This is a genomic window from Candidatus Hydrogenedentota bacterium, from assembly GCA_035416745.1.
Lineage (GTDB): Bacteria > Hydrogenedentota > Hydrogenedentia > Hydrogenedentales > SLHB01 > UBA2224.
The window spans coordinates 50,255-107,925 of sequence record DAOLNV010000003.1 but is presented as its reverse complement, the minus strand read 5'-3'; the positions used below and the strand labels follow the sequence as shown (position 1 = coordinate 107,925).

Genomic DNA, 57,671 nt, shown 5'->3' with positions numbered 1-57,671 from the left:
CCTCTGGATTGTGGGCATTGTCTTCGCCGTGCTGCTATTGGCTGCGGTGACCCTCCTGCTGCTCAATTACCGCCCATCCCCGCCAACCGTCTCAAGCCAAAGCCAACTATTGGCGCCATCCCGGACGCTCACCGTGGCCGCAGCCATCTGCAACATCGGCGGCTTGTATCCCGAAGACGACCACCCGGCCCCGGAAGGCGGTTTTTGATGGCGCCTGAACGCGTAGCGCGTTGATTATCCTACTGGCATGGAATATGCTTGTCCTAAGCAATGAGGTCAGAATCGCACGTTCGCGCCTCAAATGAGGCGCTCAGGAGATCGAACCATGATGTTTCCAATGTTTCATGACCCAACGTTCATCCTGGTGATTCCGGCGCTGCTCTTCGCGGTGTGGGCCCAGTGGAAGGTCAAATCCACTTATGCCAAGTACGCCCGGGTGGGCAACCGACAGGGGTTGACCGGCGCTGAGGTGGCCCAACGCATCCTGCTCGATGCGAACGTAGGTGTCGCCGGGACCGGTTGGGGCCGCGGCGACGGAGTGGCTCTCGAACCCATCGAGGGGACGCTTACCGACCACTACGACCCGCGTGCCCGCACCTTGAGGCTGTCGCAAGACATTTATTACGGGCAGAGCGTGGCGGCGTTGGGAATTGCCGCCCATGAAGTCGGTCACGCCATCCAGCATGCCCACGGGTATGCGCCGATGATGGCCCGCAACTTCGTGTACCCCGTGAGCGCTATCGGCTCCACCTTGGCCTTCCCCATCTTCGTCATCGGGATGTTTCTGGGCCCCGGCACGGGCCAGACCATCATGCAGATCGCGATCCTGCTGTTCGCGGCAGCCGTAGGATTCACGGTTTTGACCCTGCCCGTCGAGTTCAATGCCAGCCGCCGCGCTATGAAAGCTTTGGCCAGCGGAGGATACCTCTCCGAGGACGAACTCGGCGGAGCGCGCAAAGTGCTCACAGCCGCTGCCATGACCTACGTAGCCTCGACCGCGATGGCGATTCTGCAACTGGTGCGTATGTTGTTGCTCGCCAACAGGCGATAACCTCGAAGCAAGCCCCCTGGCACGACGCCCGGCGCCCGAAGCCGGGCGTCTGTTTTTGTCGCAAAATGAAACGGTTTCGTGCCGGATTGGAGCACGCAAGCCGATTGGTCTCTCCGAAATCGCCTGTTTTCCATGGGCCGCGTTGGCACGCGCATTGCACTTGCTCCAGGAGTTAGTGCCGCATCGTGAGGAGAGGAGTTGCCAAATGCGATTGGATAAACTGACCATCAAAGCCCAGGAGGCGTTGTCCGAAGCAATGGACACCGCGACGCAGCATGGGCATCCCGAGATAGGCTCGTTGCACATCCTGAACGCTCTTGTGAGCCAGGAAGGGGGGACAGCCCCGTCAATCCTGCAGCGCCTGGGCGTGCGCCCGGAGCAGATTCTCTCCGCTATCGAGCAGCGGTTGCAGACCTTGCCCAAGGTTTCGGGAGCAGCCTCTCAGATAGGCCTGAGCGGCGTCGCAAACCGCATGCTCGAGGCCTCCTGGAAAGAAGCACAATCCCTGAAAGATCTGTACCTTAGCACAGAGCATATGTTGTTGGGGATGGTCTCCTTGCGCGAGGATCCGGCGGGCGAAATGCTTCGTGCCCACGGCGCGACCCACGAGAACCTGCTGTCGGCCATGCAACAGGTGCGCGGCACCCAGAGGGTCACCGACCCCAATGCCGAGGCAACGTACGAAGCTCTGGCAAAATACAGCCGCGACCTGACCCAACTGGCCCGCGCAGGGAAACTTGACCCTGTTATCGGGCGCGATGCCGAGATCCGGCGCGTGATCCAGGTGTTGTCGCGCCGAACAAAGAACAACCCCGTCCTGATCGGCGAACCCGGCGTGGGCAAGACGGCTATCGTGGAGGGCTTGGCGCAACGCATTGTGGCCGGAGACGTTCCCGAAAACCTCAAGAACAAACAGGTCGCCGCACTGGACATTGGCGCCCTTATCGCCGGGTCGAAGTTCCGAGGCGAATTCGAGGACCGGGTGAAGGCAGTGCTCCGGGAAGTCCAGGAACGCGAGGGCGAGATCGTGCTCTTTATCGACGAGCTGCACACGCTCGTCGGCGCGGGCGCAGCCGAGGGCGCCGTAGACGCCTCGAACATGCTGAAACCCGCCCTTGCGCGGGGCGAGTTGCATTGCATCGGAGCGACCACTCTTGACGAATACCGCAAACACATCGAGAAAGACGCCGCACTCGAACGCCGGTTTCAGCCGGTGCTCGTGGGGGAGCCGGACGTCGAAAGCACCATCGCCATATTGCGCGGCATCAAGGAAAAGTACGAAGTGCACCACGGCGTGCGTATTCAAGACGCCGCTCTCGTCGCAGCGGCAACGTTGAGCGACCGTTACATATCCGGCCGTTTTCTCCCTGATAAAGCCATTGACCTGATTGACGAAGCGACCTCCCGCCTGCGGATCGAGGTCGACAGTATGCCTTACGAGATTGACGTGATGGAACGGCGCCTGCGCCAGCTCGAAATCGAGCACTTGGCGCTCAAGAAGGAAAAGGACTCCGCCAGCCGGGAACGGCGCGATGCCATCGAGCGCGAAATGGCCGACCTGAAGGAAGACATCAGCTCGAAAAAGGCCAAGTGGCAGGCCGAAAAACAAGTGATAGAGGCGATACGCCGCATCAACGGAGAGATCGAAGAGGCCAAGCGCCAGCAGGAAATCGCCGAACGCGCCGGCGACCTCGAAACCGTTGCCAAGCTGCGCTACGGGACCATCCCGGAGCTGCAGAAGAAACTCGGACAGGAGAACGCTCGTCTGCAGGAGCTGCAGAAGAACGGCAGTTTCCTCAACGAAGAAGTCACCGATGAGCATGTAGCCGAGATCGTATCGGATTGGACGCATATCCCGGTGTCGCGGATGATGGAAGGCGAGATGGCTCGCCTGCTCAAGATGGAGGAGCGTCTTGGCGAACGGGTCATCGGACAGGAAGAAGGCGTGCGGGTAGTGTCCGACGCGGTGCGGCGCGCGCGCGCCGGTTTGAAGGAACCCGAGCGGCCCATCGGCTCGTTCATCTTTCTCGGGCCCACGGGCGTGGGCAAGACGGAACTCGCGCGCTCACTGGCCGAGCTGTTGTTTGACGACGAAAACGCCATGGTGCGCATCGACATGTCCGAGTATATGGAGAAGCACGCCGTGTCGCGTCTTATTGGCGCCCCGCCCGGCTACGTCGGGCACGAAGAAGGCGGCCAACTCACCGAAGCCGTGCGCCGCCGCCCTTACAGCGTGATTCTCTTCGACGAGATCGAGAAGGCTCATCCCGAGGTGTTCAATATTCTGTTGCAGCTCTTGGATGACGGGCGAATCACCGACAGCCAGGGGCGCACGGTCGACTTCAAGAACACCGTCGTGATCATGACCTCCAATCTGGGCAGCGAGATATTCAACCGTGCGGAGGATGCCCATGAAGAAAAGACGGAAGAGGTGCTGCGTGTGCTGCGCCACCATTTCCGGCCCGAGTTCCTCAACCGCGTGGACGACATCGTGGTATTCCATGCCTTGAGCAAGGAACACATCCGCAAAATCGTCGATGTGCAGTTGAAACGGCTGGCCAAACGCCTGTACGAGAAGCGCATCACCCTTGAACTCTCGCCCCAGGCGCGCGACCTGCTCGCCGAACGAGGATACGACCCCGTCTACGGGGCCCGGCCTCTCAAACGCGTCATCCAGCGCATGATCCTTGACCCCCTGGCCTTGGAAATCCTGCAGGGGCACGTGCAAGAAGGCGCTCACGTCGTGGCGGAAGTCAAGAATGGCGAGTTCGCGTTCCGGAACGTCCCCGCGAAAACGGCGTAAGCATCAAAGATGCCTCCCACCAGGCCAGGCGTTGCTGGAGGGCGCCAACCTGCACTCCAGGACAAATCCGGCGGCCCGAACGCGTCCCCGCACGCCCACGGGCCTATCCCGCCTATCCTGTTCATCCGGGTCAAAAAAGTGCCCTGGGCAGTTCCGGCCACGGAAGGAACGGGGCATGGCCGTCCTGGAAGCGAGAATTTGACGCAATTGCCGAAAAATGGCGCATCTCTTGCGTGATACGCCTTCTATGAAGCACAATTGAGGCGTTCGGTGTTGCGGATGATGTTGGGTGGCATGAGAGCACCGTGTAACGGGGAATCAAATGCCTACGGAGCAGGATGATGACTGAATTCGGTGATGGGCGCGCCCCACAGAATGCCGGCAAGCCCCCGCTCTTTGATTTCCTCGAGTGCGCGACGTGCGCCATTGCCTGCCAAGACGCCGAGGGACGCTTCCTGGAATGCAACCGCCATTTCTGTGAAAAGGTCCTGGGACTGCCCAGGGAAAGAATCAGAGGGCAGCGGCCGTGCGAACTCGGTGATGCAGTCGGGGAAGAAATCCTGCGGCTTCTGTCTCATGAATCGCCCGACACTTATCAGGAAGGCAGCCCCCGCGTCCGGCAGGAAATCCAGATTCGCGACGGAAACGGCATCACCCGGGTCTACCTGGCGGACACGGCGGCCGTCCTGGACTCCGCGAAGAAGCTCACCGGTTTCGTAACCGTGATGACTGACATTTCCGAGCGCAAGCAGGTGGAGGAGGTGCTGCACGAGGCCCACAGCCGGCTAGAAGACCGCATCGTCCTCCGCACCCGCGAGCTTCTCGAAACCAATAGACGCCTTCAAAAAGAAGTACAGGAACGGATGAATTCAGAGGCGGCCCTGCGCGAAAGCGAGTACCGGTTCCGCACACTGGCGGACTTCACCTACGATTGGGAATACTGGATCGGCGCCGATGGCCGGCAGCTCTATGTCTCTCCATCCTGCGAACGCATCACAGGATACTGCAGCCAGGCGTTTTACGATCGGCCGCCGCTCATCGAGGAGATCGTACATCCCGAGGACCGTGACAAGATGCGGGGGTTCGCCTTCGGTCCCCCTGATGGCGCACAATCGGCTGTGCTCGATTTCCGCATCATCGACGCCGAGGGCCAATTGCATTGGCTATCCCACGTGAGCCAGCCCGTATACGACAGAGACGGCAATTGGGCCGGCCGGCGGGCAAGCAACCGCGACATAACGAGCCGCAAACGCGCGGAAGAGGAAGTGCGCCAACTGAACCAGTGGCGCGAAGCCATCATCGAAAACGCCAACGTGCTCGTGAGCGTTCATGACCTTAACGGCCGGTACCTTGTCTGGAACAACGCGGCCGAGCGTATTACCGAATACCCGCGCGAGGAGATTCTCGGAAGCGGCAACGTTCCCGAGAAACTATACCCGGACCCCGCGGACCGGGAGCGCGCCCGGGAAGTCATGGCCAAGATTGCGCGCGGCGAAAGCACCGCCAACATCCAGTTCGACATCCGGACCAAGTCGGGCCGGCTCCGCTCCCTTGCCTTGTTCAGCAAGGCGATTATCGGTACCGATGGCGCTCCGGCAGGCGCCATCAACGTGGGCATCGATATCACCCAGCAAAAAAGGATGGAATCGGAACGGCGGCAACTCGAGGCACAGATTCAGCAAACCCAGAAACGGGACAGCCTGGCGGTTATGGCGGGCGGAATTGCACACGACTTCAACAACCTGCTGATGGGCGTGCTCGGCAACGCCGCGATTGTGCTCGACGAACTTGCGGAAAATGTCCCGATCCGCAAGAATGTCGCGCAGATTGAAAAGGCGGCGCGCCGCGCGGCCGAACTCACCAGGCAGATGCTCGCCTACTCGGGCAAAGGACGATTCGTGATCGAGACCCTCAACCTGAATGTGGTCCTCGAGGATATGCGGCCGCTCCTGGAATCGGCCGTTACGAAAAAAGCCGAAATCGTCTTCGAACTGGCGCCGGACGTGCCCTTCATCGAGGGAGACGCCGCACAGTTGCGCCAACTCGTTGTCAATCTGGCAATGAACGCATCGGAAGCACTCGAAGACCATCCCGGAACCGTCACCCTGCGCACGGGGTTCCTGCATTGCGCTAAAGACGACCTCTCCTCGACATACCTGGAAGAAGAACATCCCGAAGGAGACTATGCGTATTTCGAACTCTCCGATACGGGCTGCGGGATGAGCGAAGAAACCAAGGCGATGCTTTTCGATCCCTTCTTCACCACCAAATTCACGGGGCGGGGGCTTGGTCTGGCAGCCGCATTAGGCATCATTCACGGGCACCGGGGCGCCGTCAAAGTCGAGTCCAAGCTCGGCGAGGGAACAACTGTTCGCGTCCTCTTCCCGTGCAGCCAGCTTGCGCGAACGTCTCCGGCGCACGCGGACGCGCCAGACCACGGGGCGAAACCGCTCCCCACAATTCTGGTGATTGACGATGAAGAAGCCGCCCGTCTCGTGGCCAAAGAGATGCTCGAGCGTACCGGCTACCGCGTAATCGTGGCGTCCGACGGCTGCGAGGGCCTCCAGCAATACCAGAAAACGCCGCGCGCAATCGATGCGGTCCTGTTGGACCTGACGATGCCCCATCTGGACGGCGAAGAGACCTTTCATCGCATTCGCGCGGTCAACCCCGACGCGCGGGTGGTCCTGACAAGCGGCTATGATGAACGCGAGGTGGCGCAGCGGTTCCACGGGCTGGGATTGGCGGGCTTCCTGCAAAAGCCCTATACGCCCACGGAATTGCGCACGAAGATCGCGGAAGTCTTGGCCAAGAAGGAGTAAGCTCCCCTTCACTCCCGTGAGCCTCGTATCAAAGCCCTCAACTCAGACGCCGCGGCGCGGACGTCCGGAGCCGCGGTCACGGCGGTGACTACGGCAACGTGCCGCGCACCCCGCTGGAGCACTTCCGAAACGTTGCCGGCTTTGATGCCGCCCATGGTCGTGAACGGAATGCGCAAACGCGGGGCGATGGTGTCAATCATGGCTAACCCCACAACTCCCGTGGCGACGGACTTCGTCTGCGTCGGGAAGATGGGGCCGATATTGACATAGCTCGCGCCCGCCTCCTGCGCCGCCAACGCTTCATCAAGATTGTGCGAAGAGGCCCCAAGGATGAACTCCGGGGCGACCCGGCGCGCCGCCGCAACCGGCAGATCAAATTCGCCAAGATGAACGCCATCGGCTTCCACCGCCAACGCGATATCCACACGGTCATCGATGATCAGCAGCGCGCCCTGCGCGCCGGTTCGCTCGCGAAACGCCAATGCGCGCTGGTAGAGCTCCCTATCGGTAAGGTCCTTCTCGCGCAGCTGTATCAGGCGGACACCCGCATCGAGCGTTGCATCGAGAACCTCCAGGGCAGAGCGGCCCGCGCAGAACGACTGCGTAATCACCACATAAAGATCGGCGTCCGCAAAACGCCGCATTCGCTCCGCATGGTCCATCAGCCGCCTCCCACGAACTGCACCAGCTCCACGGTGTCTCCATCGAGGAGATGCAGCGACGCATACGAATCCCGGTCTACAATCTCGCCGTTGCGTTCGACGACCGTAGCCGCGGGTTGCCGGCCGAACTCCAGAATCAGCCCATGGACGGTGATCCCCGGCTGCACCTCGCGCGTCTCCCCGTTCAATGTAATCCGCATGCGCCTATTCTCCCAACGTCCTTCACGAATCCCCGCTGCTTACATCCAGGGGCTCGTGCGGTTCCGGCTCTCGATCGAATGCGTAGTCGAAATCTTTCCAGACCGGCTCGTATCCCTTGGCGCGAATGGCTTCCGCAACGTGCGCCGGAGGCCGTCTATCCTCGATCGCAAACTGTTCGAGGGTTTCATCGATATGCGTGGCGTACCCGCCGGGGCGGGTCGACGAGCCCGCGCTCATCATCGTGATGCCCAGCGGGATGAGATGATCGCGGAATTCCGAGCGCTCGCGCGTGGAAAGAGTGAATCCCGCCTCGGGCAGGTAGAGGCGCATGGCCAGCATGAGTTGCACCAATTCGGCGTCGCTTACCAGGCGAGGCACTGAAAACCGTTTCGGCGTATGGAGCAGCCTCGGGAAGGATACCGACACAGCGCTCTGCCAACACACCCTCTGCAGGTAACGCCCGTGGAGCGCGGTCCAGAATCCATCCACCTGCCAATCGGTCAGGCCGAGCAGCGCCCCAATGCCCAGACGCCGCGCACCCGCCCGCCCCGCCCGCTCGCTCGCATCCAGACGGTAGTCATAGTCGGTCTTTTCGCCCTTGAGGTGGACCGCCTTGTAGAGCGCCCGGTCATAGGTCTCCATGTACAGCGTCACGCCTTCGAGACCTCGCTGGCAAAGCAACCGGTAATCGGACTCATCCAGTGAGTACACCTCGACGCTGACGGCCGGGAAGAACTCGCGGGCAAGCGCCACCGCGTCCGCAATATATGCGACAGGCGCGGCGCGGCGCGCTTCCCCCGTCAACAGCAACACGTTCTGGAACCCCTCGGCCGCCAGGGCCGCGCACTCCGCGCGGATTTCCTCGCGGCTGAGGTTGAGCCGCTTCTCTTTGTTGCCCGACCGAACCGCATAGCCGCAATAGACACAGTCCGCGCCGCAAACATTCGAGAGGTAGAGCGGCACGTACATTCCGATCGTGCGGCCGAAGTGCCACCGGGTCAGCCTGCTGGCCTCACGGGCCATCGGCTCCAGAAACGCGCGCGCACAGGGCGAAAGCAGTGCGCACAGGTCCTCCGGACCGCGCATCTCCCGTGCGAGCGCGGCCTCGACGTCTTGCGTCCGGGCGCGCTCGATGGCGTCCATTACGCGGGCGCGCGGCCACGCGCCCAATTCATCGGCGAAACTCATGGGGCAGCCTCCGTTCGCCCAGACTCACGGATTCAGGAGAATGTGAACGTATCCCTGATTTTGAGCCGGGTCCGTACCGTTGGCATAGGCTACCCAGAAGTCACCACCCGAGTTATGGTACACGATGCTGAGCACGGTGCTGTTGACGCCGGCCGCCTTGGCAATGGCAATAGCGCCTTGGGCATCCAGCGTGCCGTACCGGCTGAACAGGCCGTCGTAGATGATCTCGTTGTCGCGCCCATTGTGATTCTTCCAATAAACCGCGTCATCCAGCGCCGTGTGGACCGGGTTGACGTTGGGGTGGCACGGATGTTGACCCGTAACCGACTGGTTATCGACCCACTCATCAAAACGGGTCCGGCTGGTGAATAGCAGCCGCGCCTTCGGATCAGGCGCATTGGGATCGCCTATGCAATAATGATACTGATTGGTCCGCGTAGCGCCTTTCATGCGTGCCAGCGCTTGCGTCAGCGTGCTGTCGTGATAAAGAACGTCGCGAAGGAGGACGGGGAACGGTATGCCTTCCAGGTACTCCTCGTCGCAGAAATACCCCATGATCTCGCTCACCGCGATGCCATTGCCGTTCATGCCGCCGCCGGCAATACCCACCAGCCCCGCGAAACCGATGACCGCGTGTTTGATGCCGCCGTCCGTGGGCTCGTAAATAGCCACAACGGGGTAGTTCTGGGCTCCCAGCTCTATCGACCAGTCCAGGTTGCGAAGCTGATACATCTCACCGCCGGCCGTGGCTTTGCCCCATGCGGCAAACAATGAGCAACCGTATTCCGAGATATCAGGAATGACCAGGATTCTCTTGAGCACATCGACTGTAATCCCCGGATAACCGGCCATCCGGCAACCCTGGGCGACTCCCGCCAACTCTTCCCCCCACGCGGCGGTGTCGAAATACTCCGAATTCCACAACTGGCTCACGGCGAGGTCCAGCGTCCCGGCGGGAAACTCAGCTTCCGCCACCGCCGAGAACAGCGCCCAAATGGCGTCTATCTGCTCGGCAAGCAGATAGCCATACCAATAGCCCATCTCAAACCGGGTTCCTCCCACGCGCACGACCGTAATGGCATCGGTACCCGTGCCGGCGGTCTCGATTGTTCCGTAGCCGCCAGGTTCGTAACAGGGCGGCATGGTCGGCACACAGCGCACCTCGGTGGTGAATACATGCGGCTCGCCCGCCGTGCCGCTCGCGAACTCGAAAGACATGAAATAGCCGGTCCAGCCGTGAGCCGGACTCGGTACGGTAGCCGCATAGCTGGTGCCGCCCGTGCCAACAGGCGAAATGGGCGTGGACTGCCATACGTCAGGGCCGACGGTGTCGAGCCGGAAATCGCGCACACCCGAGGTCTGCCCAACGGTCCCCGTCCAGAGATATGCGGCCTGGGGAACCCTGTCAAGCTGCACCGTCAGCGTAGCTTCATCCGTCGTATCGGTGATCTGCCACTCGAGGGACGGGAGCGTCTCGCGTTTGACGATGGCGTTGTAGAACGGCAGCATCCCCCGCACTGTGGCGTCGTAGCCTTCGAGCAGATGATGATCGCCATTCGGGAAATAGCGGAGATACATGGGGCCGTAGTTCGAGATCTCGGGATAGTAAAACTGTGCGGAATCCGGCACGAAGAACTGATCGGCAGTACCGTTCAACCCCAGTTTTGGGATAGCGAACCGTTCGGCATAGGCATACGGATCCACGATCGCCTGCAACGCGTCGCCCTCGGGCGTATGCAGGCGGTCAATCACGCCCATGTCAACGTAGTCGTGAATGGCTTCCGCATAACCACACAGGGCGGAATAATGCCAGTCCATCTGGTCGTCCAGATTCAGCACGTCGATAACCATCGGCGCAATGCCCACCACGCGGTGGTCCGTCGCTGCCGTAAGCCACGTGGTCCATCCACGCTTGGAAGCGCCCGTCACCACGAAGTCCTCGACAGTGACTGGAACCGCCAGGGATGCCGAATACTCCTGCACAACGTCCATCGCACGGACAGCCGCTTTCGCCATGGGCAGAAGGGCGGGCCATTCTTCATCCGCCATGTTCATGGCGGCGCCATCCAGGTATTGGTCAAACGTATAGGCAAGGATCTCATCCTCGGAGCGGGACGCCCCTTCTGCCGTGAAAACGGACGGCTGATTGGGCACCGTCGTGAGTACAGCCACGATGGAACCGGCTTGCACCGCGAAATCGGTCAGCTCGGCGGACGGCGCCGGCGCGGCGTCGTTCGTGTCGCCTCCCGAAATGAACAACAGGGCGGTCTTGTTCCGGATCACATCCGGAATGGCCAACCCCAGCCAGTGCTGCCAGATATGCGGGGCCACCTCGGCGCTATCGCGCCACTGCTGCGACGCAAACTTTAGGACATCCCACCGCCCGCCATTAAAGGTTTGCCGGGGTTCCGTCGTGACGGCCGGCTCGATGCCGTCGTCTTTACGGACATAGCGGTCGAGGGCGTTCGCGTCGTAAACCCGCAGACCAGTGTATTGCGCGGTGTCAACTCCAAAATTGTTGCGCACTTCCAGGGACACGGTATAGGTTCCCCGGACCGTGTATGTATGCGATGGATTCTCCTGAGCACTCTCCGAGCCGTCCCCGAACCGCCACCGGTAGGTGGCCGGACCCGTGCCAGGGTCGGATGTATTGGCAAAACCGAATTCATCTATGGTGACGCCCCAGGAACGGTCCACATTGAAGCTCGCATCTGGCGCGTAGCCGCGAACGGATACGTAGCCAGTCTTGATTTCGGTGTCCTGATTCCCCTCAGCGTCGGCCACTGTAAGCGAGACGTTGAATACCCCGTACGTATCATACGTATGGCTCGGATTCCGTTCCGTGCTGACCGCCCCGTCGCCGAATTCCCAGTACCACGAGGCGATAGGAAGGTGGCCCGGCACGGACAGGTCGGTAAACGTCACCTCGGTGCCCATCAGAGGCTCAACGTTCGAGCAGGTGAAGTCGGCCTGCGGCGGCACCGCCTCGACCGTGATGTAATTCTGCTTGACCTCTTCATCTTGGCCGTGCGCGGTTGTAACCGTCAGGCGCACCGTATACACGCCTGGCAGGGCATAAGCGTGGGTGGGCGCCGCCCCTGTGCCGCTGCGGCCATCGCCAAAATCCCATCGCCACGACGTTATCGAGGCGGTGCCAGGCTCGGATTGATCGACAAACCCCACGGGAGAACCCGCAGGCACAGTGGTGTCGAGGGCGTAAAAACCCGCCGTGGGACCTATCTTCTCGCGCACCATGATGTAATTGCGCTTGGTGAGGGCTGCGGAAGCCTCTCCGACAGTCACCGTGAGAGTTACATCAAACGTCCCTATCGTGTCGTATGTGTGAGAGGGGTTTTGCGCCTCACTGGTGGCGCCGTCGCCGAAATCCCACAACCAGCTCTTTGTGCCGCTTACGTTGCCCGAAACTTGCGACATGTCTTGAAAGGTGATGGGGTCGCCCTGGAACGGCTGCACTTCATTCACAGTGAAATTCGCCGCAAGTTGGCGGAACGCGGTCACTTGGACCCATCGGTCGGTTGCCCCTTCGCACGTGATCCGCACCGTCCCGCTGTTTGTCCCCGCTCCCAGCAAGTCACGCTTGATGGTTACGGACACCGTAATCGGGTCATCGGGCCCGTTACTTGTTCCGGTAGAGGGCTCTAAGGATATCCACGCATCGCTGGAGGTAACGCGGAACGGCGCCATGGCCTGACTGGTGTAGTTCTTGCTCACCTTGAAAGACATCGCCGTTTCCGTTGAGCCGAAGTCCAGCGTTGTTGGGGAAACGATCAACACAATGCCCATCTCGGGAGGGGAAGGGCATCCCGCGTGCACAAGGGAAAGAACTCCCAGCATGGGGAGGGAGCAAAAGCGGAGTAAGCGTCGCACGGCAAAAGTTCCTTTATCTCTATGCTAAGGGCCGACTTGGCCCTCCCAGCGTGCTCGTGGCTCTTGTGAAGCAAGTTCAAACGGAGTAATCATGCCATTTTGACCTGTGAACGTCAATAAAACCAATACAGGGGGCCACGGCATCCCAAGACGCATAGGCGATGAGCGCCTGAAGCGGCCAGGTATGCCCGCACGGCCGTTTCGACGCCGCTTGCACGGGAGGTTCTCCGGCTGGCATTCGCGAAAGGAAACCCGCCCCGCGATGGCCGCCTCACGTTTCCCGCCCGCCCAGAGCCGTCCTCGGCGCCATGACCGAAGGGCTTGCTTCGCATTGGTTACTCTTCTATAGTGATATTGGGATTGGCGACCGCGTCGCGGCGAATACGTTATCAACATGGCAGGCTGAAGTGTCTTGTTTGACGGATTAAGGATGCGCGCATGCCAGACCTTGTAAACGGCGGAGCGGCACTCGAGGAGATGTCCCCCGAGTTGCGGCAAAAGCTCGCTGCCTACGAGCAAGCGCTCCTTGCGGCAAGGATGGAAAAGGAACGCGCGGATATGTTGGCGCAGGCCGCCGGTTGCGCCAGCGAGGGGATTTGTCTGCTTTCAGAAGAAGGCATCATCAAATTCGCCAACAAGCCTTTCCTGGAAATGCACGCTGCCCAGGGCAATACGGTATGCGGGCATTCCATCACGGAATTTGTTGTACCGCATGCAATCGAGTGGAACGCGTGCATCGCCCGTGCGCGCGAAGAAGGGGCGCTCATGATGGAAACGCATCATGCCAGGGCCGATGGCGCCTCCTTCTCGGGTGTGGCGCGGCTGTTCTTCGAGAAAGGCGGGCCCAAGACGCCCCCATACATGGTGCTCTGCCTTCGAGAAGCCCCGGAAGGCAAACTACTCTCCGAGGTCCTGGATTCGGAAAGGACCGGCCATCACGCCCTCGTCCAGACCGCGCCAGACGCCATTACCTTTTTCGATCTTTCCGGGAAAATACTTCTGACAAATGCCATATCAGCACAAAAACTGGGGTATGCCAGCGCGGAAGAACTCTGCAGCAGGTGCGGCTCCATCATCGACCTCATTGCCCCCTATGACCGCGAAAGGGCTGTGCGCGAGATGTCCGGATGCATCGCTAAAGGCAACAAGTTCATCATAGAGTACGACTGCCTGACCAAAGACGGCAGGATCGTGCCTGTGGAAACGAGTACGAGCACCGTCCTGGACGATAACGGCCGGCCTGTTGGTTTCGTGGGAATTGCCCGCGACATCACGCGGCGCCGCGAAGCGGAGAAGAGCCTTCAACAGCATCTCCGGGTCGAGAAGCTGCTGACGGGAATTGCCACGCGGTTCATCAATCTGCAGCCCCAGCAGATCTATGAGGCCATCAGCCACGCTATCGGCCAGATAGGGGAGACCATCTCAGTCCACCATATCGGCATCGGCTTGTTCTCGAGTGATGGCAAACAGATTGCAGGCCGCTTCGATTGGGGTGCTGCGGGACCGGTGCCGTTGATTACAGACCGGCTGCAACAATCGCTCGAGTGCTTCCCCTGGCTCATGGCCCAGCTGCGCAACCGCGAATGTATACGTTGCTCGACCCTCACGGATCTCCCTGCGGACGCTCAGGAGGAACGCGCCTTTTTCGGCCTGGGCCCGCCCAGGTCCTTTCTCATCGCGCCCATGATGAGCCGGGGCTACCTGGCCGGCTACGTTTGTTTCGAGGTCATGCAAGACGGGTATGATTGGGATGAAGCCCTGTCTGCCCTGATTATGCTCCTGGCCGAAGTGTTTGCCGGCGCCATCAGCCATAAACATGCCGAGGAGGCGCTTCGAGAAAGCGAAGAGCGGTTCCGCCAGCTCGTGGGAAGCAGCCATGCCATGTTCTGGCTCGCAACAGCCGACTTCGGCCGCGGGCTGTACGTCAGTCCGGCATTTGCCGAGATCTGCAAGATGAGGGCAGAAACCCTTTATGGGGATCCCCTGGCCTTTCTCGCCGCGGTACACCCTGACGACCGTGAACGCATGGCCAGGACATTCATGGACGAGTTTCACGAAGCAGACACGGAATTCCGAATCGTCCAACCGGACGGGACGACGCGTTGGCTCGTGCACCGCGGGTTTCCTATTCGAAACAGCCAGGGGAAGGCCTATCGGTTTGCCGGATTCGCGGAAGACGTTACCGAACGCAAACTCCTCGAGAAGGAGATCCTCGAGATCAGTTCGCGGGAACAACGGCGCCTCGGCCGCGACCTCCACGACGGGTTAGGACAGCACCTGGCAGGGATTCTGTTTCTGACCAGGGGATTGGCCAAGACACTTGCCGACAAGGATGCTCCGGAAGCGGCCGGCGTGACGGAAATCGCTGACCTCATCAAAGAAGCCATCGCCTATACCCGTACGCTCTCGCAAGGCGCCTGTCCGGTCGATCTCGAGGCGGACGGCTTAGCCAACGCCCTGCGTAAACTGGGCGAACACACCGAACAAATGACCGGCATAGAATGCGTGTTTGAGAGCGATGACAGTGTGCTGATCTCAAGTCCCGCCCAGGCCGAGCATCTCTATCGCATCGCACAGGAGGCCGTCACCAATGCAGTCAAGCATGCCGAGGCCACCCAGATTCGGATCATGCTTATTGAAACAGGAGTGGGAAAACTCCTTCAAATAGAGGATAATGGCAAAGGCCTTCCGCAACCCCTGACGGGAGGAGGAGGCGGAATGGGATTGCGCCTGATGGAACACCGCGCCCGAATGGCCGATGCTACTTTCGCCGTAAAGCGCCGCTTCGGCGGCGGGACGGAGATATCGTGCCTGTTTCGAACCGGGACGGCGAAGAAAACCCAAGACGAGGCAAGCCTAGAATGAACAGCGTTCCCAAGCTCTACCGCATTCTGGTTGTGGACGATCATCCCATCGTGCGGCGAGGTTTCGCCCAGTTGATCAACCATGAACCGGATATCAGCGTCTGCGGAGAAGCCGAAGATCTTACGCAAGCCCTGCATCTTCTGGAGTCGCTGCAGCCCGATTTAGTTATCGTCGACATCGTGTTGAAAAACGCCAATGGCCTTGAGCTGCTCAAACGCCTGCCCAGCCTTGCCCCCCAAACCAAGGCTCTAGTGGTCTCGATGCACGATGAACAAATCTACGCGGAACGCGTCCTTCGTGCCGGAGCGCGCGGATACGTCATGAAACAAGAAGCGGACGAAGTGATCGTGACGGCCATCCGCAGGGTCCTCGAAGGAGGCATCTACGTAAGCGACCAGGTCAACGAGCGGATTCTGATGAGCTTCGCCCAGAACCAGGCCCGCTCCGAGACTTCCGCCATCGAGCAGCTCACCGATCGCGAACTCGAAGTCTTTGAATTGATTGGTCAAGGGGTCTCGACCCGCCAGATCGGGGAGCGCCTGAGCATCAGTGTAAAAACTGTTGAAACCTACCGAGCCCGTATTAAGGAGAAATTGCATCTCGAGACCGGCGCCGAACTTGTCCAAACCAGCGTAGAATGGGCAATTAAGCGGTCGCTTGCATGATACGAACACCAGGCTAGCAATCCGCTGATTTTGCATATTTAGTACCATCCCGCGAAATGGTCTCTGTCAGCAATAACCTTACAAAATCTTGAGAAACCTCCCCACACAAAATGCCGCAACAACCCGATTGTGAATCCGGCCTTCGAAATCGTCCAATAGTGTTGAGGCTGATAAAACCAAGCAAGTGCGTTTGGCAGCCGCGGCGGAGGCAAGATATCGATGACGTGGCTATGGGGAACATGTCCAGGGACGCGGGGAAGGACATCTCTCCCCGTGCGCGTCTTGGGAATTGAACCTGAGGTCCGGCTGCTCCCCGAAGTGGGCGCCCGGGCTCAAACCCGCTACGAGTTTTCACTCTCACAGAGCCTGAAGTCGCTCACATTGCACGTCACACGCGAGCGCGAAGAGGCCCTCTTTTCCCTCCGCGACTATGGGGTTGCTGTATCCGCCTGGCAAAGCGAAGGCATCGCGCAGTATGCACGCATGGACCGCGTATCCTATTTCCTGCTCTGTGGGGCTCTTGGCTTGTTGCAGTACCGCACGCTCGCACTCAATCCTCTGCTCAGACCCGATGATTTTCTCCATGCGAGCAAAGACGGCTGCCTTTTCTCGACAGGCCGCCCGAAGCAGGAGTATGCGCTCATGATGGAGCACCCCCATATCTGCGCGGGATGCGTGCAGTTCTTTGACTGCCTGGGATGTGAGCCTGAGGTGGGGGCGCTGCTCGACGTCCTGGACTTCGTCCGCAACGGCCAATTCAAAAAGGCATCCGGCAATTGACCCAGGGGAGTGCTTCCTCTGTTCCCTCTCGCATGATGGCTCTGCGCCCGCCTTATCGTCTCGCGCAATAGGCTGGAGCGCCAGATAAGACCGGCGACAAATGACCGCGATCCCTGGTCGCCGGATAAGAGAGCCTTCGTGGGAGGGATCTTATTGTCTCCTTAAAGACAAGAACGAACTCACACGGAGACACAGGGAACACGAAGATTGAATTCTCCGAAACAGAATGAGATAGGAAGCATCATTGCGGATTGCGCGGTGGCGCTTCATCGAGAGACGGGTCCCGGGCTATTGGAGACAGTGTACGAAGCGGTTCTTGCGCGGGATTTGGAGACCCGGGTCTGTGAATAGCACGGCAGGTCCCCATCCCAATCGAGCTTCGCGGGCGCCATTTCTTCCGCGTGCGTTGTGTGAGTTTCCCCAATCGTCGTGTTATCCGGCGGTTTAGGAGCGATTCGGTTCCCTTGGGTTTGCCGAAAGCGGTGTGCTACCATCGCACAACCCAGCGGGGACAATAGGTCCAGCTGTGTAACGCGAAGCTAGCGCCTGCCCTGCGCGAATGACACTGGCTGCATCCAGTGGGAGGAACCGCACCATGGCTGAGAAACTCGCTCTGTTCGGAGGTCCCAAGGCTGCCACAACCGATCCGCAAGAACTGATCAAATGGCCCCTGATCACCAAAGAGGATGAGGATGCGGTTCTCGAGGTCCTCCGGTCAGGGAACATGTCTGGCACGGACCTCACGAAGCAATTCGAAAAAGAGTTCGGCGAATGGCTCGGCATCCCCTACTGCCTCGCGCACTGCAACGGCACCGCGGCCCTTCAGGCCGCGATGTTCGGGTGCGAAATCGGCGTGGGCGACGAAATGCTCTGCCCGGGCATGACCTACTGGGCTTCGGCCCTCCAGACTTTCGCACTCGGCGCAACGCCGGTCTTCGTCGACATCCATCCCGACACCCTGTGCATCGACCCCGCCGATATCGAGCGATGGATATCGCCCCGGACCAAGGCCATCATGGTTGTCCACTACGCGGGATATCCCTGCGACATGGATGCTATCCTCCCCATCGCCGGAAAGCACAACCTCAAGGTCATCGAAGATGTATCGCACGCCCATGGCACTCTGTACAAGGGACGCAAGACCGGCACGTTCGGCCACGTCGCTGCCATGTCGTGCATGTCGGGAAAATCGCTTGCCGCGAGCGAGATGGGCATGCTCGCTACTCGCGACAAGTACATCTACGAGCGCGCCATCGCGTACGGCCATTACGAGCGCCACAGCGACTTGACCGACCCGCGCCTGACGCCCTACGCCGGGTATCCCATGGGCGGCGTCAAGTTCCGCGTCAACCAGCTCGCCAGCGCGCTGGGACGGTCCCAATTGCGCCACTACGACGCCCGAGTCGCCGAGATCCAAAAAGCCATGAACTATTTCTGGGACCTCCTTGAGGGCGCGCCGGGCATCAAAGCGCACCGGCCCCCGAAAGAGAGCGGTTCGACCATGGGCGGCTGGTACGCCGCCAAAGGGCTCTACCGCGCGGAGGAACTCGGCGGACTCGATATCGAGAGATTCTGCGAAGCAGTGTGTGCCGAGGGCGCCAGCACGTCTCCTGGAGCGAACAGGCCCATGCATACCCACCCGGTGCTGACCGATTGCGACATTTACGGGCACGGCAAGCCCACCCGTATTGCCAACTCCCGCCGTGACCTGCGCCAGGCCCCGGAATCGCTGCCCGTCACCTTGAATAGTTACAGGCTGTGTTATTCGATCCCGTGGTTCAAACGTTACGACAAGACCATCATCGAAGAACAAGCCGCCGCATTCAGAAAGGTCGCCGAAAACGCCCGCCAACTGCTGTAAACAAGGATGACTGCCTCATACCCCATTGTTCATCCGGAGACGGACCTGGATTTGCGCGAATGAGAGAAGCAGGACCGCCCGTCCTCAGCCATTAGAGAGCAGGCATCTCGCCTGCGCTGCGTTGTGTTCAACCGGGATAGGGCGGCAGCTCGTCGCGATAGAACTTCATCGGTTTCATCTTGAAGTCGCGGAAAAGAGGGACTTGATCGACGTAATGGGGCGACTTGGGGTTGCCGCATTGTCCCGGCGCGACGACGTCGAAGGCCTTGATTGGATTCCCCAGCTCGACCGCCATCCAGTAGGTGCCGACGTTGCGTTGCGGCACCGTAAGCGAGTCATCTTGAGGCTGAGTTCCGGCGGGCTCCAGGCTTGCGAGCCCGAACGTCCATACCCCGCGGTCGTAGGCCCATTTGTTGATGTCGGGTCCTTGCTCCTCAACAAGAGAGTCATAGGTAGTTACAAACGCCTGATACACCACCTCGCGCGGATCCCGCCCGTGAAGGTACTCGCCCTGCAGATCGAAGCAGCGGCGCTCAGGCATCAACACGCGATACGCCAGGGTTGCAAAAAGGCGCAGATTGTCGAGTCCCATGTCGCGGCTCACCATAACCCCGAAATCGGGCGCGAACAGCTCGACAATCATCTCAGCCATCCATCGGTTGAAAAGCAGGGCGCCCGGTGAACCCGTAACATCCTTATCGGGCCAGTTCTCGAGCAGGTCCGCCGCTTCGCGAAGATTGGGTGGCAGGTCGGGCCGTGCGCGCAGGGTATCGACCAGGTACGGCTTGAAATACGTCGCGAGGAAATTATGCTCGCCATTTGCCTGTATAATCGCCAGGAACTCGTCCCAACCCACCTCTTCGTTGGCCTCGAGGGATTCGAAAATCTTGACGCCCCACGTGCCCTCGGGGAACCAGCCGGGCGTTTTCACGCTCGGCTTGTTGTTCCAATTGGCAAACCATCCTTCAGGGGGATTGATGCATGCCACCTCGTCCGTCGCATTGCGGTACCCGCGCCAGTCGTACTCTCCTGTGCCCGGCGTCGGCAGCCGGTCATCGTAACCGGGCGTCCGGACCGGGAAACGGCCGCTGACCCAGTAGCCGATGTTGCCCTCAGTGTCCGCGGCGAAGAAATTGTGGGTCGTGGCCACCTGCCGGACGGCAGTTTCCACATCGTCCAGCGTTTTCGCCCTGTTGATGTCGAGAAACGCCATCATCGAGTCGAGCTCGAGATATCGGAAAGGCGTAGCGCGCGCATAGGCCCTGTGGGTGCTCAGGTCCCACTGAACAACCGGACCGTGGACGGTGCGGTACACCGTGTACGGCTCTTCGCGCAAGGAGCCGTCAGCTTCCTTGACCAGAATGGGCCACTCGATCGCCTCCATATCGTGCCAGGCGCCCTTATGCCAATACTGATGTTCATCGTCGGGGTTGAGGGTTTCTTCAAAGAAATCCGTGGCATTCAAGAGACTCGACGTGGTGGCCCAAGCCACGCGCTCATTGTGGCCGATAAGAATGCCCGGCGCCCCGTGGCATGCCATGCCCGCAACGTTGAAGCCCGGGGCATTGAGGTGCACCATAATGCACCAGGAGGGTGTTGGAAACCAGACCATGGGGGCGCCGAAAAGCAGCGCGTTGCCGGTTGCGCTGCGCTTCGGACCCACGATCCACGAGAAGCTGCCCCATGTCGTCATGAGCCCGTTCTTATAGGCGTATTGCCGTTCCCGCTCTTCGTCTTCCATGATAGCCAGCATCATGCTGGGGTCAAAATCCAGCGGTATCGGTGTTGACGCCGCTTCGACGTGCCCGGCGCGCTGGTAGCTATGGTCGGTTGTCGGCGAGCACGGCACGTTCTGCGGAATCGCGTCATTGATGATCTGACACATGAATTCGGGCCCGCGAAACAGCTTCGCCATGCTTGCAAGCTGATACACGCTCAATTCTTCGCCGCCCCAATCACCGGCTTTAGCCATGTGGTATGCGGCGCCCGCGGCCATTTCATGCGGTTCAATCGGAGCAAAACCCGGCGCGACCTTGGCCAGATACGCGTTCGCGCCATCAACAAACGCCTCGAGGTACCCGCGCAGGTCCGGGCGCAAGGCGGCCACCATCTCCCGGCATTCTTCCTCGGTGTATCCGCGCGTCCGGATCTCCTCGTCATGGCCAATGCCCTCGGCACCCTTGTAGCTGGCGCTGATACCGCGGACTTCCGCCAGACTCTGGATGATCTGTATGGTCCGGTCCTCCATCTGCACATAGCCTTGGCCGCGCAAAGCCCCTTCGATGGATGGCGCATAGATGTGCGGCACCCCATATTCATCACGAAAGATATCTATCTTCTCGCCCCCAAGTTCGACTGTGTACCAGCCATCGGGAGGAACCGGCATGTCTTCTTCAACGGGCCAGTGAGCGAGACGGTGCGCGGGTTCGGGTAGTGGTGGCGTAGCCGCCTTTGCGGCAGACTCGGAAACGTCCGCAATCGTGGCGGGTGAATCAGAACAACCACAGACAACCAGAACCGTCAGGCCATAGAGGAGCATCACGCCCCCCGTCCACAGCCAGCCGGCTAAGTGTGTATCACGCCTCATACACTCCTCCAACCCCTTGGAAAAGCCATAGAATATCATTCTAAACATTGCCATTCAACTATTTACGACGATCAGTGCTCACAGCGCCGGCATGTACGACGCTCTCCGCACATTCGACTTTCGTCGTCCAGGATCCTTATAGTACGTCCTCGAAAACAACCGGATACAAGGCCCAAGACCGGAGCCACGCCATGCGGCTGGTTGACGCACATTGCCACCTTGAAGACGAGAGCCTCCATTCCCGCCTTGACGAAGTGCTTCGGGACGCGCGTGACGCCGGCATCATCAGGTTCCTGACCAGCGCCGTATCGCCGGAACAATGGCACATATCTGCCGGTATCGCCCGCCGGCATCCCGAGGTGGCCTTCGCCTTGGGAGTCCATCCCTGGTATGCAAAACCCGAATACCTCGCGCAACTCGAGCAGCTCCAACAAGCACGTGAATTAGGGGCCAAAGCCATTGGGGAAATCGGCCTGGACAAGAAGATCGAAACACCGCCACTGGAACTACAGACGGAGTTCTTCGATACGCAACTCGCCATTGCTAAAGAGCTTGCGTTGCCTGTCGTCATCCATTGCCGAGGCGCTTTCAACGAGTTGCTCGCCTCTTTGAAACGCATCGGGACGCCCTCCCCGGGAGGCATAATCCACGCATTCTCAGGAAATATACAATTGGCGCGCACTTTCGTGACATTCGGACTCAAATTCTCTTTGGGCCGAAGCCTCACCTACACCAAATGCAGGAAACGCGAGGAGCTCATGCGGTTCATTTATCCCGACCATTTCCTCCTCGAAACGGACAGCCCCGACATGCCCCCTGTAGGCGCGGAACCGGGCACCCCAAATGAACCCAGGAACCTGATCCTAAATCTCCGGGGAGCGGCAGGCCTCCTCGGCCGCGATGAAACCGAAGTCGCGGAAGCTACAACACGTAATGCACTAAAACTGTTTGACTTGGAGGAGTAAGTGGACGGACGCTTTGAACGGACCCGGCTTCTGGTGGGTGACGAGGGCATCGAGCGGCTCGCCCGCGCTGCCGTGGTGGTCTTCGGTCTGGGCGGGGTGGGCTCATACGCTGCGGAGGCCATCGCACGCGCCGGGGTCGGGCACATCGTACTGGTCGACTCCGATTGCGTTGAGGTCACCAATCTGAACCGGCAACTCGTGGCCCTGCAGAGTACCATCGGCACCCCCAAGGTATCGGTGGCCCGCGAACGTATCCTCCAAATCAATCTTCATGCGCGTGTCGAAACTCATCAGACGCTCGTTACTCCTGCGAACGCCGAAGATTTCCTGCACAATGAAAAGGCCTGCTATATCGACGCTATAGACACCTTTCCGGCGAAGCTGGCGCTACTCGAGTTGTTTCACGCGAAACACCTGTGTTTCGTCTCGTGCATGGGGGCCGCAAGCAAGCTCGACGTCTCAGGTATTCGCGTAGCCGATATCAGCGATACGTCTAACTGCCCTCTGGCCCGCAGGATACGGCAACAGCTCCGAAAAGAGGGCATCCTGGAAGGTATCCGCTGCGTGTATTCTCAGGCGATAGCGATCCCGGGCGCGGATTCTCCACAGGAAGACCCCCGGACACGCGGCACCATCTCATATCTGCCTGGATTGATTGGCCTTACAGCAGCGGGGGTAATCATCAACGATATTCTGGCCGGGAAGACACAAGAGTAGCCTCGAGGACATGATGAGAGTCTTCATCCGCGCTCGTCGGGGAAGAAGACCTTGCGCTTTTCGTCATCGTCCTGTTGCCGGTAGAGCAAAGCGGTGTGGCCGATCATGCCGACGACCTCGCTTCGCGTGTTTTGGGCCAGTTGGTCGATGAAGGCGCGTTTTTCGTCTTTGTCTTTGCACTCTACAAAGCGCACTTTCACCAGTTCGTGAGCCGCAAGGGCTTTGCCCGTCGAGTCTATTACGGTGCCCGTGACCCCGTTCTTGCCCACCATGACGAAGGGCTCGAGGTTCTGCCCCAGCCCACGCAAGAATTTCCTGTCGGCGCCATTCAATACTCTCATGCATCCTCCTTACGAGGGACTCTTATCAATCACCCGCAGCTCGATCCGGTACTCTTCAGTGTCCACGAACGGCAATACCAAAACAAGCTTGGCATTGCCAAGCGCAGACGCCCCGTCCTTGACGTAGGGATCATGCTGTTTCGCGGGCCAGACCAGGGACGCCCCTTCAGGCATGGTGACCCGAAGCCCGGCGTACTCGAAAAAGGCGCCCATCTTGTCGCTTGTGAGCGTCAGCTCCGTCTCCTGCAAATTGTAGACTTCGCCGCGCTCCGAATTGACGGACGCCGCACGGCGCATGAATGGAACGTGCGCCTCCGCCCGCTGGCCTTTGGCCGCGCGATACGTCAATGTCAGCGCCCCGTCGGCCTGAGGGCCGGCCGCAACGCTGCAACTCACATCGCCGTATCCGAGCGTCAACGTGGATGATCCCGGCTCGTTCGAAATGTGCGCCGCATCCGGGACCCAGCGCAGCTCGATGACGGGGCAGAAGTCCGGCGCCGTGTCGCCGGGCGTATGACGGAGCAGCGACGTATCGCCCGCTGTAAACGTTGACCAGAGCGGCTGAAGCTTCGTGTTGCCCCCGCCAATGACCAGCCCGAGCCCGTCATGGTACACATCGACCAGATTCTGGCGGTCCTGGATCCAGCGGTTCGGGGCAATCGCGCAGGCATACCCCGCCATAGCCCATTGCCACGGCGCATCCCGGCGAATCAGCATCCGGCCGCCGTCCATCTCCCGTGTGAACCGGCTGGAGGCGGCTGGCGGCATGGCCACTTCGCCGTCTCCGCCATAGAGCAGCATGGAAGCGGCGTAATCACCCGATGCGAGCCTTTCATCCGGACCGGCGTACAACGAGAGCTGCCGCAACAGGAACCCCCTCCCCTCAGGGGTCCACGAAAACCCTACGTTTCCGGTCATGGCGCCCGAGTGGTATATCTGCCGTTCATCGATGCATGACACGGATGAGCCGTCCGGCCATAGCGTGCTGGAATGGAAAACAGCCGAGCGTCCCAACGCCTCGAGTGCAGCGGGGTCCTTCGAGCAGCAGTAATAAGCGCCCAAGGCATCCACATACACCGCGTTATAACCCACGACGGGGCCACAGTGCTCCGACCAGTAGCCGCCCTCGCACTGCTCTCCCACCACCTTCGCCATGAAAGCCTGCGCAGCGTCGCGCCACTCTTGGTTGTCGAAGCACTGTCCGGCGATGTACAACGCCATGGCATGGTGCGTCGGAATGTTGTGTACACCCCCGTCCATGTACTTCCGGATTCCAGTGAATCCCCGAAGAAGCCCCTTCTCCCATTTTTGGCGTGACTCGGCCGGCAAGGCGTCCTTCACCAGTGCATACGCGCGGATCCAGCGGCTGTACGTCCAGGGCATATGGATCTGGCCCCACGTGGAGTTGTCCTTCTTGCGGAAGGTCCACATGCCCCATTCGTCCATGTCGTCAACTAGGGCCTCCCCGCCTCGCGCGATGACGGAGAGCAGGTCCGGCTCGTGATAATAGGGGTTCTCGGGGACGTCTAACGCCCACGCCGCAGCCAGCGTGAAAATGTGGTTCTGGTCCTGGCACGTCCAGGGTTCATCTCCGAACCGGCCCGTCGCGGCATCATACCCTTTGAGAATGCCGGGCACTTCGCCAACAAGTGACCGGATAAAGTAGCCGCGGGGCGGCCAGTCCTCGAACTCGCCCGCCCCGAACGCCAGCGATGGAATCGTGAACATAAGGACAATGCTGAAGTAACCGTGCATAGGAAGAAACCCCTTTCATCCCCATGGTACGATTTTCCCGGGTAAGCGTGGCACCTTGCATGATGGGATGATAGAGGAAGCAGACAAAGACCGGCAAATCCCCGGAGCACCAGGTGAGCACCGGCGAAGCCTGGTACGGCGCCGTGCGACTCGCAGGCCCGGGTCAGCCGGGATTCTCCATGGCCAACGGCACCAAACATACTCCTACGGCAGGGCCTGCTTCCCCGCAACGCCAGCGGCGCGAACCATGCTCCCTGGGCAGCGCACTCCTCCGGCAGCGCCAACGGCGCGAAACATACCAGCCTGGCCTGAAGGGCCAGGAAAAACGCCATGAGATAGACAAGGAGGGCTGAAGGCCCGAAACATCATCATCCCACAATCGCTCCGCCTCGTCGCCGTCCTCCACGTCTTTGCGGACCAAGACCGCTTAGTACAGGCTCCGAAGCATCTGCCTGAGACCTTCGATTTCCCCAATGCCAAGCTCGTCAATGGAAGGCTGTAAGAGCTCCTCGTTGTTGAACCGAGTCCAGTCGGGCAACTCAGCCCCTGGCGGAAGGTCCTCGCGCAGCTTCGCGCCGATCTTGTCCCGCCACGCGAGCAGATCGTTCATTTGGCCAGAGTTCCATGCCAGCCATTTCGCATCCGTAAGACATCTGTACACAAGGTAGCTCGCTTCATAATCGTCGCCAATATCGAACGCACTCTGGATTTGTCTCAACCTGATTTGCCGCGCCGCTCCGGCAAATTGCGGTCCCATGTCATCAATTGTGTCGATGTTGCCGCCGGTACGGCGCGCCACGGCCACCGGTCCGAGACGGTTGAGGAACTCCATGTGGTGCCGCCGCCCGATCTCGAGGGTCGCCAATTTGGACTCGGCCGCGCGCCGCTCGGACGAATCGCCGGGCGGCAGTTGTTTCAACTGTTCCTTCAGAGCGGCGATATCCTTGTCCAGGCGATTAACCTCGGCAATCATCTTCGCGGCTATGGACGTGCCGATTGTCATCGCGCGCTTCGCCTCGCTGGCGCGATACTGGTGCTCGGTCATCGCCCCAAGACTTCCGAACAAGGCCAGCGAGAGAAAGATCGCGAAGGCGGTGGCAAGCGCCGGCCGCCGTTCCGCCCATGAAATCAGGCGTTCCCAAGGCTTGGGGACATAGGCGGACGTATCCTCACCGCGGCTGTAGCGTTCAAGGTCTTCGGACAATTCCTGGGCGGTGGTGTAGCGTTTCGCCGGATCTTTTTGCAGCGTTTTCATGCAAACCGCCGACAGCGCTCTGTTCGCGCGCCTGTTCTTCCTGCGGGGCGAGGAGGGCTGATGGCGCGCGATCTGCAGAAGCACCTCGGTGCGGGTCTTTCCCGGAAACGGGAGTTGTCCCGAGAGGATTTCGTAAAGGATGATCCCCAGCGAGAACACGTCTGTGCGGAAATCAATCTCGTGGGTGCGGCCCTCGGCCTGTTCCGGGCTCATGTATGCAGGCGTTCCCTTGATGACCCCGGTCTGCGTTGCGGTAATCCCCTGGCTGATTTCGTGTTCGTCGATCTTCTTCGAGAGCCCCCAATCCAGCACCAGCACGATGCCGTATTCGTCAACCATGACGTTCTCGGGCTTGATGTCGCGGTGAACGATGCCGCGCGAATGCGCATATGCTACCGTCTGGCAGACCTTGCCGAAAATATTGAGCAGCCTGGCCACCTCCCGGCGGTCCAGGCGCTTGCCCTCACGCATGTCCAGAATCTGGCGCAACGTCCGGCCCTTGATACGTTTCATCGAATAGAAGAGCCCGGCATCATCCAACTCCCCTATCTCGAATATCGGCACCATGCCCGGGTGGTCCATGTCTCCCAGGAGCATCGCTTCATACACAAATCGTTCGCGCACGGAACGATCTCCGGCCATCTCGGACCGCAGGGTCTTGACGGCTACCGAGCGATCCAGATTCGAATCGTAAGCCTCATAGACGATGGCCATGCCGCCTTGGCCGATGCGCTGGCCAAGGCGGTAGCGGGTGCACCTCTCGAACGTTGGCACAGGGGCGCGGCCATCGTCCCCCTGCGAGGTCATAGGCTGGGTATCCCGCAACGCAAAATCGCCGCCGTCCCCGCCGTCCGGATTCAGCGCCATCGGTTTGGTTTCGTTGTCATCGTTCGCCGTCATCTCTGCCTCCCACGCGGGTCATGCTCCGCCGTGATCCCGCGGCGCGCCCATCATGATACCTTGTGAAGGCGGAACGCCACGTCGCGCGCAACAGCGGGCAGCGCAAGTTCGAGCAGCCCGTCTTCGCCCGCATCGTGCACCTCTGAACCCACCACACGGCCCTCGTAAGCGTCCCATTGTTCCACGCGCCACTGCCCTTGCGGCAGGCCCTTGATGATAACCTGCGCCCCGGCCACCGGACTCTCTACGAAATCGCCGCTGGCCACGTTGCGCCAGGTGTGCGCCCGGTTCTGGACCCATAGCAGCGCCTGGGTATCCCCCACCACGCCCAACGCGCGCAGAATGGGCGCCGCGCGCAGCCACGGCACTTCGTAAGCCACGTAAAACCAGTCATTGCCCGGGTTCTCCACGACGACCGTATGCCGCCCTTTGGGCAACGCCACCTGGTACGTCCGATCGTACCTGGTGAGCGTGGCCGTATCCTGATCCGTGTCGGCGAAATCCTCGGTACGGACCAGTTCGCCGTCCACGCGAATCTGTAGACCGGCGCCGCCGTGTCCTGATACGCCTTCGACGATAACGCCGAAAGTCGTGTCTTCGGGCACATCGGTCTCGAAGGTAACCGGATTGTGCAGGTCCGGGTGGTTGCGCACGCCATGCAACAGCCGTGAAATGGGTGTCTCGCTCTCGACGTCACCCTCCCGCGTAATGCGAACGGTAGTGGGTTTGTTCCACGGGGCGGGCTCCCACGACGCGGCATCCGTCTGGAGCAAGCTGTCGGCGCGCGTCCGCAGGTCAGGCGCATCAAGCCCCCGGAACTCCGCGTCGAGAGGCCGCGCATGCTGTTGTACGAAATCGAACCCGTCAATCCACCGGCGAAACGCCCCGAAAACAGGGTACAGGTTCTGCGGATGGACGTACGCGTCCCACCACCACGTCATCGGGATCCCCGCCTGAAGCTGCCCTACGCTGCTGAATGTTCCATTGTGGAGGTAGACGCCCGTCGGGTCCATCTCGCGGGCACGACCATCGTGATCGATACCGTACTCCCCGTGAAAATGGGGTTTGTCCCGCGCGGCGGCCTTTTTCGCACGGTCCAGCCCCAGGTCCCTCGCCATATCTTTTGCCTGGTAGTGATGGGTCTGGACAAAATCGAGTTCCGGGAGGCCGTCGACATTGGGATCCCCCTCGGGACGCGCGTAGCTGGTGGTGATCAGGTGGTCCCAGGGATCAAGCTCGCGCAGGAACCGCGCCATGTCCGCGTGCCAGGCGGCCGCAACGCCGCTGTTGTAGTTGTCGATGATGTCCACCTCGTTCCAGAATTCCCACGCAAACACGTTCGCGCTGTAACCGTACCGGGCGACGAGATACCGGAGGCGGTCGCGGTATGCCGCGAGCATCGTCTCGTTCGTGAAGTACGCGTCCGACTTCGTCAACGGCCCGCCATTCGCCTCGATATACGGCGAATCTTCCCAAGCCCCATGGAGCGTTTTTTTCGACCGCAGGATATTGAAACTGTCGATGCAGACCATCATCCGCAACCCGAGCCGTTCGGATTGCTCGAGCACATAATCCAGACGCCACGCGTTGTCCAATGCGATCCGGTCGTACCCGCTTTCACGGGTATTCATCCCGAAGGTTGTCCATGCCGGGCACAGCCACACGCGGAAGAAATTGCACTGGGCCTCCGCATACTTCGGCAGCCAGTCATCATAGTTGTAGGTGCCCCGCGCTCCCCCCCAGCACACGTTCGCGCCGATCAGATACAGGGTTTCTCCACGGTCCGTCACGAAATAGCGGCGGTCTTCAGGGCTCGTGCGCGCCATTCCCGCCACATCGGCGGACACGACGTTCACCTCGACGGGGCCGGACGAGACGCTCCCCGTCTTGTCACGGGCCGAAACCCGGAGCACATAACGGCCGGCCTTCGGAAAGGACAGGCGCGCCTGCCATCGCGGTTCGTCCGTTGGCTGCACACGTTCGGCCGGCCCCTTGTCCGTTTCTTCGAGACGGCGCTCGAAGGGCTGGTACAGAAACGCCGGCGCCGCGAACGGTTCGCCCCCGCCGGGCGATACCTCGACATCCACCCGGATCTCCTCGCTACGGAAAGGGTTGCTGTAACTTGCTTCGAGGCCGATGTCGAGCGTTACCCGGTCAAAGGCCCGCGCCTCCGTCCGGTCCGCTTCGACGCCCGTGATGCGCAGGGGCTTATCCATGCCCAGGGAATACTCTCCTGCTCCGCAAAAGGCGCTTATGCAAATCAAGACCCACTCCAGCCCGTTGAATGCCATGCCTCGAAACCTTCCGTTGCGTTTGAAACTCGAACAGACGTGAACCCGCCACTGCCAAACCGTGCACCCGAATCATACTACCCCGCGCCGCCAAGACCAATATACTGCTTCGTCTCAAGCCATGCTGGCCGTACGCGATAGGGTGCCGGCGGGCCAGCACGAAAGCCCCCGTCTAGGCTCGCGGCCGGAAATTGGTTATAATGCCCCCATGAAAAATGCGGAAGGTAATATTCCTTCGGAAGTGCGCAAGCGTTGCAGGCTTCTCCGGGCTGAACTCGACCGGCACAACTACCTTTACTATGTCGAAGCAAAGCCGGAGATTACCGATCTCGAGTTCGATGCTCTGTTAAACGAACTCCTGGCCATCGAGGCAAAGTATCCCGAACTTGTCACTCCGGACTCTCCGACCCAGCGGGTCGGAGGCCAACCCCTCGAGGGCTTCGAGACCGTCGAGCATGCGGTCCCCATGCTCTCCATCGACAACACTTACAGCGAAGAAGAGTTGCGGGCATTTGACGACCGCGTGCGCAGGGGCCTCGAGGGCCAGAAGCCAGCCTACGTGGCGGAACTCAAGATCGACGGCGTTTCGATGTCGCTGCTTTACGAAGGGGGCCGGTTCGTGCGCGCCGCCACCCGGGGCGACGGCACGCGCGGCGACGACGTCACGGCCAACGTCAAGACCATACGGGCCGTGCCCATGCGTCTCAGAGGGTCTCCGCCCGCCCGGCTCGAGGTGCGCGGCGAGGTCTATATGCGCCGCCAGGAACTTGTCCGCCTCAACGAGTTGCGCGAAGAAGCCGGGGAACCGCCCCTGGCCAATCCGCGAAACACAACAGCCGGCACGCTGAAGCTTCTCGACCCCCGCGAGGTCGCGAAACGCCGTCTCGAGCTCGGATGTTACGATGTGGCTCCGCTTCCCGGAACGGAGTTGACCTCTCACTACAAGACGCTCGAAGACCTCAAATCCTACGGGTTTCCCGTAAACCCGTTTTTCAAGCGCTGCAAGAACATCGATGAAATCCTGAAGGTGTGCGAAGAATGGTCCACGAAACGTCACCAGCTGGATTTCGAGATCGACGGCATGGTCATCAAGGTCGATTCGGCGGAGCAGCGCCGCCAGCTCGGCGCGACCTCGAAAGCGCCCCGCTGGGTCATCGCGTACAAGTACCCCGCAGAGGTTGCCGAAACGAAGCTCGAGAAGGTGACGCTGCAAGTCGGGAAAACTGGCACGGTCACGCCTGTCGCCAATCTGGCCCCCGTGCATCTGGCCGGCACCACCGTTAAACGCGCGAATCTCCACAACTTCGAAGACATCGAACGCAAGGATATCCGCGAAGGCGACATCGTGCGCGTACAGAAAGCCGGCGAGATCATCCCGCAGGTGCTGGGCCCGGTCCTCGAGAAGCGCCCGCGAAACGCCCGGAAGATCGCCGTGCCCACGGCATGCCCGCAGTGCGGCAGCGAGGTGCGGCAGGACCCTGACGGCGTCTATTTGCGCTGCCTCAATCCGGCCTGCCCGGCCCAGATCAAGGGCCGTCTGCGATACTTTGCCAGCCGCGCCGCCATGGACATCGAAGGGATGGGCGAGAAACTCATCGAGCAGCTTGTGGATAAAGACGTTGTGCATAACCTCGATAACATCTACGATCTGACGGTCGACAGACTCGCCGGGCTAGAGCGAATGGGCGAGAAATCGGCCCAAAACCTTGTTGCGGCCATCGAGGGGAGCAAGAAGCGTCCCCTGAGCCGGCTGGTGAACGGTCTGGGCATCCGGCACGTCGGCGCCCACGTGGCTGAGGTGCTGGCAAACCATTTTGGCTCGATGGAGGCCCTCCAGGAGGCATCCGTCGAGGCCCTGTGCGAGGTGCCCGAGGTCGGCGGCGTGGTAGCGCGGGAAGTGCGCAATTTCTTCGAGACCGGCGAGAACCGGGCCCTTATCGCTTCCCTGCGCGCCCACGGCCTGACCATGAAAGAGCGCCGTGCGGCAGCGGGCAGCCGTCAGCCCCTGGCAGGCAAGACCCTCGTCGTTACGGGCGCGCTGAAAAACTACACGCGCGAATCCATCGAGGAACGCATCAAGCAGCTGGGCGGACGGGCCAGCTCGAGTGTGAGCAAGAAGACCGACTACGTCCTCGCGGGAGAGAATGCGGGCTCGAAACTCACCAAAGCCCGGGAACTTGGCGTTACCGTCCTGACGGAAGAAGAGTTCGAGGCGCTGGCGGGTCCGGAATCATGAGCAGTGTACGCATCGGCTGCCCCAAGGACCTGAATCAGGAGACCGGCCGCGCTTTGCTCGAGGATGTCCGCGAGCGGATGCCCGGCGAAGCCGCCGCCGTGATCCTCGATTTCGCGGAAACCGAGTCCATCGACACCTTCGGGGCTGCATGGATGGTGGACATCGCCCGCTTCGTCAGCACGAGCGGCGCCGAGTTCAAATTCGAAGGCCATCATGGTTCCGTGGCCGAATTCATCGACCTCATCGGCCCCGGGTTGACCGGTCACGAAGAACACAAAGAGCAATCCGAGAACATATTCGAGAAGATTGGTGGCGAAAGTTACAGCATTGTGGAGGAAGCCAAACAGATCCTGAACCTCTTCATCGACGCGGTGTACTGGACGTTTATCGGCCCTGTCGAGGGCAAAGGACTGCGGTGGGGCCTGGTGGCGGAAGAGCTGTACGAGATGGGCGTCCGCGCCCTGTGGATCAACAGCATCATGAACGTCCTCCTCGGCCTGATCGTCGCCATGCTCTCCGCCGCTCAACTGCGCAGGGTCGGGCTCGACATCTACGTCGCCGACCTGACGGTCATCGCCTTCGCCCGCGAATTGGCGGTCGTCATGACCGCCCTGGTGGTCTCGGCGCGCACGGGCGCGGCCATCGCCGCGGAACTGGCCACCATGAAGGTCCAGGAAGAAATCGATGCCCTCCGCGGCATGGGCCTCAAGGTGCCCCAGTTCCTGGTAGCGCCCAAAGTGCTGGCCCTTCTCGTCGCCCTGCCGTGCCTCACGGTCATCGCGATGTACATGGGCGTATTCGGGGGCGCCATATGGGGCGTCGGCATCCTCGGGTTCTCGACGGACGTCTGGATTCGCCAGACTATCAATGCCGTCACACAGGGCGACGTGTTTCAGGGATTGCTCAAATCGTTCTTTTTCGCGGCCGCGATTGTGCTCATCGGCTGCCACAACGGATTGCGGGTCACCGGGGGTTCCCGCGGCGTTGGCCTGATGACCACAAGGGCGGTCGTAATGGATATTTTCGTGATCGTTGTCATCGACATGATCTTCGCGGTGGTGTTCTACTATGTGCTCTGATGTTAAGAACAATGGGTTCGAAGCCGTCATCGAAGTGCGCAACCTCGTGGCGCACTATGGCGAGCAGCTCGTCCTCAATGACGTGACGCTCGAGGTGCCCAAAGGCGAGATCTTCGTTGTCATCGGAGGCAGCGGCTGTGGAAAAACGACCCTGCTCAAACACATGACCGGCCTTCTCACGCCTACCTCCGGCCATATTTACTACTCCGGCACCGACATCACCACCCTGGACGAAGACCAACTCTCCTCGATACAACGGCACATCGGTATCGCGTTCCAGTCGGGCGCCCTGTTCAACTCGCTGACCGTGGGCGAGAACGTGGCGCTGCCCATGCGCGAATACACCGACATGCAGGAAGATCTCATCGAGGCCATGGTGCTCTTGAAGCTGAGCCTGGTAGGCCTCTCTGCCGCCAAAGACCTTCTGCCAGAGCAGCTGTCGGGCGGCATGAAGAAGCGCGCAGGCCTGGCGCGCGCCATCGCACTCGATCCTCCCATTGTCTACTTCGACGAACCTTCCGCCGGGCTGGACCCCATCATGGCGTCCGGACTCGACGACCTCATCCTGGACCTCAAGAGACTCCTGGGCATCACGTTTATCATCGTGACCCACGAGCTTGACTCGATTAAGAAGATTGCCGATCACGTTCTGATGCTGGATGGCGGCCAGGCCGTTTTCAGAGGCACGGTGCAGGAGGCCCAGCAGAGCTCTAACAAACGCGTGCGGCAGTTCTTCGAACGGAAAGCCGATGCGCACATCCAGCAGCATTACACGTAGGAGACACTGAAGTGGCGACCCGAACTCAGAAAATGAAGGTGGGTATCTTCCTGGTGGCATGCATCGCCGTGCTGGCGGGAGGCTCTGTCGTTATCTCCGGCTACAAGCGCGGCGATCACAGCGCCTACTATATCCATTTCAACGAATCGATCCTCGGACTCAGCCGCGGCGGCCTCGTCGAATATACCGGCGTGCCCGTTGGCAAAGTCTCCGACATAAGGGTGTCCGAGTCTCGAAGCGTGCGGGTCGACATCGAAGTCCAGGACGATGATATTACCCTCTACCAAGGTGTGCAGGCCCAACTGGTTATCTACAGCATTGCCACCGGCGTCATGGCCGTGTCGTTGTCGGGAGGCGACCCTTCACTGGGCAAACTGCCGCCAGGCTCGGAGATACCCTCCAAACCCTCCCTCCTGGCATCGACCACAGGAAGCATCCCCGAGATTATGAAGAAGGTCAGCGACATCGCCGACGAGATCGATACGGGGCTGAAAGGCATCGAAGAAGGCCAGATCAAAAACATGATTGATGATGCCGATGCCGCTATCAAAGACATACGGGACGTCTTTGACGAAACATCGGAGACGCTCAAGGACGTTCGCGCGAAAGCCGTCGAAGGCGTCGATGACGCGCGCAAACTCATGGAAGAGATCCGGGCTGAGATCAAACCGTTCACCGAAAACACCACCGAGCTCGTCAAGTCCGCCAACGAAACCATGAATACCATAAACGAGAAGGTGAAGCCACTCGATCTGGCAAAGACCGAACAGGAAGTACAGGAGACGCTCCGTAGTGTCCGCGAGCTCGCCGATTCCGTGCGGGCAATGACTGAACAGCTCGATACCGTTACGAAAACGGCTGTATACCAGGTCGGTAACGTCGAGTTTACTGTCAACGAGACCATGACGGCGCTCACGGAAGCCCTCGACGCGTTGCGCGCCCTGGCTGTGGTGCTCAAGGAGAATCCCTCCGCTATCGTGTATGGTCCTGTCAAACCCAAGGGAGCCGAATGATGCGTCGTGCTGCATTTCTCTTAACGCTGGCGGTCTTGGCGGTAGCGGGGTGTATCCGTCCCCAGATTACCCCCACCGCGTACTACACCCTTGCGCCAAACATATCCGTCGAGAAAGCCGTCCCGACGGAGCGCACATTGGGCGTCCGGCCGTTGCGCGCATCGTTGATGTACAAGACCCCCCTCCTCTACACCCAGGGACTCGAGGTGCGCGAGTATCCGCACGCCGAATGGGCCATGAAGCCCGCCGACATGGTCACCCGCGCTATCACGGACGCGATCATTGCCACCGAACGGTTCCATGACGTTGGCGAAGCCTCCAATGTGAACCGTCCGGAACTGGTCCTCGTGGGAGAGCTTCGCAAGTTCGAGACGGACCACAATGCCGTGCCCCGGGAAGCCGTCTGTGAAGTGCGGCTCGAACTTCGCGAGACTTTTGGAACCCGGCTTCTGTGGGGAGATGTTCTGACTGCCCGCGTGCCCCTCGAGAACGAGCACATTTCGGCCGTGCCGCAGGCGATGAGCAGGGCCGTCGCGGAAGTGGCAAACCGCGCCGCCGCCGAAGTCGCAAAAAATTGAGCAACCTTGCAGAAATCCGCCATCAATAAGGGCGCAGAGGAATCGCTCTTGTCCCGGACCCCTCCCCTTGACCCCTCGGCCCGAAGTGTGTTCAGATGGCGCAAAGAACGCCAGTCAGAACATGCCAAACGAGGGGAATTAGCCATGCCAACCAGCCGCCGCGACTTCCTGGGGCTCATTGCTGCCGGGGCCGGGCTTGCCAGGCTCGCCGGCATCACCTCCCGCGCATCAGCAGCCGCCCGCCTGCCCAACATCGTTCTCTGCATGGCCGACGACCAGGGCTGGGGCGACATGGCCTATAACGGCCATCCTGTGTTGAAAACGCCCAACTTCGATGCCATGGCCGCCGAGGCCTTCCGCTTCGACCGGTTCTATGCCGCCGCGCCCGTGTGCTCGCCCACCCGCGCCAGCGTCATGACCGGCCGCACCCCGAACCGCATGGGATGCTTCAAATGGGGCCACCCCATCCGTCCGCAGGAAATCACCATTGCCGAAGCTCTCAAGACCGCCGGCTACGCAACCGGCCATTTCGGCAAATGGCATCTCGGTTCCGTGCAGAAGGGCAGCCCCGTGAATCCGGGTGCGAGCGGGTTCGATGAATGGCTCTCCGCCCCCAATTTCTACGACAACGACCCGATCCTGAGCCGCGAAGGAAACGCCGTTCAGTTGCAGGGCGAGAGTTCGATGGTTGCCGTAGACGCCGCCATCGAATTCATGCGCAAACACGCCAGCGGCCCCAACCCGTTCCTCGCCGTGGTCTGGTTCGGCTCGCCTCATAAGCCCCATAAGGCCATCGAACGCGACCTCGAACCCTACGCCGGGCAGGAAACGGATTTCGCCAATTTCTACGGCGAAATCACCGGCATGGACCGCGCATTCGGCAAGTTGCGGAAGGAAATCGCCGGGCTCGGCATCCGCGACAACACCATCCTCTGGTATTGCAGCGATAACGGCGGCCTGCCCAAGGTCGGCAGTACCGGGGGACGGGGCAACAAGGGCCAAATCTACGAAGGCGGCCTGCGCGTCCCCGCGCTCCTCGAATGGCCCGCCCGCATCTCCGGACACCGCGCCACCAGCATCCCCTGCGTCACCTCCGACATCTACCCCACCCTTCTGGAAATCGCCGGCGTGACCATGGACAATCAGCCGCCTCTTGACGGGATTAGCCTCGTGTCTCTCCTCGACGGCGCCATGGAAGCGCGGCCAAGACCCATCGGATTCTGGGACCATCCCACCCCCGGCATCCAGACGCCTACCGCCGAATGGATGGCGGAACTGCTCGAAGCGCAGAAGCAAGGGAAGGAAGTCACCGACCCCGCGCGGTTACGCTCCGACGCCGGCGACATCAAGCAACAATACCCCGTCGACAGTTTCCCCGGCCACAGCGCGTGGCTCGACTGGCCCTGGAAACTCCACCGTATCGAAGACAAAACCGGCACGGTCGCATTCGAACTCTACGACCTCAACAAGGACCCCGGCGAGTCCAAGAACGTCCTCGCGGAAGTACCCGAACGCGCCTCCGGCATGCAAGCCCAACTCCACGCATGGCTCGCCAGCGTCGTCAACAGCCTCAACGGAAAAGACTACGCGTAACAGACCGATGCCAGACGAGGCGCCCGCAAGCGTCTCGCCGGCACTCTCAATTGGGAGACCTTACGGTCGAAAAAGTGGTGCGGTCAGGAGACCGCGCCACAGCGAGCGGAGACCGCGCCGCAGCGAAAGAGGGACTCGTCTCAGCTCAGCCCACAAGCTGTCCCTTTTGTCCCTTGCGTCGCTTTTGTCCTTTGGTCCTCATCAACAACCTGTCTTACCAAACCCGCGTCGCATGGAGGCGAGACGCCTATCCCACTGACCGGCGAGGGCGCCGGTCCCACAACGGGCGCTGGCGCATGGCCCCCCAGAACAGGTACTCTTACCCTTTCCGGCACTTGAGCCAATCAAGACCAGACAGGCCGGCACAGCGGTCGATCTCGATATCAGCCTTCGCGAGACGCTCATAACGGACTCTGGACTGCAGCTTGATGTGCTTCATGCCTTTCCCCTCCTTCTTGCTGCCCACCTCAGTACAGGCTATCACGAACGCGTTACGGCGTCCACCACCCAACCACGAATCTCTGCCGCGCGCAGGTGTAGAATGATCGAAGGAACAATTCCGGGAATACCGGTCGCGGCACGAACCCAGGAGACCTGTCATGCAAAGCCCCAACGCCGTCGATGATCTGCTGTCAGCCCTCTCATCCATTCTGTGGCGATGCACCGTGATCGCCTTTGGATTGCTCATCTTCTGGGGCGCGCTGCTTCTCTTCGCGCCTAATCTCACATACACCGTCCAGACCCATTTCATCCCGATTAACCGTCCCCAGTTCTACATCATCCACTATAGCGCTCTCGGCCTCGCGAAACTGGCCACACTATGGCTCTTCGTGATGCCGTGGATCGCCGTGAAACTGACTATCCGCGCACGGCGGCGGCAAAGCCCGCAGGATGTCGCAGGTCTCGCCTCTTGAGGTCTACTCGACCTGCCGATATTCCATCAGCAGCGCCCCCGGCGCTTCCTCGATACGGGCATCGAACGTGGCCAGCTCGGCTCCGGGCATACGAACCGGCTCGCCTGGTTCGTAGCCGTGCGACATAACGACTTCGTAAACGGCATCTTCGCGAATTCCCCGCAGATTACACGCGAAACCCGTATAGGGCGACGCAGGCCGCCGGAACGCCATAACCATCCCCTGGCCTTCGCCGTCGAGATGATACTGCATCACCAGCCACGCGCCGGGATCGGTCGAGACGCCGGACAACGCGTAGAAATCGCCGAAATAGTACTTCCGGATACGCTTGCCTTCGGCGATGGCCGCGGCCAACTGCTCACGCGGATAATCGGCCGCACGGATATCTTCGCAGAAGGATATGCCGCCGTTGAAGCCGCTGCGAAACAGATACGGCGTTGCTCCCATCTGCCCGCTCACGTGAAAGGGAAGATAGCGATTCAGCCCAGCAGTGATCACCTGGTTCCGCAACGCTGACTCCTCGTAGTTCTTTTCCATCAACGGCGTGATCGTGCCGTCGGTGCGCCACAGAGGAATCGACCGCGCGCACAACTCGAGATCGATGCGCTGGCCGCCCGACGCGCAGTTGTCGATAAAGACGCCCGGATTGGCCGCGAGAATATCGTCCCACATGCGGTACAGCCCCTCGACATACCGGACCTCGCCGATTCCCACGCGGTCCGGGTCTTGCTGGTCCAGGATGTCCCACATCACGCCATAGTCCACGGCGTTGTCGATGCGAAGGCAGTTGATGTCGTACTCTTTGATGGCGGCGTTAAGATAATCTGTCGCGTACTCGCGCGCCTCGGGAATCGCCAGGTTGAGCATGCCGCCGTGCCCCATGCGCTCAGGCGGCGGAATCACCACCCACTCGGGATGCTCCTGCGCCATCAGCGTGCCCGGACAGATCCGCTCAGGCTCAAACCATAATAGGAACTTCATCCCCGCATCGTGGGCAGCCTTCGAGATGGGCGCCAGACCGTTCGGGAAACGGTTCTTGTCCACTTCACGGTCAACCGGCATCACGTAATGCCCGATGGTCGGAAAACGGGTGATGCCCCGGTACGCGTCCAGCCAGAAATACTCGAAACCCAGGCCTCTGGCGGATTCGAGGTGCGACATCACGTCGGCCTCGGTCCCGTCGTCCATCTCGTAGAACGCCGTGCTCAGGTGGGCGATGGGCGGCGCCACGGGCTGTCCGTCAACCCTTGGCATGATGTGGCGCAGCATCACCTGCCGAAACGCGTTATAGCCGTACCAGGGATCGTCGCCCTGCCAGGTCAGTTGGAGAATCCGCGGGCCGCGCACCGTCTCGCCGGGCTTCAGCTTCGCGTGGAACCTCTCGAGTCCCGCCTGCAACCGAAGCGCCTGCCCGGGACACTCGACCGACGCCGTCCACCGGCCCGTCCACCCGATAGCCGTGACCACGCCGCCGCCTTTCCACTCACATGTGAAGAAAGGCGACGCGCCTTTCGAGGAACGGCCCGATTGAGGCTGGATCGTGATGGTCTGGCCCATGGGCACGCTTTGCGAGAACGGACGCCAATCCGTGGCCCCCGCGATGCTGCCCTCGAGCTGGTGCAGCACCGGGTCTTTTACGTCGGGGATCACCCTGTCCAGTGTACGGATCGCTTCCAGCACAGGCGAATCCGTTGCCCCGGTATTCGTGAAATACAGGGTCCAATCCACCCCCGGGACATCGGTGTAAAGCGTACAGACCGCGCGCACCTCAAGGCCCGTGGCCGGGTCGCGCAGGGTCAGCGTTCTCCTGCGCTCATTGGGACCCGCCGTTTCTTCTGTCACTGACTGGTCCCACGCGCCGATGAGTTCCGAGGACGCCTTTCCGCCGTACACGAACGAAAAGGGCGGCTGCTGAAGATACGGGACCGAGAAAGCCAGCTCGTCCAGCCGGACGGCGGCGCCGTTGGCCAAGATTACCCGCGCGCCGCCCCAGTCGGCCTGATCGAAGGCCCGCGTATCCCCGCCGGTATCCACGACCAGGTCAAATTCGCGCGCGCCGTTCAGCGGCACCTCAATGGACCGCACGGCGTCGCCCGGACGCACCACATCGGTCTCAAAAACGTTTTGTCCGGCAACAACCACGTAGAAGCGCACGGAGGCAGCGGTGCCATCGACGTTGCGGTCGAGTCCGATATCCGCGGCGAATGTTTGGGCCGGCTCCCCAAGGCTCACGCGGAGCACGCTCTGGGAATTCACGCCGATACCGTGGTCGTAGACCTTCTCGCCCAGGCGCATGGGACCGCCAAAACTGCACCGGCGGAGTTTCGTATCGCCCAAGCCGTCTTCATGAACGATGGTCAGGCGGTTTTGTGGCGCGGCCGCCGCTCTGTGCACGGCAAAGGCGCTTTGCGCCCATGCCGCGTTGCGCTCGACGCCAGCGCCGTAATCCGCGGCCAGCGCGATCCAGCCTCCCGCCAACACCCCCACAAAGGCGCAAAACACGAGACGACTCATGGCTCGATTTCTCCGAGCGCGCGAGCGCTTGCAGACGCCTTCAGACAGCTGTTCCTATTTCGCGACGAGTTGCTCGACGAACTCGCGCGCACGCTTCGCCTCAGCAATCAGCTGGGCTTCGTCGCCGAGTTTGAGACATTCGACGACCAGCGCGCCTTTCGTGAACCCGCCCTGCTTGAGACGGGCCATCACTTTCTCGAAATCGACCATGCCGTCCCCCGGCGTGACCATCACTTCCTTGGGATGCACATAGTCCTTCACGCTCATGCCCACAACCAGGCCGTCAACGGTCGCGGCATCGTCTACGGGATTGAGTTCGCCGTTCGAGTAGTAAAAGATGTTGCCGGGATCGTACCAGATGCGGAAGTTCTTGTGGCCGACGGTCTCCTCGACGGTCTTCCGGCACTGAGACCCCGTGGCGTTGAGGCCGCCGTGGGGCTTCACGCTGATGCCAATGCCTTTGTCCGCGGCGTAGCCGCAGGTCTCGGCAATGGCTTTGTAGTAGGTTGCGTACAGCTTCTCGTCCCCGATGCCGCCCATCAGAAGATTCTCGGCTTTCACGATGGCGCAACTGTCGATGAGCCTGCGCATGCTCGCTATCCCCGCATCGAGGGATTCGTTGACCGCAATGCCGCCACCGTACACCGACGGAACCAGGAGACCGCGTTTCGTGCACTCCTCAGCCACCTGTTGGGCCTCTTCGGGCGTGGTCTTGTCTGAAATCACGAGATGCGTCTCGTTGTTGGTCGTCATCAAACCCGCATACTTGTAACCCGCCGCCGCGATCGCGTCGAGAGCCACGCGGTAGTCGAGCTTGTCCCATGGCCGGGTATAGATCCCGATCTTCCAGGGACCGTTGGCGGGGGTTTCAGCGGCCGGAGCGCTTAGCGCCGCGGCGGCAAACCCGGCCGCCCCAAGTTGAGCGGAGCGGCCGAGAAACTCGCGTCGAGTGCTTTTCATATCACGTTTCCCTTCCTGACAAAACAGCTTCCAGAGCTCATGCGCTGCGGATTTCGCGCTTTTCCGCGTCGTATATCTGCCGTACGCCGGTGTTGCAGGCCTTCATGGCCATGAGCGTCGCGACGCCGTGCTGGTAACCGGCTTCGATCGAGGCATTCGGGGTCTCGCGGCTGCGCAGGCACTGAAGCCAGTCAAGGAAATGGTCCGGACGCTCGACAAGAGCGACTTCCTGCGGTTCGAAGCTTTCGCCCTTTGCCGCGTTGATCCCGTCCGAGGTCAGCATCGGCTTGCCCCATTCAACGCAATCCAACACGGCCGCATCGCCGAAAAACTTGAACGAATTGCCGCTGCCATTGCCGAAATTGGTCGAGTACGACACGATGAACCCCTCGGGGTATTCCCACAGCGCGTGCACATGGTCATGGCACGTGAATTTGTAATCGTCCTTCCATGTGTACGTGCCGCCCATGCAAATCGCCGACTTCGGGAACGTCGCGCCCGTGATGTAATGCACCAAATCGATGAAATGGCTGCCCAGCCCCGGCACCGGACCGTCCGAGAAGTCGCGGAAGCCATACCAGCCCGAATACTGGACCGAATCGAACGGCCGGGATTCCCGGTCCATCAGGAACTCGTTCCAATCGACGTCTGCTTCCTTGACGTCCTTCACGCGCGAATACCAGTAGGGTTGGGCGCCGTTGCGGCACTGCTCAATGCGCCCCACCGTGCCCAGCTTGCCCGAGCGGTAAACTTCACGGGCGCCGGTCATACTCGACATGCTGCGCAGTTGCGTGCCCGCCTGGAACACCACGCCGTTCGCCTTGACCGCGTCGTAGGCTTCCTTAAGACGGTCGAAATCCATGGCAATGGGTTTCTCGCAGTAGACGTCTTTCTTCGCGTCGGCGGCGGCCTTCAGGTGCGTGGTGTGCTGGTGGTCGCACGACGCGATCATCACCGCGTCGATGTCCTCGAGCGCGACCACGTCTTTGTACGAGACAAACTGCCGTGCCGTGCGGCCATACCAGCTCTGGGTGTCCGCGGCGGCGCGCTCGCGATTCTCCCGCCACACGTCGCAGACGGCCGTGATCTCGACATTCTGCTCCTCGGCGTAACGGTGCATATTGGTCATGTGTGCGTTGCGCCCGCGATCGCCGCAACCGATCATCCCGATAGAGATGCGTTCATTGGCGCCCTTGATGCGCGCATAGCTGGCGGCGCTCATGCTGATGGCGGCCGCGCCCACAGCAGCGGTCCGCAAAAACTGACGACGAGTCGTGCCTTCTGACATGGAAATACCTCCTCTTGAGAATCGTGGCAAAGACAACCAGCGTATCATACCCCCTCATGCGTCCGATTAAAAGCGCCGGGCAACAGACGCCCGAAGACACACTGGAAACAACACGATTGTGGGACCGGCCTCCTCGCTCCTGCTCGTGTGGGACCGGCGCCCTCGCCGGTTTTCCGGAATCTGGCCGGCCCCCTCGCCGGTCCTACAACGGAGGTCAGGTATTCCTGCGCGGTCCCCTTTCCTTGCGCGGCGTCACAGATTGCGCTATCGTCTCACTCGGCGCAAGACAAGGCGAAATGCGCAAATCAGGGGGTACGCAGCATGAAAAGCAAATCGGTTTTGCTGGCGCTTCTTGTTTCAATAGGGGTCTCAGGAACGGCCTTCTCAGACGGTCCCCCGCTGGACGGGATTCTGAAGGCATCGGGAGTCGAGGACCCTCCTGACATGGTCCGCCGGTATATGCTCAACGAGGTTGAAGCCACGTGGGCGGCGTGGCAGGAGGCCTATGAAGCGCGCACGGACCCCGAAGCCATTGCGCAGCATTACCAGGCGCTCCATGCGAAGTTCATCGAGCGTCTGGGCGGGTTTCCCGACCGAACGCCCCTCAACCCGCAAATCACGGGCGTGATTCAGCGCAACGGCTACCGTGTCGAGAAGGTCATATTCGAAAGCCAGCCGAAGCATTTCGTGACCGCCCTCTTCTTCCTGCCCGAATCGCCGGAGCACACGCCGCCGTATCCGGGCGTCTTGGTGCCGTGCGGACACGCCCAGGACGCCAAACACCACGAGCCCTATCAGTCCGTGGGGGCCCTGCTGGCGCTCAACGGCATGGCGGCGCTGGTCTACGACCCGATCGACCAGGGCGAACGCGCCCAGTTTCTCGACGAATCCGGCAAGGCGCCATTCTGGGGGACTACTGCCCACACCATGAGCGGCGCTGGCAGCATCCTCCTCGGCAGAAACACCGCCACGTACGAGATCTGGGACGGCATGCGCGGGATCGACTACCTCCAGTCGCGCCCCGAAGTGGACCCCGAGCGCATCGGCTGCACCGGCAACAGCGGCGGCGGCACCCAAACCTCGTATCTCATGGCCCTCGATGAACGCATCGGCGCCGCCGCGCCCAGCTGTTACCTCAACCTCCTCAAACGGCAGGCCGAAAACGCCATGGGCGACGCCGAACAGAACATCTACGGACAACTCCGCTGGGGCATGGAGCATCCCGATTACGTCATGATGCGCGCACCCATGCCGGTGAAAATCCTGGCCGCGACCCGCGACTTCTTCGACATCAACGCCACATGGGTCAATTTCCGGTACGCCAAGCGCCTCTATACGCGCCTCGGGTTCTCTGAAAGAGTCGATCTGCTCGAGAACGACGCCGAACACAACTACGACAAGCTCCAGCGCGAGGGCGCCGTCCGCTGGATGGCCCGCTGGCTGCTCGGCGTCGATAAACCGATCATCGAACCTGAGCTCGAACTGTTGTCCGTCGAAGAAACCCACTGTACGCCCAAGGGCGAGGTCATGCTGCTCGAGGGTGCGCGCTCCGTGTACGACCTCAACCGTGAATATCTCGCCGCGCTCAATGCCAAGCGCGCCGAATTCCTCAAGAACTCCGGCGACGCCGCGTTGCGCGCCAAAGTGCGCGAGGTCATCGGCATCGGCGAGACCGTGCCCGAATTCCAGGCGGCCGTCGTGGGCAGAGAGGAGCTCGACGGCGTACACATCGAGAAGCTCGCCCTGTCCAACGGTCTGGGCATTACGCTCCCCGCCGTGTACCTGTCAAAAGGGGATGTCTCCCCCACTTCGGTGACGCTGCTGCTGCACGAGGCGGGGGTGGCCGCCGCGTGCGCACCCGGCGGCCCCGCCGAAAGTCTGCTCGCCGACGGCCGCGCAGTGCTCGCCGTCGACCTGCGCGGAACCGGCGAATCGCGCCAGACCAGCCAGACCGCCTTCGGGGAAGCCGTCGGCCTGGACTGGCAGGACATATTCATCGCTTACCTGCTCGAGAAACCGTATGTGGCCATGCGGACCGAAGACGTCCTGGCGGCGGCGAGGTTTGCCAGGCAACACGCGGGCGTGGACCGCGCCGGCCTGGTGTCTATCGGTCACGTGGGGGTGCCCGCCCTGCATGCGGCGGCGCTCGAACCCGCCAACTTCGCATCAGTCAGGATCGAGGGTTGCCTGGTATCGTGGTCAAACGTCATCGAGCTGGGCGTCATCCACAACCAATTGCACAACGTCGTTTACGGCGCGCTGCCGTGGTACGATCTGCCGGACCTGGCGCGCCTGGCCGGCGAAAACCTCACTATCGCATCCCCTGTAGACGCGTTGGGGAAAGCGCGAAACTGACAATCCAAAGGAGTGACGACATGGTAGCGTTGGCTTTCTCGATGCTCCTGGTGCAGGCCGTTAGTACAGGCGCCGATAACCCGTTTCCCGGCGAGAAATCCGAATGGCACGGCTACGTCCAGTACACGTTTCAATACGACGGGCGGACCTGCTACGTCGTCCCCCCAAAGACCCCAGCGCCCGGAAATCCCTGGATATGGCGCGCGCGCTTCTGGGGACACGAGCCTCAGACCGACCTCGCCCTCCTCGAGAAAGGCTTCCATCTGGTCTATTGCGACGTTGCTGGCCTGTTTGGGAATCCCGAAGCGGTCAAACACTGGGACGCTTTCTACAAGTTCCTCACGGAAGAGCACGGTTTCGCACGGAAAGTGGCCCTCGAGGGCATGAGCCGCGGAGGACTCATCATCTACAACTGGGCAGCCAGGAATCCCGACAAGGTGGCATGCATTTACGCGGACGCCCCGGTGTGCGATATCCGGAGCTGGCCTGGCGGCAAGGGCAAAGGCACGGGCAACCCGCCCGAGTGGGAGGCGTGCCTCAAAGCGTACGGCATCACGGAGGAAGAAGCCGCATCGTTCAAGGGCAACCCCATCGACCATCTCGAACCCCTCGCGAAGGCCAGGATCCCCCTGCTGCACGTGTGCGGCGGCGCCGATGTGGACGTGCCCGTCGACGAGAACACCGCCATCCTGGCCGAACGCTACCGGGCGCTCGGGGGCGATATCACGGTCATCATCAAGGAAGGATGCGCCCACCACCCCCACAGCCTCGTGGACCCCAAACCCATCGTTGACTTCATCCTGAAACATACTGGCCAGGCCCAGAACAGATGAGGAGCGGTCTCATCCCACGCAAGAACGTCTGGGCTCGTGCCTTGAAGTAACCGATAACCTCCGCTCGCCAAGGCGCCGGACCCGCGCAGGCCAATCCCGAGCCTCGTAAGACTCGCCCCTCGATAGCACACCATCCGTGATCGATAAAAACTAGAATAATGCCCTTTTCGAAGCCAATCACAATCAATTACTTACGAAGCAGGCCCCTTCCCCAGAAGGCTCTTGACTAAAGGTCGAGTCCGTACTATCATTGGTATTGGATCGGGTATTTGGCAATCTTCCAAGTAGGGCAAATGACTACCGTGGGCTCAAGCAGACGGCGTGAAGGGGGGTGACAGCGGCTGAAGTCTAGTATTTTCCCCGTGAACTTGTGCTAAGTATCTATGTTTCTAGGGACTTCTGAACCAAAGGGATTATGGAGGCTTTTAACATGCATACAAAACGCGGATTTACGCTTATTGAGCTGCTTGTCGTAATTGCGATCATCGGCATTCTTGCGGCCATTCTGTTGCCTGCTCTTGCCCGTGCACGCGAAGCCGCGCGCCGCGCGAGCTGCGCCAATAACTTGAAGCAGTTGGGCCTTGTCTTGAAGATGTACGCGAACGAAAGCAAAGGAGAACGATATCCGACCATTGCGGCATTTGATTATCAACCCGCAATTGACTGTGAAGCCGGCCTGGCGGCGGGCCTGCATAGCAGCCAATGGACGGTGCTTCCAGGCAACAACGCAGCTACCTATTTCTCGTTCTTCATCCCACAAGTCTATCCCGAGTACCTCACTGACCACAATATCCTGATTTGCCCCTCGGAGGCGGACCCGCCTGTCTTCGAGAATCCCGCCACGGGCGAGAGCATCCTGGCCGTAGCGTGCGATCAATACAACATCGATGTGCTCGGAGACGTAGCAGCGGGGGCTCCTGGAGCCGACGAAAGCTACTACTATGTGGGTTTTGCGCTGGATAAGAGCGACCGTGAAGACCTTGATCTCGCCAGCGTTGGCATGGGCACCGGTTTTATCTCGTTACAGGTGGCGGCTTGCCTGCTCTCCTTTGACGAGGACGGCAATTTCGCGTATGCTGACGGAGACATCGACCTCAATGGCGCTGCCGTTCAGGCGACACCAGTTGGGCCGCTGGTGCTAAACAAGGGGTACGGTAACGGCAACAGCAATACGATCTACCGGCTTCGCGAAGGTATTGAGCGGTTCTTCGTCACCGATATCAATAATCCCGCAGGGTCCGCCATGGCTCAGAGCGAACTTCCCATCATGGCCGACCTGGTTTCGACCGACGTCTCGCAGTTTAATCATGTACCGGGAGGCGTGAATATCCTGTACTTGGACGGGCACGTCCAGTTTGAACGGTATCCCGGTAAGACTTTTGGAAGTCGGGCGCTGGCTGCAACCGTCGGCCTTGCCGGATAGGACCGGTCTCAATTTGAGGCGGAAAGAACCCCCGAGGGAATATCTCTTCGGGGGTTTTCCTATAATTTCGGGGACACAATACTCAATCATGCTTCCGACAGCAATTCGTGGTCTCCTGGTCCTATTGCTCGCATAAGCACAATTGAGTATTGTGTCCCCGAAATGCGTATCCAACCCTATACATGTCACATTGCCGATTCGGCGATCGCGGAAGCGGGGGACATTCCGTTGGACGCCCTGCACCGCGATGCGGACGCGATCTGCACGGCCTACGACGCGATTGCTCCGGTAGCCGAGCGATTGGGGTTGGCCCCGCCCCCGCCCAGGTTGGGCGGATTCCTCTATTGCCACGTGTCGGCCCTTGGCGCGAGGGTCGTGTTCGCGCCGGGGTCGGAGCCAAACGTTGTACCGCTCCTGAAAACGCCCGAGGACGTCGACCGTTTGAAAGCGCCTCACGAGTACATGTCGAGGGGCGTGATTCCCCAGCGGTTGCGTACGCTCGAGGCTCTTCTCGAACGGCGCCCGAATGTGTGCGTCTTATCTGCTCATTTACATTATTCCTTTTTTTCATAAAATTATTTGTGTACTTGACAGTTGGGTTTCTATGAAATACCATTGAAGCAGACATGGGACGAAATGCAAGGAGGTGAGCAAGGCAAAGACAACGTACTCCTGAAAGAATCTGCATCCCGCAAGGGTAGGGTCTCAAAAGTTAACGGAGGAAATCGAAATGTCTAAACGCAAGGGTTTCACACTGATTGAATTGCTTGTCGTCATAGCGATTATCGGCATATTGGCGGCGATACTCCTGCCCGCGCTTGCCCGCGCACGCGAAGCCGCGCGCCGCGCGAGCTGCGCCAATAACTTGAAGCAGTTGGGCCTTGTCTTGAAGATGTACGCGAACGAAAGCAAAGGAGAACGATATCCGACCATTGCGGCATTTGATTATCAACCCGCAATTGACTGTGAAGCCGGCCTGGCGGCGGGCCTGCATAGCAGCCAATGGACGGTGCTTCCAGGCAACAACGCAGCTACCTATTTCTCGTTCTTCATCCCACAAGTCTATCCCGAGTACCTCACTGACCACAATATCCTGATTTGCCCCTCGGAGGCGGACCCGCCTGTCTTCGAGAATCCCGCCACGGGCGAGAGCATCCTGGCCGTAGCGTGCGATCAATACAACATCGATGTGCTCGGAGACGTAGCAGCGGGGGCTCCTGGAGCCGACGAAAGCTACTACTATGTGGGTTTTGCGCTGGATAAGAGCGACCGTGAAGACCTTGATCTCGCCAGCGTTGGCATGGGCACCGGTTTTATCTCGTTACAGGTGGCGGCTTGCCTGCTCTCCTTTGACGAGGACGGCAATTTCGCGTATGCTGACGGAGACATCGACCTCAATGGCGCTGCCGTTCAGGCGACACCAGTTGGGCCGCTGGTGCTAAACAAGGGGTACGGTAACGGCAACAGCAATACGATCTACCGGCTTCGCGAAGGTATTGAGCGGTTCTTCGTCACCGATATCAATAATCCCGCAGGGTCCGCCATGGCTCAGAGCGAACTTCCCATCATGGCCGACCTGGTTTCGACCGACGTCTCGCAGTTTAATCATGTACCGGGAGGCGTGAATATCCTGTACTTGGACGGGCACGTCCAGTTTGAACGGTATCCCGGTAAGACTTTTGGAAGTCGGGCGCTGGCTGCAACCGTCGGCCTTGCCGGATAGGACCGGTCTCAATTTGAGGCGGAAAGAACCCCCGAGGGAATATCTCTTCGGGGGTTTTCCTATAATTTCGGGGACACAATACTCAATCATGCTTCCGACAGCAATTCGTGGTCTCCTGGTCCTATTGCTCGCATAAGCACAATTGAGTATTGTGTCCCCGAAATGCGTATCCAACCCTATACATGTCACATTGCCGATTCGGCGATCGCGGAAGCGGGGGACATTCCGTTGGACGCCCTGCACCGCGATGCGGACGCGATCTGCACGGCCTACGACGCGATTGCTCCGGTAGCCGAGCGATTGGGGTTGGCCCCGCCCCCGCCCAGGTTGGGCGGATTCCTCTATTGCCACGTGTCGGCCCTTGGCGCGAGGGTCGTGTTCGCGCCGGGGTCGGAGCCAAACGTTGTACCGCTCCTGAAAACGCCCGAGGACGTCGACCGTTTGAAAGCGCCTCACGAGTACATGTCGAGGGGCGTGATTCCCCAGCGGTTGCGTACGCTCGAGGCTCTTCTCGAACGGCGCCCGGACGCGGTGCGGACCGTCAACGCGTATCCGGAAGGACCAGTGACGACCGCGGCATTGCTGATGGGACCGGATTTTTTCGTTCTCCCGTATATCGACCCCGGCCGGGCCCATGCACTGTTGAGTTTTTGCGTGGACAGCGGGCTGGCGTTCCACGAAGAGGCCGAGCGGCATTTCGGGATTGCGAGTCCGCCGGAAGTAGGGGGGATCGCTGACGATTTCGCGGGGATGTTCCCGCCGCCGCTCTTCGAAGAGTTCGTAATGCCGTATTGGGAGCGGGTGTACACGGGCCGGCGGGCAAAGCGGAGGCATCTGCACAGCGAGTTGTTGCGGCCTGAACATCTGCCCTACCTGAAAGACCTCAATATCGAGTTCTTCGACCCCTCGGCCGACCAATATGTAACGCCGTGGCTTCTTCGTGAACAATGCCCCGTGCCCTTCATGGCGCGGATTCTAGCCTGGCAGGTCGACAACAACAGCGCCGAAGCGTTGCAGGACCTGTACCGCGCCTACTCCGCCTGCGGCCCCGAGAGCATCATGTTCACCCTGCGAATCCTGGCCGACGAGCCCAAGGTTGCCGCCATGCTCGAGACCGCGCGCACGTTGGCGCGGGAATCTCCGCAAGACCCTCCACAAAACGCCGGCTGATACAGTCGCCGCGTCCCCAGAGTGATAGCTGCAACAATTCTGTTGACATGCTCGGGATGGGGTCTATATTGTCGATCCGGAGAGGGGTCAAGGCTGACAATGCCTCGTGTGGAAGGGATTCCGCGAGAAAAGAGGCACACTTCGGGGACGCGAAGGCGGCGTCCTACATGCAGAGAGGAGGTTTTCGGCAAAACACTCGGTTAGGAATTCCCTGATAAGAAGGACCAATGTGCTGAAATCATGTTTTGAGGAAAGGGAAGTCCGCACGGTTCGGCATCGTCGTCTGCGGGCATCCACGGAAGGCATAATTCAAAAAGGAGCGAGAACAATGCATAGAAAGGGTTTTACGCTGATTGAGCTTCTGGTTGTTATCGCGATCATCGGCATTCTGGCGGCGATTCTGTTGCCCGCGCTCGCGCGTGCCCGGGAAGCTGCACGCCGCGCAAGTTGCGCAAACAACCTCAAGCAGATGGGACTCGTGTTCAAAATGTACGCTAACGAGTCCAAAGGAGAGAAATACCCCTCGATCACGCTGTGGGAAGGCGATGCAGCGGCTACCCAGCCGTTGGATTGCGGCCCGCGGACAAACATGGAGATGATCTTTAACGGCCCATCGGTGTACCCCGAATACTTGACCGATGTGAACATCCTGAATTGCCCGTCGGACGCACAGGGCCAGCGTGAATTCGACAGCGGCCGCTACAATTTCTTCCATGACCCCGAACAAGGAATCAACCCCTGCCGGTTCTCGGACGGTTCCTACATCTATCTCGGTTGGGCGATTTCCGACATCGTTCTTTATGTTGATCCCGCTCAGCAGAACGATGGGGCTATTGAATTGGCCACAATTCTCACGTATCTGAGGCCGGAAGCCGTTGATATTCTCGGGCAGATGCAGGGGTCATACCCTGTCACGGACCCCGCGAGCCCGGGCGTTCTGGAGAGTGATATCACCGATACGACCGGCAAAGTCACCGTGTACCGGCTGAGGGAAGGCATTGAGCGCTTCATGATCACAGACATCAACAACCCTGCGTCCAGCGCTCTGGCGCAGAGCGAAGTCTGGATCATGTCCGACGGCGTGCCGACCGACGCTTCACAATTCAACCACGTTCCAGGCGGCGCCAATGTGCTGTACATGGACGGCCACGTAGAGTTCCTTCGTTATCCCAGTCAGACACCCTGCTCGCGGGGATGGGCGGTAATTGGCGAACTCGCCGGCATTTGAGTCGCTGCATTTTCGGGGACACAATACTTTATTGTTTCCGGGGCATATTTCCTGTTATCCCCGTCCCGCCGTCCATTGAATTGAGTATTGTGTCCCCGAAATTCAGATTCTTGGCGGGGTCAGCTGCGAGCACGCGCAGAAACCAGTCCCCGCGATTGTTGATGAGCTTCACGATGAGGGTATTCCAACCTTCCCTGAGGTTGAGCGGCACGTAGGTGAAGCCTCCGGGGGCGCCGAAATCCTGCCCCTCGTGAATGATCTCGCCGTTCAGCATCGCATACGAGAAATTGTCCGAATACATCACCAGATGGGTCGCTTGCGCCCGGGGCGAATACACGCCGCACAAGGCATACGCCAGCGCAAGGTCCTGCGTCCCCAGGAGCGCGTTGAAGTTCAGAAGCCCCCGGCCTTGACTGGCCACCTTCTGCCAGCGCAAACCGCCGGGATACTCGCGGTCCGGGTCGTACCCCCGCTCCGGCCCGAACTCGCGGAAAAAGTTCGGGTTGGCCGCGGCGGGGTCGCCCGGAAGCTTGCTGGTATCGATATCGCCCAGCGGAAACGGTCCGATAACCTGCCACTCGGGCACGCTGCGCAGCGTTTCCGCCGGATAGGCGGGTATGACATTCTCCTGCTCCATGGGATAGCTTTCCCCGTTAAGCCAGCCCTCCCCGTACCGCACGCGAAAAGCGTACCTCGGCGGATACGACAGATGTTCCCGCACCGTGCGAAACGTGATTTCGAGGGCGGCGTCCTTGGTGGGCTCCAATGGCACTTCCGTAACCAGGTTGCCGCCGTCGAGCCGCCACCGCGCGTTGTTCTCGAGCACGGGTTCCCACATGAATTCGTCGAGCGAAGACACCGTGGCGCTGATGCTGATGCTCTTTTCGAAGGGATTGGCAAAACGGGCGACGGTGCGAACGAGCACCGTGTCTCCGTCGCGCACCGGCGGCTCGAGAGCGTCCCATGTGAGGACGTTCCGGGCGACCGCCTTTCGAAACCATGCGGGAGCGGTATCCACGGGCAGGACGGGCCCGGCGGGCTGCACGACGGCATACGTCACATCATTGCCGTCGACCGTGACGCAGCCGAATGCGTGAAACGCGCCGAATTCGGGCACGCCGCTCACGTCGATGCCGCCGCCCGTAGCGCTTTGGATCACGTAGAGGCGGCCGTTGCGACGCTCGGACATGAGATAGTGCTCGTGACCCGCAATAATCGTGTACGGCCGGGAGCCCAGCGCCTGCTCGAGCCGCTTCATGTCATTCTCGTAGCGCGGATCGTCCCACATCGGCTTGTGAAAGAAGATGAAGGTGTGCCGCGACTGGCTGTGAGCGCCGAGGTCCTGTTCCGCAAACGTCATCATGGCGTTCCAGACCGGTCCCCGGCCGTCAAAACGCTCCTCTTCGGTGTTGAGCACCAGGAAATGGCAGCCCTTGTAGTCGAAAGCGTAGTAGGTGCGGCCGAAATCCTCCTTCCAGAAACCGTAGCATTCGGTATTGGCGATGTCGTGGTTGCCGGGGGTCAGATACTGCGGCGCATCCAGCCGCCGGGCATGTTCGAGGTATTCGGCCCATTCGGCCTCCCATTGCGCGCGTTCCTGCATGTGGCCAGGGATATGATCGCCGACCGTGATCACAAAATCGGGTTCGAGCAGGTTAATGGCCTCTACAGCCCGGTCGAAAACCGGCCATTGCCCCTCTCCCCCGCTCGTTTTGTCTCCCAGAATCACAAAACTGAACTTACCGCCATCTGAAGCCGGCCATTGCCCTTCGAGAAGGGGATATTGCTGAGGCCTTGGAGACTGTTGAGGGAACGCAGCACTCGCCACAAACAAGACGCCCAACACAATCACGGTAATACGGCGTGCGGAAAATAACGGCATGCCTCTTCTCCTGTTTTTGGGGACACAATACTTAATTCTCTGTATGCGGGCAAGGAATAGAGACGGAAAGAGCGGTCCACCCCAGGGCAATTGAGTATTGTGTCCCCGAAATTCCTACGCGCCCTTCCGGGCAAAATACTCGTTCAGCCGGGCATGGATCGCGTGATTCTTGCGGTAGACTTCGCGGAATTCTTGAAACAGCCGGTCATACGTGGGGCTCGTATCGCGCCGAGGCTCATAGGTCCGCCGGAATCTGACCAGTTCGTGTACGTTCTCAAGCCGGCACGCGCCAAGCCCAGCCGCCCCGATAAACGCCGCGCCGCGAACATTGGCCTGGATAGGTTCCGCGAGCTGGCGAATAGGCCGCCCGAGCACGTCGGCGAAGATCTGGCACCAGAGCTCCGAATTCGCGCCCCCGCCCACGATATGGATCGCCTCCGTTTTTCGGCCCAGATTCTTCTCGAAGGGTCCCAACATCCACCGCGTGTTCAGCGCGATGCCTTCGAGAACAGACCGGACGATATCCCCCCGGCTGTGGTCCAGCGACAAGTTGTGAAAACCCGCGCGGACGGACCGGTTCTCGACCGGACACCGCTCGCCGTAGATCCAAGGCGTGTAGAGCAGGCCCTTGCTGCCCGGCGGCGAGGTTTCGGCCAAGGCGCACATGCGGTCGTACGCGTCGGCCGGCGCGGGACCGTTTGCCAGGGCGTCGTTGCCGAAAAAGAAGGTGTCGCGCAAATACGCGAGATTGCCGCCCGCCGTCGCCTGCAGCGCGATGAGGAGGTAGCGGGCAGGAACCGCGCACGGTACGGACGCCAGCGACGCAAGAATGTCGGTCTTTTTGAATGGCACATGAGCGGCCAGCCACGACGACGTGCCCACGTAAAGATGCGCCTGGTAATCGCGTACGGCCCCCGCCCCTACGGCGGCGGCACTGGTGTCAATCGCGCCGGCAACCACCTGGGTGTGCCCGCCAAGGCCAACGGCGTCCGCGAATTCAGCAGCTACCGGACCAAGGACCTCCGTACAGGGCACGATGTCGGGGAACCTCTCCGGCCCGATCCCGCTGTCTCTGACCAGGCCTGCATGGTACCGGATATTGGAGGGGTCCCGGTTGTCGGTGACCCACGACGTGAGAACCGAATCGAAAGTTGTCACGTAACGCCCGGTCAGCCGCAGATTCAGGTAGTCGAGGGCGCTCAGGAACTTGTGGGTCTTCGCATACACGGCAGGGCACGCGTGTTTGACGAAGAGCATGTGGGCCGCCGGGTCCTTTCCCGACATCGCGGGCGCGCCGCCTGTGAGGCGCACCCAGCGAATCAGCTTGAGCGCGCCGTATCCGGCAATGCGGATGAATCCTCCGGTCAGTTTATCGAGATAGCGCGCCCCGCGCGAGTCCATCCACAAGATGGCGTTCATCAGGGGCTTGCCCTGCGCGTCTACCGCCACCGTACACTCGCCCTGCGTACTGCAACAGATGGCGAGAATCGCGGACGGAGAAACTACGCCCCGCTGTACGAGCGCGCGCGAGGTGTGGACCAGCGCCTGCCACCAATCCTCGGGATTCTGCTCGGCGCCGCCGTCTGGAAGCAGGAAAACAGGCACTGCCTGGAACTCCCAGGCAAGGACCTTTCCCGTCATGTCGACGAGGGCAGCTTTACAGCCGGAAGTCCCCAAGTCTATGGCCAGAATACACTCTTTGGCCGCCATGAATCTCCCCTGTGGCCCAGACAGCGCGTTCCCCTCGAGGCGCGGCATGCAACCGTATGAGCAACGTTCACATTGACTGACGCAGTTTCTCTTTCCGCGCGATCTCGGCGTCCTGCCTGCTTTTCGTGAACTGGAAAAGGGCTTGCGGAAGCCCGTCCGGCAGGGCATGTATCTGCATTCCCGTCGCCAGCGCGCGATAATAAATCCTGGCGGTCTTCTCGAGCACTTCAGCAAAATAGAGCGCACGCTCCAGGTCCGGCCCGATGCATAAGGCCCCGTGGTTCTGAAGCAGGTAACAATGGCACCGGTTGGATAGCTTGCCCACCACGTTCCGCAGAAGCTCGGGGCTGCCCGAAAGTCCGTAGGGACAAACCGCAATCTCGGGGCCGATAGCCACGGCAACTTCGTCAAAAAGGAGCGGAATGGACTCGTTCAATACGGCGAAGATGCTGGCATAGGGCTGGTGGGTATGAATAACCGCGCTGACGTCGGGGCGTTCCCTGTAAACCGCCAGATGCATGCCCGTCTCCACGGAAGGGTCTAACGCGCCTTCGATGCGGCGCTGCTCAAAGTCGACGATGCAGATGTCGGCGGCGGTCATCTCACCGTAGTTCCTGCCCGACGGGGTCACGGCGACGGCATCTTCGCCGTCGATCAGAACCGACACGTTGCCGCCGCTGCCGTGCTTTGTGCCGAAGTATCCGTCCCGCCACAGCTGTTGGCTGGCGTCCAGAACGCGTTCTTTATATGGCGCATATGTACTCACCCGATTCCTCCCGTCACGCAACCGGTTCGCAGCTTTCTAGAACCCGCGCGAAGCCCTGGACCGCCTGGTCGATTACCTCGTCCGTATCGGCCATGCTGGTGTAAAGACGGCTTCCAGCAAGGGTGATAATGCCCTCGGCGGTGTACGCCGCCCCGATCTGCTTGGCGATTTCCTTGCGCTGCAGAATCTTGAACAACCCCTGCGGATCAGAGATATCCACCAACAGCACCCCGTGGGTATTGAGATGCACGATCGAACCGTAATTGTAAACAAAGAACGGCGCGCCGAGCGAAGCGATGACATCCTCGAGTTTCTGGCAAAGGCGGTCGCCGGCGCGGGCCGCCAGCGCGGACGCCCCCGTGCGTTCCATCTCGAGAAGAGCGTGGTACCCCGCCGCACAACTCAACGGATTGGCGGAAAGTGTGCCGCCCACAAGGGTCCGCTGCTGTTCCGAACCGATACCCGAGGCAAACGTCGACATTACATCCTTACGCCCGCCGACGCCGCCGGCGCCGGGATAGCCGCCCGCCACGCATTTCCCGAAAACGGTGAGGTCGGGCTTCACGCCAAAGTACCCCTGTGCGCCGCCAAGGCCCAACCGGAACCCGGTAACGACTTCATCGAAAATGAGCAGCGCGCCATACGCATCGCAGAGCCCGTGCACCCGCTGGTTGAAGTCCCGAGACAGCGGCCGGCTGCCGCTCTCAGGGCCTACGGGCTCGATGAGCACCGCCGCGGTGCCGCCATCGTTCTTGTTCTTCTCCAACAGCGCCGCGAGACCGTTCTCACCGTCAAGATCGTTGGGGAAAAACTCCTGGGTATGCTTGAGGCATTCTTCCGGAATCCCGGAAGCCTCAAAGGGCCCCGTGCCCGGGATGCGCGTCCCGAACACCAACTGGTCGCTCCAGCCGTGATACGCCCCGCCCATCTTGATGATCTTCTTCTTGCCCGTGAAGTTGCGCGCGGCGCGAATCGCGGCCATGCACCCCTCGGACCCGCTGGCAAGCATCCGGAACATCTCGACCGACGGCATGTGCCGGTTGATGAGTCTGGCCAGCTCAAGTTCGTACTGATGGAAGAGGCCCGTGACGGGTCCCGACTCACGCAGAACCCCAATGACCGCGTCGCGCACAGGCGCATAGTTGCTCCCGAGCACCGTGGGTCCGCCCGCCTGGAGAAAATCAATGTACCGGTTGCCGTCGACGTCCCAGAGATAAGCGCCCTCGGCCTTCCGGATGCTCAAGGGAAAGGGATAATTGAACGCAAGATTGTGCTGGACCCCCCCGGGGATCAGTCCGGCAGCCTCCGCCGTGGCCGCCTTCGATTTCGGGCACCGGGCATCGAAATACGCCAGATACTCCGCCATCCTGGCCGCATTTACGGTATACGCCGGCGCATCGATCAGGCGCCGGGCCTTTTCCACCAGCACATCTGCGTCGGGCCAATGCGAAATCACCTCATTACGTTCCGCCATCAATCCATCCCCTTTCAGTGCCATCCTCCGAAACCGGCCTCAGTATCGCAGAAGAGCATTGCATTCTTCACGTTGCACTACGAACAGCGTGACATCGATGAGGAATTTCCATCGCAGAGCCGCACTGGCCTCACCAAGCGCGCCGCCCACACGCCGTCCCTTTCGTCCGCCCTGCGTCCTTCAGTTCCCCCAAGCGCCCTGCCCTTTTGCCGTGCCTTCCGTCCCTTGTGTCCCTTTTGTCCCTTTTGTCGTTTGCTCGACAGGCCACAGTCCGCCGAACACTCTATACTTCCCCGTATTGCAGCGCCAACGGCGCGAAACAGCCCCGGATTTCAGACATTGCCCATAAATCTTTTTATGTAAATAGCTTACAGCATACCCCCCTTGCCAAATAATTCACCTTCGTTTCGCAGAGTCGCCTCCGCAGAGGTTTCCCGCCCACTCGGACGCCGAACTCCACACCCCTTGACATCTGATTATATTTTCAGTATACTGCCCACGGTGCGGGAATCCTGGGAGGGTGCTGGGATGAAGATGACGGAGTTGCTCCGGTACGA

Annotated in this window: 41 protein-coding genes (1 of these 41 cut by a window edge); 25 read left to right on the top strand and 16 right to left on the bottom strand. The window is 60.5% G+C overall.

The window, feature by feature from the left end; genetic code table 11:
• From PLJ71_02330 to PLJ71_02315, 4 genes are all read left to right on the top strand, one after another.
• On the top strand, positions 1-208 hold the 3' portion of the coding sequence (locus PLJ71_02330; protein ID HQM47491.1) for a hypothetical protein. 23 nt of this gene lie to the left of the window's left edge; the window shows 208 of its 231 coding nt (coding positions 24-231); its start codon lies off the left edge, out of view; the stop codon is at positions 206-208.
• A gap of 120 nt (positions 209-328) precedes the next feature.
• Complete coding sequence (locus tag PLJ71_02325) at positions 329-1,051, top strand: zinc metallopeptidase (GenBank protein ID HQM47490.1); 723 nt, start codon at positions 329-331, stop codon at positions 1,049-1,051.
• A gap of 205 nt (positions 1,052-1,256) precedes the next feature.
• On the top strand, positions 1,257-3,854 hold the full coding sequence (gene clpB, locus PLJ71_02320) for an ATP-dependent chaperone ClpB (GenBank protein ID HQM47489.1): 2,598 nt from the start codon (positions 1,257-1,259) through the stop codon (positions 3,852-3,854).
• A gap of 338 nt (positions 3,855-4,192) precedes the next feature.
• Positions 4,193-6,676: a PAS domain S-box protein gene (locus PLJ71_02315; GenBank protein ID HQM47488.1), complete on the top strand. Its 2,484-nt coding sequence runs from the start codon at positions 4,193-4,195 to the stop codon at positions 6,674-6,676.
• A gap of 8 nt (positions 6,677-6,684) precedes the next feature.
• On the opposite strand, the gene thiE is transcribed toward PLJ71_02315, so the two are convergent.
• Genes thiE through PLJ71_02295 form a run of 4 tightly spaced genes read right to left on the bottom strand, consistent with a single transcriptional unit; the run spans position 6,685 to position 12,615 of the window.
• Positions 6,685-7,338 carry a thiamine phosphate synthase gene (gene thiE, locus PLJ71_02310; protein ID HQM47487.1) on the bottom strand — a complete coding sequence of 218 codons (654 nt, stop codon included), beginning with the start codon at positions 7,336-7,338 and terminating at the stop codon, positions 6,685-6,687.
• Positions 7,338-7,538 carry a sulfur carrier protein ThiS gene (thiS, locus tag PLJ71_02305; GenBank protein ID HQM47486.1) on the bottom strand — a complete coding sequence of 67 codons (201 nt, stop codon included), beginning with the start codon at positions 7,536-7,538 and terminating at the stop codon, positions 7,338-7,340. The genes thiE and thiS overlap by 1 nt, the downstream gene beginning before the upstream one ends.
• A gap of 22 nt (positions 7,539-7,560) precedes the next feature.
• Entirely contained in the window at positions 7,561-8,727 is a 1,167-nt protein-coding gene (gene thiH, locus PLJ71_02300) for a 2-iminoacetate synthase ThiH (GenBank protein ID HQM47485.1), read from the bottom strand.
• A 24-nt stretch (positions 8,728-8,751) separates the two neighbouring features.
• Positions 8,752-12,615, bottom strand: coding sequence for a C45 family autoproteolytic acyltransferase/hydrolase (locus PLJ71_02295; protein HQM47484.1), 3,864 nt, complete (start codon positions 12,613-12,615; stop codon positions 8,752-8,754).
• A 438-nt stretch (positions 12,616-13,053) separates the two neighbouring features.
• On the opposite strand from PLJ71_02295, the gene PLJ71_02290 reads away from it, so the two are divergent.
• The 5 genes from PLJ71_02290 to PLJ71_02270 all read left to right on the top strand — a co-directional run bounded on the left by PLJ71_02290 (position 13,054) and on the right by PLJ71_02270 (position 18,786).
• Entirely contained in the window at positions 13,054-15,480 is a 2,427-nt protein-coding gene (locus PLJ71_02290) for a PAS domain S-box protein (GenBank protein HQM47483.1), read from the top strand.
• Positions 15,477-16,145: a response regulator transcription factor gene (locus PLJ71_02285; GenBank protein HQM47482.1), complete on the top strand. Its 669-nt coding sequence runs from the start codon at positions 15,477-15,479 to the stop codon at positions 16,143-16,145. The genes PLJ71_02290 and PLJ71_02285 overlap by 4 nt, the downstream gene beginning before the upstream one ends.
• A gap of 273 nt (positions 16,146-16,418) precedes the next feature.
• Positions 16,419-16,925 carry a hypothetical protein gene (locus tag PLJ71_02280; protein ID HQM47481.1) on the top strand — a complete coding sequence of 169 codons (507 nt, stop codon included), beginning with the start codon at positions 16,419-16,421 and terminating at the stop codon, positions 16,923-16,925.
• Positions 16,926-17,132: 207 nt separating this feature from the next.
• Entirely contained in the window at positions 17,133-17,276 is a 144-nt protein-coding gene (locus PLJ71_02275; protein HQM47480.1) for a GxxExxY protein, read from the top strand.
• A gap of 244 nt (positions 17,277-17,520) precedes the next feature.
• Positions 17,521-18,786 carry a DegT/DnrJ/EryC1/StrS family aminotransferase gene (locus PLJ71_02270; protein ID HQM47479.1) on the top strand — a complete coding sequence of 422 codons (1,266 nt, stop codon included), beginning with the start codon at positions 17,521-17,523 and terminating at the stop codon, positions 18,784-18,786.
• 127 nt (positions 18,787-18,913) lie between these two features.
• Here the strand turns inward: PLJ71_02270 and PLJ71_02265 are convergent, their stop codons facing one another.
• Entirely contained in the window at positions 18,914-21,373 is a 2,460-nt protein-coding gene (locus PLJ71_02265) for a penicillin acylase family protein (GenBank protein HQM47478.1), read from the bottom strand.
• Positions 21,374-21,564: 191 nt separating this feature from the next.
• On the opposite strand from PLJ71_02265, the gene PLJ71_02260 reads away from it, so the two are divergent.
• Together PLJ71_02260 and PLJ71_02255 are read left to right on the top strand one after the other, a co-directional pair.
• Entirely contained in the window at positions 21,565-22,338 is a 774-nt protein-coding gene (locus tag PLJ71_02260) for a TatD family hydrolase (GenBank protein HQM47477.1), read from the top strand.
• Positions 22,339-23,055, top strand: a complete 717-nt coding sequence (locus tag PLJ71_02255) for a tRNA threonylcarbamoyladenosine dehydratase (GenBank protein ID HQM47476.1) — start codon at positions 22,339-22,341, stop codon at positions 23,053-23,055.
• Positions 23,056-23,078: 23 nt separating this feature from the next.
• Here the strand turns inward: PLJ71_02255 and PLJ71_02250 are convergent, their stop codons facing one another.
• The 4 genes from PLJ71_02250 to PLJ71_02235 all read right to left on the bottom strand — a co-directional run bounded on the left by PLJ71_02250 (position 23,079) and on the right by PLJ71_02235 (position 29,597).
• Positions 23,079-23,396, bottom strand: a complete 318-nt coding sequence (locus PLJ71_02250; protein HQM47475.1) for a YhbY family RNA-binding protein — start codon at positions 23,394-23,396, stop codon at positions 23,079-23,081.
• A 9-nt stretch (positions 23,397-23,405) separates the two neighbouring features.
• Positions 23,406-25,151, bottom strand: a complete 1,746-nt coding sequence (locus PLJ71_02245; protein ID HQM47474.1) for a hypothetical protein — start codon at positions 25,149-25,151, stop codon at positions 23,406-23,408.
• Between the two features lie 427 nt (positions 25,152-25,578).
• Positions 25,579-27,306, bottom strand: a complete 1,728-nt coding sequence (locus PLJ71_02240; protein ID HQM47473.1) for a serine/threonine-protein kinase — start codon at positions 27,304-27,306, stop codon at positions 25,579-25,581.
• A gap of 50 nt (positions 27,307-27,356) precedes the next feature.
• Entirely contained in the window at positions 27,357-29,597 is a 2,241-nt protein-coding gene (locus PLJ71_02235; protein ID HQM47472.1) for a hypothetical protein, read from the bottom strand.
• Between the two features lie 208 nt (positions 29,598-29,805).
• Here PLJ71_02235 and ligA point away from each other — a divergent pair, with 208 nt between their 5' ends.
• The 7 genes from ligA to PLJ71_02200 all read left to right on the top strand — a co-directional run bounded on the left by ligA (position 29,806) and on the right by PLJ71_02200 (position 37,788).
• Positions 29,806-31,833: an NAD-dependent DNA ligase LigA gene (gene ligA, locus PLJ71_02230; GenBank protein ID HQM47471.1), complete on the top strand. Its 2,028-nt coding sequence runs from the start codon at positions 29,806-29,808 to the stop codon at positions 31,831-31,833.
• Complete coding sequence (locus PLJ71_02225) at positions 31,830-32,912, top strand: ABC transporter permease (GenBank protein HQM47470.1); 1,083 nt, start codon at positions 31,830-31,832, stop codon at positions 32,910-32,912. Before ligA ends, PLJ71_02225 begins: the two co-directional genes overlap by 4 nt.
• On the top strand, positions 32,902-33,690 hold the full coding sequence (locus PLJ71_02220; protein ID HQM47469.1) for an ABC transporter ATP-binding protein: 789 nt from the start codon (positions 32,902-32,904) through the stop codon (positions 33,688-33,690). Before PLJ71_02225 ends, PLJ71_02220 begins: the two co-directional genes overlap by 11 nt.
• Positions 33,691-33,701: 11 nt before the next feature.
• Positions 33,702-34,703, top strand: a complete 1,002-nt coding sequence (locus PLJ71_02215) for an MlaD family protein (GenBank protein HQM47468.1) — start codon at positions 33,702-33,704, stop codon at positions 34,701-34,703.
• A complete protein-coding gene (locus tag PLJ71_02210; GenBank protein HQM47467.1) occupies positions 34,700-35,281 on the top strand; it encodes an ABC-type transport auxiliary lipoprotein family protein in 582 nt (193 codons plus the stop codon). Before PLJ71_02215 ends, PLJ71_02210 begins: the two co-directional genes overlap by 4 nt.
• Positions 35,282-35,425: 144 nt before the next feature.
• On the top strand, positions 35,426-36,874 hold the full coding sequence (locus tag PLJ71_02205) for a sulfatase-like hydrolase/transferase (protein HQM47466.1): 1,449 nt from the start codon (positions 35,426-35,428) through the stop codon (positions 36,872-36,874).
• A 599-nt stretch (positions 36,875-37,473) separates the two neighbouring features.
• The gene (locus PLJ71_02200; protein ID HQM47465.1) at positions 37,474-37,788 is read left to right on the top strand and encodes a hypothetical protein; all 315 of its coding nucleotides are present in this window, start codon (positions 37,474-37,476) and stop codon (positions 37,786-37,788) included.
• A 3-nt stretch (positions 37,789-37,791) separates the two neighbouring features.
• Here PLJ71_02200 and PLJ71_02195 read toward each other — a convergent pair whose 3' ends face one another.
• The 3 genes from PLJ71_02195 to PLJ71_02185 are packed head-to-tail and all read right to left on the bottom strand — an operon-like array spanning position 37,792 to position 42,550.
• Positions 37,792-40,302, bottom strand: a complete 2,511-nt coding sequence (locus PLJ71_02195) for an NPCBM/NEW2 domain-containing protein (GenBank protein HQM47464.1) — start codon at positions 40,300-40,302, stop codon at positions 37,792-37,794.
• A 54-nt stretch (positions 40,303-40,356) separates the two neighbouring features.
• Positions 40,357-41,262, bottom strand: a complete 906-nt coding sequence (locus PLJ71_02190) for a sugar phosphate isomerase/epimerase family protein (GenBank protein HQM47463.1) — start codon at positions 41,260-41,262, stop codon at positions 40,357-40,359.
• A gap of 37 nt (positions 41,263-41,299) precedes the next feature.
• Positions 41,300-42,550 (bottom strand): Gfo/Idh/MocA family oxidoreductase, encoded by a 1,251-nt coding sequence (locus tag PLJ71_02185; protein ID HQM47462.1) that lies wholly within the window; start codon positions 42,548-42,550, stop codon positions 41,300-41,302.
• A gap of 321 nt (positions 42,551-42,871) precedes the next feature.
• Between PLJ71_02185 and PLJ71_02180 the strand changes: the two genes are divergently transcribed.
• The 7 genes from PLJ71_02180 to PLJ71_02150 all read left to right on the top strand — a co-directional run bounded on the left by PLJ71_02180 (position 42,872) and on the right by PLJ71_02150 (position 51,282).
• Positions 42,872-44,905 carry an acetylxylan esterase gene (locus PLJ71_02180; GenBank protein HQM47461.1) on the top strand — a complete coding sequence of 678 codons (2,034 nt, stop codon included), beginning with the start codon at positions 42,872-42,874 and terminating at the stop codon, positions 44,903-44,905.
• 20 nt (positions 44,906-44,925) lie between these two features.
• A complete protein-coding gene (locus PLJ71_02175; GenBank protein ID HQM47460.1) occupies positions 44,926-45,738 on the top strand; it encodes a prolyl oligopeptidase family serine peptidase in 813 nt (270 codons plus the stop codon).
• A gap of 430 nt (positions 45,739-46,168) precedes the next feature.
• On the top strand, positions 46,169-47,161 hold the full coding sequence (locus tag PLJ71_02170; protein ID HQM47459.1) for a DUF1559 domain-containing protein: 993 nt from the start codon (positions 46,169-46,171) through the stop codon (positions 47,159-47,161).
• 162 nt (positions 47,162-47,323) lie between these two features.
• Complete coding sequence (locus PLJ71_02165; GenBank protein ID HQM47458.1) at positions 47,324-47,734, top strand: hypothetical protein; 411 nt, start codon at positions 47,324-47,326, stop codon at positions 47,732-47,734.
• 157 nt (positions 47,735-47,891) lie between these two features.
• On the top strand, positions 47,892-48,884 hold the full coding sequence (locus tag PLJ71_02160) for a prepilin-type N-terminal cleavage/methylation domain-containing protein (GenBank protein ID HQM47457.1): 993 nt from the start codon (positions 47,892-47,894) through the stop codon (positions 48,882-48,884).
• Positions 48,885-49,046: 162 nt separating this feature from the next.
• Positions 49,047-50,054 (top strand): uroporphyrinogen decarboxylase family protein, encoded by a 1,008-nt coding sequence (locus PLJ71_02155; protein HQM47456.1) that lies wholly within the window; start codon positions 49,047-49,049, stop codon positions 50,052-50,054.
• 328 nt (positions 50,055-50,382) lie between these two features.
• The gene (locus tag PLJ71_02150) at positions 50,383-51,282 is read left to right on the top strand and encodes a DUF1559 domain-containing protein (protein ID HQM47455.1); all 900 of its coding nucleotides are present in this window, start codon (positions 50,383-50,385) and stop codon (positions 51,280-51,282) included.
• 28 nt (positions 51,283-51,310) lie between these two features.
• Here the strand turns inward: PLJ71_02150 and PLJ71_02145 are convergent, their stop codons facing one another.
• From PLJ71_02145 to PLJ71_02130, 4 genes are all read right to left on the bottom strand, one after another.
• Entirely contained in the window at positions 51,311-53,164 is a 1,854-nt protein-coding gene (locus tag PLJ71_02145; GenBank protein ID HQM47454.1) for a metallophosphoesterase, read from the bottom strand.
• 114 nt (positions 53,165-53,278) lie between these two features.
• The gene (locus PLJ71_02140; protein ID HQM47453.1) at positions 53,279-54,874 is read right to left on the bottom strand and encodes an FGGY-family carbohydrate kinase; all 1,596 of its coding nucleotides are present in this window, start codon (positions 54,872-54,874) and stop codon (positions 53,279-53,281) included.
• 67 nt (positions 54,875-54,941) lie between these two features.
• A complete protein-coding gene (locus PLJ71_02135; GenBank protein HQM47452.1) occupies positions 54,942-55,640 on the bottom strand; it encodes a class II aldolase/adducin family protein in 699 nt (232 codons plus the stop codon).
• Between the two features lie 13 nt (positions 55,641-55,653).
• Positions 55,654-57,114: an aminotransferase class III-fold pyridoxal phosphate-dependent enzyme gene (locus tag PLJ71_02130; GenBank protein ID HQM47451.1), complete on the bottom strand. Its 1,461-nt coding sequence runs from the start codon at positions 57,112-57,114 to the stop codon at positions 55,654-55,656.
• Positions 57,115-57,671: the final 557 nt, after the last annotated feature.

Excerpts from the sequence above, each read along its gene's own strand:
- PLJ71_02325 (HQM47490.1), top strand. The coding sequence starts at position 329 with ATGTTTCCAATGTTTCATGACCCAACGTTCATCCTGGTGATTCCGGCG.
- clpB (HQM47489.1), top strand. The coding sequence starts at position 1,257 with ATGCGATTGGATAAACTGACCATCAAAGCCCAGGAGGCGTTGTCCGAA.
- PLJ71_02315 (HQM47488.1), top strand. The coding sequence starts at position 4,193 with ATGATGACTGAATTCGGTGATGGGCGCGCCCCACAGAATGCCGGCAAG.
- thiE (HQM47487.1), bottom strand. The coding sequence starts at position 7,338 with ATGGACCATGCGGAGCGAATGCGGCGTTTTGCGGACGCCGATCTTTAT.
- thiS (HQM47486.1), bottom strand. The coding sequence starts at position 7,538 with ATGCGGATTACATTGAACGGGGAGACGCGCGAGGTGCAGCCGGGGATC.
- thiH (HQM47485.1), bottom strand. The coding sequence starts at position 8,727 with ATGAGTTTCGCCGATGAATTGGGCGCGTGGCCGCGCGCCCGCGTAATG.
- PLJ71_02290 (HQM47483.1), top strand. The coding sequence starts at position 13,054 with ATGCCAGACCTTGTAAACGGCGGAGCGGCACTCGAGGAGATGTCCCCC.
- PLJ71_02285 (HQM47482.1), top strand. The coding sequence starts at position 15,477 with ATGAACAGCGTTCCCAAGCTCTACCGCATTCTGGTTGTGGACGATCAT.
- PLJ71_02270 (HQM47479.1), top strand. The coding sequence starts at position 17,521 with ATGGCTGAGAAACTCGCTCTGTTCGGAGGTCCCAAGGCTGCCACAACC.
- PLJ71_02265 (HQM47478.1), bottom strand. The coding sequence starts at position 21,373 with ATGAGGCGTGATACACACTTAGCCGGCTGGCTGTGGACGGGGGGCGTG.
- PLJ71_02260 (HQM47477.1), top strand. The coding sequence starts at position 21,565 with ATGCGGCTGGTTGACGCACATTGCCACCTTGAAGACGAGAGCCTCCAT.
- PLJ71_02250 (HQM47475.1), bottom strand. The coding sequence starts at position 23,396 with ATGAGAGTATTGAATGGCGCCGACAGGAAATTCTTGCGTGGGCTGGGG.
- PLJ71_02245 (HQM47474.1), bottom strand. The coding sequence starts at position 25,151 with ATGCACGGTTACTTCAGCATTGTCCTTATGTTCACGATTCCATCGCTG.
- PLJ71_02240 (HQM47473.1), bottom strand. The coding sequence starts at position 27,306 with ATGACGGCGAACGATGACAACGAAACCAAACCGATGGCGCTGAATCCG.
- PLJ71_02235 (HQM47472.1), bottom strand. The coding sequence starts at position 29,597 with ATGGCATTCAACGGGCTGGAGTGGGTCTTGATTTGCATAAGCGCCTTT.
- ligA (HQM47471.1), top strand. The coding sequence starts at position 29,806 with ATGAAAAATGCGGAAGGTAATATTCCTTCGGAAGTGCGCAAGCGTTGC.
- PLJ71_02225 (HQM47470.1), top strand. The coding sequence starts at position 31,830 with ATGAGCAGTGTACGCATCGGCTGCCCCAAGGACCTGAATCAGGAGACC.
- PLJ71_02220 (HQM47469.1), top strand. The coding sequence starts at position 32,902 with ATGTGCTCTGATGTTAAGAACAATGGGTTCGAAGCCGTCATCGAAGTG.
- PLJ71_02210 (HQM47467.1), top strand. The coding sequence starts at position 34,700 with ATGATGCGTCGTGCTGCATTTCTCTTAACGCTGGCGGTCTTGGCGGTA.
- PLJ71_02205 (HQM47466.1), top strand. The coding sequence starts at position 35,426 with ATGCCAACCAGCCGCCGCGACTTCCTGGGGCTCATTGCTGCCGGGGCC.
- PLJ71_02200 (HQM47465.1), top strand. The coding sequence starts at position 37,474 with ATGCAAAGCCCCAACGCCGTCGATGATCTGCTGTCAGCCCTCTCATCC.
- PLJ71_02195 (HQM47464.1), bottom strand. The coding sequence starts at position 40,302 with ATGAGTCGTCTCGTGTTTTGCGCCTTTGTGGGGGTGTTGGCGGGAGGC.
- PLJ71_02190 (HQM47463.1), bottom strand. The coding sequence starts at position 41,262 with ATGAAAAGCACTCGACGCGAGTTTCTCGGCCGCTCCGCTCAACTTGGG.
- PLJ71_02185 (HQM47462.1), bottom strand. The coding sequence starts at position 42,550 with ATGTCAGAAGGCACGACTCGTCGTCAGTTTTTGCGGACCGCTGCTGTG.
- PLJ71_02180 (HQM47461.1), top strand. The coding sequence starts at position 42,872 with ATGAAAAGCAAATCGGTTTTGCTGGCGCTTCTTGTTTCAATAGGGGTC.
- PLJ71_02175 (HQM47460.1), top strand. The coding sequence starts at position 44,926 with ATGGTAGCGTTGGCTTTCTCGATGCTCCTGGTGCAGGCCGTTAGTACA.
- PLJ71_02170 (HQM47459.1), top strand. The coding sequence starts at position 46,169 with ATGCATACAAAACGCGGATTTACGCTTATTGAGCTGCTTGTCGTAATT.
- PLJ71_02165 (HQM47458.1), top strand. The coding sequence starts at position 47,324 with ATGCGTATCCAACCCTATACATGTCACATTGCCGATTCGGCGATCGCG.
- PLJ71_02160 (HQM47457.1), top strand. The coding sequence starts at position 47,892 with ATGTCTAAACGCAAGGGTTTCACACTGATTGAATTGCTTGTCGTCATA.
- PLJ71_02155 (HQM47456.1), top strand. The coding sequence starts at position 49,047 with ATGCGTATCCAACCCTATACATGTCACATTGCCGATTCGGCGATCGCG.
- PLJ71_02150 (HQM47455.1), top strand. The coding sequence starts at position 50,383 with ATGCATAGAAAGGGTTTTACGCTGATTGAGCTTCTGGTTGTTATCGCG.
- PLJ71_02145 (HQM47454.1), bottom strand. The coding sequence starts at position 53,164 with ATGCCGTTATTTTCCGCACGCCGTATTACCGTGATTGTGTTGGGCGTC.
- PLJ71_02140 (HQM47453.1), bottom strand. The coding sequence starts at position 54,874 with ATGGCGGCCAAAGAGTGTATTCTGGCCATAGACTTGGGGACTTCCGGC.
- PLJ71_02130 (HQM47451.1), bottom strand. The coding sequence starts at position 57,114 with ATGGCGGAACGTAATGAGGTGATTTCGCATTGGCCCGACGCAGATGTG.